The sequence below is a fragment of the Micromonospora sp. B9E7 genome (genome assembly GCF_039871815.1).
Classification (GTDB): domain Bacteria; phylum Actinomycetota; class Actinomycetes; order Mycobacteriales; family Micromonosporaceae; genus Micromonospora.
Genome location: NZ_JBDPLX010000002.1, coordinates 1 through 56887 on the forward strand (window position 1 = coordinate 1; position 56887 = coordinate 56887).

The window sequence follows — 56887 nt, forward strand, 5'->3', positions numbered from 1 at the left end:
GGGCGGGGTGGGGCGGGGGTTTACGGGGTTGGGGGCGCTTGGGTTGTGCTTGCCTCGACGGCGCGGATGTGCCGGTAGGCGAACCAGAGCGGCGGGAACGCACCGACCGCGAAGGACAGGTCGATGAGCGTCCAGAACCAGGGGATGTCGCGGATCGGCCCGCAGATCAGCGCCAGGGGGACGATGCCCGCGCAGGCGATCATGCCGACCTGCACCACCCAGACGTTGCGCACCGGGTCGCGCAGCGGCCCCCAGAACGCCACCGCCAGCACCAGGTGGGCGAAGGCCAGCCAGTCGGTGCCGTAGAGCAGGAACGGGTAGTCCTCGCCGGCCGTGACGAGCCCGGTGTGCACCCGCTCGATCCAGGCGACCAGGGCGGGCAGTTGGCCGGCGAGCGGGTCCAGCGCGCGCAGCAGCCAGCGCACCTCGATCTCCAGCGGAAACGCGGTGGCACCGCTCAGGAAGAGCCCGATCAGCACGATCCACAGCCACCGACGGGTCCGTCGTAGCCGCTCCTCGATGTCCATGATCGCAGCGTAACGATGATCTTCGTGTCGTCAGGTCCCGTGCGGGGGCCGCCCGGGGTGACCGCTGTCTCAGCGGCGTGTCACCGGCCCGGCCGTGGCCAACTCCGGGAGCCGGATCGAGCCCGATCGAACGCCGTCGGCGGGCGCGATCACACAGACCGCCCCGGCGGGACGGACGATGCGGGCGGCCCGGAACGCCATCCGTCGTACCGGATGGCGTGGCCGGGGCGTGACCAGCGCGAGGGTCGCCGCGCGGGCGTGCTGGCGGTCCAGGGCGACCGCCGCCGCGACCGTGGCGATCGTCGCGGCGGTCCCGGCGAGGACGAGCGTCTGGCGCGGTCCGGCGTACTCCGCGAGCCAGCCGAGCAGCGGTGCGCCGACCGCGGCGGAGACCGAGCCGGTGACCGCCAGCGCGGCGAGCACCCGGCCCCGCATCGCGGCGTCGGTGTCGAGTTGGGCGCGGGTGCCGACGGTGGTGTCGATGACCACAGCGGCGGCGGCGATCGGGAGGATCACCGCCGCGAAGCTCACGGTGCCCGGGGCGAGGCCGGCGACGATCTGCAGCCCGCTGGCGAGCAGGCCGGCGGCGACGAGCGTCCGGTAGCCCAGGGAACGTCGGCGGGCCGCGACGAGGGCACCGAGCACCGTTCCGATCGCGAAGACGGTCGACAGGACGCCGTAGCCGGAGGCACCGGCGTTCAGCGGGCCGTCGCTCATCGCCGCCATCGTCACCTGGTAGTTGCGGCCCAGGCTGCCGAGCACGAACGACAGGGCGAGCGCGAGGAGCAGCACCGGCTGCCCGCGCAGGTAGGCGAACCCGGCCCGAACGCCACTGCGGGTCGCGCCGGCGGCGGTCACCGCCACACCGGCCACGGCCCCCGGACGGACGGCGAACAGCGCCACCACCACGGCGGCGAAGCTCGCCGCGTTGATGCCGAACAGCAGGGCGGGGCCGACGGCGGCCACCACGACGGCGCCAAGGCTCATGCCGAGGATGCGGCCGGCGGAGTTGGAGAGCGAACCGAGCGCCAGGGCGTTGCCGAGGGTCTCCCGGTCGACGAGGGTGGAGGCCCAGCGCCCCATCACCGGGCCCTCGATGGCCGAGACGGCACCGGTGGCCAGGGAGATCGCGAAGATCAGCGGTAGGCCGCCGAAACCGGTCAGGGCGACCGCGCCCAGCCCGGCGGCGAGCGCCGCGTGGGCCACCTGGGCGGTGATCAGCAACGGGCGGGCCGGCAGACGGTCGGCCAGCACGCCTCCCCAGACGCTGAGCAGCAGGGTGGGTGCCGCCTGGAGCAGCACCGCGAAGCCCATGGACGTCGCCGAGCCGGTCTGCTTCAGGACGTACCAGTTGACCCCGAGGACCTGCATCCAGGTGCCGATGACGGAGACGAACCCGGCGAGCGCCCAGATGCGGTAGTTGCGATGGCGCAGCGCGGCGAAGGTGGCACCTCGGGCCACGACGAACCTCCAGCGATCGGCAGCATGAGCATTCAGGCCGATCGCGGCGCGGTTCGGCAGCCGATAAGTCTTGCCGCCTTAAACCTATTTGCCCATATTTGTGAGCAGCTTCACCAGCGGGAATGCCCGGCCGGTGGGCAGAAACTGCCCACCGGCCGGACCTCCATCGACCAGCCTGGTGAAGCCCCCGAGCCTCAGCGAGCGGCGAGGGCCTGCGCGGCCGGGCCGACCGGGGCCGACAACGTGCCGGCGCCGCCGAGGTACCCGTGGATGGCGGCGGCCGCCGCACGACCCTCGGCGATGGCCCAGACGATCAGCGAGGCGCCCCGGTGCATGTCGCCGGCGACGAACACCCCGTCGGCGTCGGTCTGCCAGTCGTCGCGGGCGTCGACCGCGCCGCGAGGGTTGCGGGTCACCCCGAACTGGGCCAGCAGCGGCTGCTGCTCGGTGCCCTCGAAGCCGATCGCCAGCAGCACCAGATCGGCCGGCAGCTCCCGCTCGGAGCCGGGCACCACGGTGACGACCCGCCGGCCGTCGCGCTTCTCCACGGTCACCTCGGCGATCCGCACCGCCCGCACCTGGCCGGTGCCGTCGTCCACGAACTCCTGCACCGCCACGGCGAAGACCCGCTCGCCACCCTCCTCGTGCGCCGGGTAGCTGCGCAGCACCCACGGCCAGGTCGGCCACGGGTCCCGTGCCTCGTCGCGCTCCTGCGGAGGCTGCGGGTACAGGTCGAGCTGGTGCACGCCCGCGGCGCCCTGACGGTGCGCGACGCCGAGACAGTCCGCCGCGGTGTCACCGCCACCGATGATCACCACGTGCTTTCCGGCCGCGTCGATCGGAGTGCCGTCCGGCAACACCGCCCGCGCCAGCCGACGCTCGTCGGTAGCCACGACGCCGGCCTGGTCGGTGGCCGCGGTGGCGACCGCGCGATTCGCCGCGACCAGATGCGCCATCGCCTGGTGTACGCCCCGAAGCGCCCGTCCCGGGGTTTCCGGCGTGTCCCGGCCCTGCAACGCGCCACAGGCCAACAGCACCGCGTCGTGCTCGGCGCGCAACTGCTCGGCGGTGACGTCCACCCCGACGTTCACGCCGGTACGGAAGCGCACCCCCTCGGCGGCGAGCTGGGCCAACCGGGCGTCGATGTGCCGCTTCTCCAACTTGAAGTCGGGGATGCCGTACCGGAGCAGACCACCGATCGCGTCGTCCCGCTCGTACACCGTCACCGCGTGACCGGCGCGGGCCAACTGCTGGGCGGCGGCGAGCCCGGCGGGGCCGGAGCCGACGACGGCGACCGACCGGCCGGACGGCGCCGGCACCGGGCGGGGGGTGAACCCGCGCGCTGCGGCCGCGTCGGCGATCTCCACCTCGACCTGCTTGATGGTCACCGGTTGACCACCGGAGATGCCGAGCACGCAGGCCGCCTCGCAGGGCGCCGGACAGAGCCGACCGGTGAACTCCGGGAAGTTGTTGGTGGCGTGCAGCGACTCCACCGCGGCGTCCCAGTTGCCGGTACGGACCAGGTCGTTCCAGTCCGGGATGCGATTGCCCAGCGGGCAGCCGTCGTGGCAGAACGGGATGCCGCAGTCCATGCACCGCGTGGCCTGCTCACGGACCAGCTCCTCGCCGGCCGGCGGGTAGACCTCACGCCAGTCGCTGATCCGCACCGGCACCGGACGGCGGGCCGGCAGTCGCCGGTCGTAGCGCAGGAAACCGTTCGGGTCAGGCACGTGCCACCTCCTGGGCCGCCACCCGCGGGGCGGGCGGCACCGGCATCGCCGGCACAGCGGCTGCGGTCAGTTCTGTCATGACCGCGTCGTCGACGTCGCGGCCGGCGGCTTCGGCGGCCCGCATGATCTCCAGCACCCGGCGGTAGTCGCGGGGCACCACGGCGGTGAACTCGGCCACCGCCTCCGGCCAGCGCTTGAGCAGCTCCTCGGCGACCGCCGACCCGGTCTCGGCCACGTGCCGCTGGACCAGCTCGTGCAGCAGCGCCTGCTCCTGCTCGCCCAGCGGCGCCAGGTCCACCAGCTCGGTGTTGACCCGCGCACGGTCCAGGTGGTGCACGTACGCCGTGCCGCCGGACATGCCGGCCGCGAAGTTGCGGCCGGTCGCGCCGAGCACCACGACCGTGCCGCCGGTCATGTACTCGCAACCGTGGTCGCCGACACCCTCGACCACGGCGACCGCGCCGGAGTTACGCACCGCGAACCGCTCCCCCACCCGGCCACGCAGGAAGACCTCGCCCGCCGTGGCGCCGTACAGGATGGTGTTGCCGGCGATGATCTGGTCCTCGGCCCGCTGCCCCGGCTCGGCGTCCGGGTCGAGGAACGGCGCGGCGGCGTCCGGACGGACGATGATCCGCCCACCGGAGAGGCCCTTGGCCACGTAGTCGTTGGCGTCGCCGTGCAGCCGCAGGGTCACCCCGCGCGGCAGGAACGCACCGAACGACTGCCCGGCCGTGCCGTGCAGCACGAACTCGATGGTGTCGTCCGGAAGGCCGGCACCGCCGAAGCGACGGGTGACCTCCCCGCCGAGCATCGCGCCGACGCTGCGGTGCTCGTTGCGCACCGCCACCTCGACCCGCACCGGCGCCCCGTCCGTCAGAGCCGGACGGGCCAGCGCGATCAGCTCGTTGTCGAGCGCCTGATCCAGGCCGTGATCCTGCGCGCGGATCCCGCGTCGGGCCGCGCCGGCGGGCAGCTCCGGCAGGTGCAGGACGGGCGCCAGGTCCAACCCGTGCGCCTTCCAGTGCGTCAGGGCCGGGGCCACGTCGAGCAGCTCGGACTGCCCGATCGCCTCCTCGATCGACCGGAAACCCAGCTCGGCCAGGTACCCCCGGACCTCCTCGGCGAGGAAGAGGAAGAAGTTCTCCACGAACTCCGGCTTGCCGGTGAAGCGCTCCCGCAGCACCGGATTCTGGGTGGCGATGCCGACCGGGCAGGTGTCCAGGTGGCAGACCCGCATCATCACGCAACCCTCGACGATCAGCGGCGCGGTCGCGAAGCCGAACTCCTCCGCGCCGAGCAGCGCCGCGATCAGCACGTCCCGGCCGGTCTTGAGCTGACCGTCGACCTGCACGGTGACCCGGTCGCGCAGCTTGTTCAGCAGCAGCGTCTGCTGGGCCTCGGCCAGCCCCAGCTCCCACGGGGTGCCCGCGTGCTTGAGCGAGTTCATCGGGGACGCGCCCGTGCCGCCGTCGTGCCCGGAGATCAGGATGACGTCCGCCTTGAGCTTCGCCACCCCGGCGGCGACGGTGCCGACGCCGACCTCGCTGACCAGCTTGACGTGCACCCGGGCCGCCGGGTTGACGCACTTCAGGTCGTGCACCAACTGGGCGAGGTCCTCGATGGAGTAGATGTCGTGGTGCGGCGGCGGCGAGATCAGACCCACGCCGGGAGTGGCGTGCCGGGTACGGGCGATCCACGGCCAGACCTTGTTGCCGGGCAACTGACCGCCCTCGCCCGGCTTCGCGCCCTGGGCCATCTTGATCTGGAGGTCGTCGGCGTTGACCAGGTATTCGCTTGTCACACCGAACCGGCCGCTGGCGATCTGCTTGACCGCCGAACGGCGCGCCGGGTCGTGCAACCGCTCGACGTCCTCGCCGCCCTCACCGGTGTTGGACTTGCCGCCGAGCCGGTTCATCGCGATGGCCAGCGTCTCGTGTGCCTCGGCGGAGATCGACCCGTACGACATGGCGCCGGTGGCGAAGCGCTTGACGATCTCGGTGGCCGGCTCGACCTCCTCGATCGGCACCGCCGGGCGGAGCCCGGTGCGCAGGGTGAACAGCCCGCGCAGCGAACCGGCCTGCGCGGCGAGCGCGTCGACCTTCGCGGTGTACTGCCGGAAGACGTCGTACTGCCGGCTGCGGGTGGCGTGCTGCAGCAGGAAGACCGTCTCCGGGTTGAACAGGTGCAGCTCACCCTCGCGGCGCCACTGGTATTCGCCACCGACCTCCAACCGGTCGGACGCCGCGGTGCCGGCCGGCGGCCAGGCCAGCGCGTGTCGGGCGGCCACCTCGGTGTGCACGCCCGCGAGACCCACCCCACCGATGCGGCTGGGGGTGCCCCGGAAGTAGCGCTCGACCAGCCGGCTGTCCAGGCCGACCGCCTCGAAGACCTGCGCCCCGCAGTACGAGGAGACCGTCGAGATGCCCATCTTCGACATGATCTTCAGGACGCCCTTGCCGAGCGCCTTCGCGTAGTTGCGCACCGCGGCGGCGGGCTCCACCCCCGCCAGCGCGCCAGTGTGGATCATGTCCTCGACCGACTCGAACGCCAGGTACGGGTTGACCGCCGCCGCGCCGTAGCCGATCAGGACGGCCGCGTGGTGCACCTCCCGGCAGTCGCCGGACTCGACGATCAACGCCGCCTGGGTGCGGGTCTGCTCGCGCACCAGGTGCTGGTGCACCGCGGCGGTGAGCAGCAGCGACGGGATCGGCGCCAGGTCGGCGTTGGAGTCCCGGTCGGAGAGCACCAGGATCCGGACGCCGTCCTCGATCGCCTCGGAGACGTGCCGGCAGATCTCGGTCAGCCGCGCCTTGATCCCGGCGGCGCCCTCCCGGATGCGGTACAGCCCGGACACCCGGACCGCCTTGAAGCCGGGCAGGTCGCCGTCCTCGTCGATGGAGAGGATCTTCGCCAGCTCGTCGTTGTCGAGGATCGGGTGCGGCAGCACGATCTGCCGGCAGCTCGCCGCGCCCGGGTCGAGCAGGTTGCCCTCCGGCCCGATGGTCGACGCCAGGCTGGTCACCAACTCTTCCCGGATGGCGTCCAGCGGCGGGTTGGTGACCTGGGCGAAGAGCTGGTGGAAGTAGTCGTAGAGCAGCCGCGGCCGGGTCGACAACGGCGAGATCGGGGTGTCCGTGCCCATCGAACCGAGCGGCTCGGCGCCGGTGCGGGCCATCGGCCCGAGCAGGATCTTCAGCTCCTCCTCGGTGTAGCCGAAGGTCTGCTGCCGGCGGCGCACCGAGTCGTGGGTGTAGACGGTGTGCTCGCGGGCCGGCAGGTCGCCCAACTCGATCAGCCCGGCGTGCAGCCACTCGCCGTACGGCTGGGCGGCGGCCAACTCGGACTTGATCTCCTCGTCGTGCACGATCCGACCGGCGACGGTGTCGACCAGGAACATCTTGCCCGGCTGGAGTCGCCCCTTCGCGACCACGTGGGCCGGGTCGAGGTCGAGCACGCCCGCCTCGGAACCGAGCACGACCAGGCCGTCGTCGGTCTGCCACCAGCGCCCCGGACGCAGCCCGTTGCGGTCCAGCACCGCGCCGACGATCTCGCCGTCGGTGAAGGCCACCGACGCGGGACCGTCCCACGGCTCCATCAGGCTGGCGTGGAAGCGGTAAAAGGCGCGCTTCGCCGGCTCCATGCCGGGGTCGTTCTCCCACGCCTCGGGGATCATCATGAGCACCGCGTGCGGCAGGCTCCGCCCCGCCAGGTGCAGCAGCTCCAGGACCTCATCGAAGTTCGCCGAGTCGGAGGCGCCGGGCGTGCAGACCGGGAAGACCCGCCGGATGTTGCCCGGCACGTTAGGCGAGCGCAGCAGCGCCTCCCGCGCCTGCATCCAGTTGCGGTTGCCCCGGATCGTGTTGATCTCGCCGTTGTGGGCGATGAACCGGTACGGGTGCGCCAGCGGCCAGGACGGGAACGTGTTGGTGGAGAAGCGGGAGTGCACCAACGCGATCGCGCTGTCGATCCGCTCGTCACGCAGATCCGGGTAGAACGCCGGCAACTGGTCGGGGGTGAGCATTCCCTTGTAGACCATGGTGCGGCTGGACAGCGACGGGAAGTACGCCGGCACGCCCCGCTCGGCGGTCTCCCGTTCGGCCTGCTTGCGCAGGCTGAACGCCACCCGGTCCAGCTCGATGCCGTGCAGCGGGGAACCGGCCGGCCCCTCGGGCGCGTCGGTGAGCCGGCGGGCGGCAAGGAAGAGCTGTCGGACCCGGGGCATCGCCGCCAGGGCGGTCTCGCCAAGCTCGCTGGGGTCGATCGGCACGTCGCGCCAGCCGAGCAGGTCGGCACCCTCGACCAGCGCGTACTTCTCGACCACCCGCCGGGCGCGGGCCTCGGCGGTGTCGTCGTCGGGGAGGAAGACCAGCCCCGTCGCGTACTCGCCGGCCGGGGGAAGCGCGACGTCGGCCACCGCGCGCAGGAACGCGTCGGGGACCTGGATCATGATGCCCGCGCCGTCGCCGGTGTTCGGCTCCGCGCCCCGGGCGCCGCGATGGTCCAGTCGACACAGGGCGCCGAGCCCGTTCGCGACGACCGCGTGCGAACGCCGGCCGTGCAGATCCGCTACGAAGGCCACTCCGCAGGCGTCGTGCTCCTGCGCCGGGTCGTAGAGGCCCTGGGCGGACGGGTGGGCGTCGGGCATCGGGGACGCCTGCGGGCTGTGCGGGTACGGCTGTGTCATATCCGCGTACGGCTGAGCCACCGGGCCTCCTGTCGTCACTCAGGTTGGATCATGGTGGGGACGACGTCGGCCCGTGGGTCTATTGAGTCTACGTTAGGGCGGCGGTCGCACGGCCACCTGAGATTGATCACACCGTCCACTGGCTGGGACATGTAGTCTCGCGCGGTGGATCCGCTCAACAAGCACGTCTTCGACCGGTTGGAACGTTTCTACGACTCGGTGCCCCGCGACGTCGCCGGTGCGGAGGAACATGGCGGACTGGTGTTGTTCGTCCGCGACGGTAACGGCTGGCCGTTCTACGCCCGCCCCCGGCTCGACGCCACCGAACCGCCGTCGCTGGCCGACGTGGCCTCGGTCCGCGAGCGGCAACGGAAGCTGGGCCTGCCGGAAGCCTTCGAGTGGGTGCACGAGACGACCCCCGAACTGCTGGCGGTCGCCCGCTCGGCGGGGCTGCACGTGCTGGAGGCACCGCTGATGGTGCTCGACCCGACCGAGCTGCCCGACCCGGCGACGCTGTCCGACGTGGCGGTGCGAATGCTGGCCGCCGACTCCCCCGGCTTCGCCGCCGACGTCGCCGCCCGGCGCGCCGTGGCAGCCGTGTCGTTCGCCGCCGCCGGCACCGCGCCCGGGGAGGCCGGCCCGGCCGAACGCGACGCCGCCGTCACCGAACTCGAACTCGCCGCGCTCGACGAGGAGCGCACCCGAATCGCCGACGGCCGACGGATTTCCGCGTTGGCCGGCACCTCGACCGAGGGCGCGCTGGCCAGCGGCATGGCCATGCGGGTCGACGACGTCGCGGAGATCGCCGGGGTGGCCACCCTGCCGGCCGCCCGCCGGCGCGGGCTGGGCGCCGCGCTCACCGCCACCCTCGCCCGGGAACTCCTCGCGGCCGGCACCGACCTGGTCTTCCTCTCCGCGGGCAGCGAGGAGATCGCCCGGGTCTACCTGCGGGTCGGCTTCCGCCGCATCGGCACCGCCTGCATCGCCGAACCCGCAGCCCTGATCCCCTAGCCCCCACCCGGCCCCCACCCGCCACCCGCCACCCGCCTCCCACCACCCGCCTCCCTCGTCGATCATGGAGCCGTGGTGCCAGGTTTGGACGGTTTTGTCACGCTTCGTCCGCCACCATAAGTCCATGATCGACGTGGCGGACGGGTGGGTTCGGTCAGGTGGGGGGACGCCACTGGGCCGCGGAGGCGGCGGCGCTGGAGAGCAGTCGGGAGTTGATCGTGCCGAGCGCGGCGTCGCGGGCGCGCAGCGCCAACCGGCCGCGGGCCTGGAGCACCGCGGACATCCGCCGAGTCTGCCGCACCACCGTGGCGGCGCGTGGGCGGCGCACCCGGTCGTACGCCTGAACGGCGTCGGGCAGCCGAGCCTCACGGAGCAGGGAGGCGAGCGTGGCGGCGTCCTCGAACGCGAGGCAGGCGCCCTGCCCGAGGTGCGGTGGCATGGCGTGCGCCGCGTCGCCGAGCAGCACCACCCCGCCGGGCCCGGCCGGGAAGCCGTACGCGCGGGGCAGCGGTCGCAACTCGCGGACCTCCTGCTGGACCAGATCGGAGGGGTCGGTGGCGTCGAGCAGCGCGCCGATCGGGTCGGGCCAGCCCGCGTACCAGCGGCGCAGCAGGGCGAGTTGGGTCTCCGGCGGTTCGGGGCGTGGTGCGCCGGCGGCGGTTGCCACCCAGTAGATGCCGCCCCGGGTGGAGCCACCCGACGAGCCGCGCTCGCCCAGCGACGCGGCCACGAACCGGTAGCCCGCGCCGAGGATCTCACCGGCCAAGGGCTGGTCGTCGGGGAGCCGAGGCGCCTTGTACCAGGGGATGACGGCCCGCCAGGCGGCACATCCGGAGCTGACCACCCGGGACTCGGGGGCGAGTTGGCGGCGGATGCCGCTGTCCGTGCCGTCGGCCGCGACCACCAGGTCGACCTCGATGGTCTGTCGCCCGTCGCTGACGGCCGGCCGCTCGCCCGGCTCGACCCGGACGTGGCGCACGGTCACACCGGTCCGCAGGTCGACCCGCTCGCCGAGACCGGCGATCAGCGCGTCGTGCAGGTCCTCACGGTGCACCACCACCGGCATCCGGTCGGCGGGGATGGGCCGGGGCTGCACGAGCCAGTGCCCGTCCGGGCGGCGGACCCCACCGTCGGGTAGCGGAGTGGCGATGGCAGCCAGCCCCGCGCCGAGGCCGAGGGCTTGCAGCGCGCGCACGCCGTTGGGCCAGAGCACCACGGCGGTCGGCTCGGGGCGGACCCGTTCGGCGCGCTCCATCAGGGTGACCATCCAGCCGGAGCGGGCCAGCGCGCCGGCGACCGCGAGGCCACCGACCCCGGCGCCGACCACCACCGCGCTTCGCATCGGTGTCGCCCCCGCTCAGCTGTCCCGGTCGGCGGGGCGTGCGCCCGCAGCGTCAGCCCGGTCGGCGGAGCGGGTGCCCGTGACGTCAGCCCGATCGGCTGACGGCTCGTCCGCCTGGTCGTCGTCGGCGGACGGGCCGTCGACGGCCGTCCCGTCGGCGCGAGGCTCGCCGGCGTCCGGGCCGGCCGCCTCGTCGCTGGCGGGCTCCGGCGGCACGACGCCGGTCTCCTGCCAGGCGGCGTACTGCTCTTCGCTGACCACCCGGTAGCCCTCCGGCGCGGCGGCCCGGGTGGGGGTCTCCCGCTCGGAGAGGTCCACCTGGGACAGGTCGGACGCGGGGGGCGGGGTCGGCGTCGCCGTCGCGCCGAGCGGGATCAGGAACTCCTGCGGGCCGCGCACCCGCACGAAGTAGATCAATCCGCCGAGGAAGACCAGGGCGGCGGTCCAGACGTTGAGCCGGACACCGAGGATCTGGTTGGCCTCGTCGGTGCGCATCAGCTCGATCCAGAACCGGCCTGCGGTGTAGCCCATCACGTAGAGCGCGAATGCCCGGCCCCGACCCAGCTTGAGCCGGCGGTCGAGGAGGAGGACCAGGGCGACGACGCCGAGGTTCCACAGCGCCTCGTAGAGGAAAGTCGGCTGGTAGAGGCCCGGTTCGAGGATCGGCTGCCCCGCGTCGTCGCGCAGCGCGTGCCCTGGGTTGTCCGGGTCCATCCGATGGATCTCCAGGCCCCACGGCAGGGTGGTCCGGGCGCCGAACAACTCGTTGTTGAACCAGTTGCCGAGCCGGCCGACCGCCTGGGCCAGCGGCAGCCCGGGCGCCAGCGCGTCGGCCACCACCCCGAACGGGATGCCGAGCTGCCGGGCCGCGATCCAGGCGCCGAGGGCGCCACCGGCGACGGCACCCCAGATGCCGAGGCCGCCCTCCCAGATGGCGAACGCCTTCATCGGCTCACCACCCGCGCCGAAGTATTTCTCCGGCGAGGTGATCACGTGGTAGATCCGGGCGCCGATGATGCCCGCGGGCACCGCCCAGACGGCGATGTCGAGCACCGCGCCGGGCGCGACGCCGCGCTGCCGCAGTCGGCGCTCCGTTACCCAGCAGGCCAGCACGATGCCGGCGATGATGCAGAGCGCGTAGGCCCGGATCGGCACCGGCCCGAGCTGCCAGACCGCGGTGCTGGGGCTGGGCAGGGCCGCCTGGGGGGACAGCGAGGCGAAGGTCACGGGTGCACACGCTACCGCTGCACACCCCCACAGCGGCACCCCGGGCCGCCGGAGCGCGCAACTCGGTGACTTCTGGTTTGCACCCCCGTACGCTCTTTGTCCATGAGCGCGCTCACCTGGGCGGTCGCCGCGGTCGTCAGCGACGACACCGGCCGGGTGCTGCTCTGTCAGCAGGGCCGGGGTGAGCGCCGCTACGCGCTGCCCGGTGGGCGACTACGTCCGGCGGAGAGCCCGGTACGGGCGGCCCTGCGGGACATCCGGGCGGAGACCGGCTGGGAGATCGAGCTGGACGACCTGGTGGGCGTCTACCACCTGACCGGCTCTCCAGGGGAGGCTGCGGCCGGCCGTGTCGGGCCGCTGCCGGACGTCCTCGTGCACGTGTTCCGGGCCCGCGCGGCCGGGGTCCGACCCGCCGCCGACCCGCCGCCGGGCTGCCGGTTGTCCTGGCACTCCCCCGACGCGCTGCCCGGGACGGTCACGCCCCTCACCCGGGCCGCCGTCACCGACGCTCGCGCCGGCCGCTCCGGCGTACTCCAGGATGTTCCCTGCACGCCCGGCACCGACGCACCCGCGCCGCTGCCGGCGGCTCGCCCGGCCGAGGACGGCCGGCCGGGGACCGGCCAGGACGCGCGGCCGGGGACCAGCCAGGACGGGCAGCGACCCGGGACCGGCCACGACGGGCATCCGGGGGCCGGGCAGCCACCGGAGCAACGCGGCGAGGCCGCGGACCCGTCCCTGCACCCCTGACAAGCCGCAGCCGTCCCGAGATCCGCCGCGTGGCCGCGGACAGTCTCGCCGGCCAGGCCACATCCGATCAGGCGATATACCTGTGAGTCATAACTATGACTCACAGGTATATCGCTCAACAGACAGACAGACATGCCCCGCGTGCTGCGCGGTCCGGCCGACCGCCGCGCCGACACGAGCGCCGGAAGTTCGGTGGGCCCGGGCCCAGCGGGGCCGGGGCCAGCGGGGCCGGGGCCAGCGGGGCCGGGGCCAGCGAGGCCGGGGCCAGCGAGGCCGGGGCCAGCGAGGCCGGGGCCAGCGAGGCCGGGGCCAGCGAGGCCGGGGCCAGCGAGGCCGGGGCCAGCGAGGCCGGGGCCAGCGAGGCCGGGGCCAGCGAGGCCGGGCTCAGCGGGTGGGGTTGCGGACGCCCTCGGCGAGTTCGGCACTGAGGGTACGCAGCGCGGCCAACCCGTCAGCCTCGGTGGGCGCGTCGAGCACGCACCGGACCAGGGCACTGCCGACGATCACCCCGTCGGCGTACCCGGCGACGGTGCCGGCCTGCGCACCGGTGCCCACGCCCAGACCGACCCCGACCGGCAGGTCGGTGACCGCCCGGACCCGGGAGACCAACGTCGGAGCGGCGTCCGACGTGCTCGCCCGGGCACCGGTCACACCCATGACGGCGGTCGCGTAGACGAAGCCACGGCAGTGCTCCACGGTCATCGCCAGCCGAGCGTCGGTGGACGACGGCGAGACCAGGAAGGTGCGGTCCAGCCCGTGTGCGTCCGAGGCCGCGAGCCACTCGTCGGCCTCGTCGGGGATCAGGTCGGGGGTGATCAGACCGGTGCCGCCGGCGGAGGCGAGGTCCCGGGCGAACACGTCCACGCCGTACCGCTCGACCGGGTTCCAGTAGGTCATGGTGACCACCGGCGCGCCGGTGGCCGCCACCGCCTCGATGATGCGCATGGTGTCGGCGGTGCGTACGCCACCGGCCAGGGCGATGTCACTGGCCTTCTGGATCACCGGCCCGTCCATCACCGGGTCGGAGTAGGGGATCTCCACCTCGATGACGTCGACGCCGGCCTCGACCATGGCGATCATCGCGGCGATGCTGCCCTCGACGCTCGGGAAACCAGCCGGCATGCAGCCGACCAGCACTGCCCGACCGTCGGCGCGGGCCTTGTCGAAGGCCAGCCCGATCCGGCTCATCTCACCGCTCCTTGTCGAGGATGCCGAAGTAGTCACCGGCGGTGTGCACGTCCTTGTCGCCCCGCCCGGAGAGGTTGACCACGATGGTGGGCTCCCGACCGAGTTCGGCGGCGAGCTTCGGGGCCAGCGCGACGGTGCCGGCGAGCGCGTGTGCGCTCTCGATCGCCGGGATGATCCCCTCGGTGCGGCAGAGCAGTTCGAACGCGGCCATCGCCTCGTCGTCGGTGACCGGCAGGTAGTTCGCCCGGCCGGTGTCGTGCAGCCAGGCGTGCTCGGGCCCGACGCCCGGGTAGTCCAGGCCGGCGGAGATCGAGTGCGACTCCAGGGTCTGCCCGTCGGCGTCCTGCAGCACGTACGTTCGGGTGCCGTGCAGCACGCCGGCCGACCCGCCGGTGATGCTCGCCGCGTGCCGTCCGGTGGCCACCCCGTCGCCGCCGGCCTCGAAGCCGTACAGCCGCACGTCGTCGTCGCCGACGAAGGCGTGGAAGATGCCCAACGCGTTGGACCCACCACCGACACAGGCGGTCACCGCGTCCGGCAGCGCGCCGGTGAGGTCGAGGCACTGCTGGCGGGCCTCGTCACCGATGCCCCGGACGAAGTCGCGGACCATCGCCGGGAACGGGTGCGGGCCGGCGGCGGTGCCGATCAGGTAGTGCGTCTCGTCGACGTTGGCCACCCAGTCGCGCATCGCCTCGTTCATCGCGTCCTTGAGGGTGCGCGAGCCGTTGGTCACCGGCACGACGGTGGCCCCGAGCATCCGCATCCGGGCCACGTTCAGCGCCTGCCGCTCGGTGTCGACCTGGCCCATGTAGACCACGCACTCCAGGTCGAACAGGGCGGCGGCGGTCGCGGTGGCCACACCGTGCTGGCCGGCACCGGTCTCCGCGATCACCCGGGTCTTGCCCATCCGCTTGGTGAGCAGTGCCTGGCCGAGCACGTTGCGTACCTTGTGCGCGCCGGTGTGGTTGAGATCCTCACGCTTGAGCAGCACCCGCGCGCCGACCTTCGCGGAGAACCGCCGGGCCTCGTAGAGCAACGACGGGGTGCCGGCATAGTCGCGCAGCAGCGCCCCGAACTCGGCACGGAAGGAGTCGTCCGTCATCGCGGAGCGCCACGCCCCGTCGAGCTCGTCCAACGCGGCCACCAGTGCCTCGGGAACGAACCGACCGCCGAAGCGGCCGAAGTGGCCGGCGGAGTCGGGCTGCGGGCCGGCCACCGGGGCCAGCGCGTCGGCGCTCATCGGAAATCCTCTCGGTGGGGCGTCACGTCGGTGCGGGGTCAGCGCACCGGCCGGGGCGTTGCCGGGTGGTTGCCCGCGTTGACCAACTCGGCGACCGCCTCGCGGGGGCTCTTCTGGGTGACCAGGCCCTCGCCCACGAGCACCGCGTCGGCGCCCGCGGAGGCGTACCGGATCAGGTCGTGCGGGCCACGAACACCGGACTCGGCGATCTTGACAACGCTGCTGGGCAGGCCGGGCGCGATCCGTTCGAAGACCGACCGGTCGACCTCAAGGGTACGCAGGTCACGGGCGTTGACCCCGATCACCTGCGCGCCGGCCTCCAGAGCCCGGTCGGCCTCTTCCTCGTCGTGCACCTCGACCAGCGCCGTCATGCCCAGCGACTCGATCCGCTCCAGCAGGCCCATCAGCACGTTCTGCTCGAGCGCGGCGACGATCAGCAGGACCAGGTCCGCGCCGTGCGCACGCGCCTCGTGCACCTGGTAGCTGGAGACCACGAAGTCCTTGCGTAGCACCGGCACGGTCACGGCGGCCCGGACGGCCGCCAGGTCGTCCAGCGAGCCGCCGAACCAGCGCCCCTCGGTCAGCACACTGATCGCCCGCGCCCCACCGGCCGCGTAGTCGACGGCGAGATCGGCCGGATCGGCGATCTCGGCCAGTCGACCCTTGGACGGCGACGAACGCTTCACCTCGGCGATCACGGCCACGCCGGGCTTGCGCAGCGCCGCGTACGCGTCCAGCGGCGGCGGCGCAGCCGCCGCCAGTTCACGGATCCGCTCCAGCGGAACCTGCTCCTGGCGTCGGGCGACGTCCTCACGTACGCCAGCCAGAATCTCGTCGAGCACGCTTACGGACGCTGCCTGACCGGCCTCGTCCCCCTCCGCGTGCGCATGCTCAGCAGTCACCAACGGACTCCCCTCTCCGGGCGTCATGGGCCGATGCTAGGGGCAGCCGACCGACGCCGAATGCCGGGGGTATGGCGCTGCTCACGAAAAGGGCTGCGGCATAATGGCCGACTTGCCGTGAACGGTATGTCACGCAGCGCCACCTCCGGTATCGACCGCCGCCACACGGTACGAGGCCTGACAGCCGCGGTCAGACCGGGCCGATCCATCGATCATGCCACCAGCCGCCGGTCGGCGCGCGATGACAACAACGTCGATCGATGCTGTGAGCAAGCTCAAGGTCGAACAAACAGCCCTGGTCACGGCCGAGGCGCGACAGTTGACCGGGCGGTCACAGCGGTGAAACCTCGGCCGACGAGCATCGTCCTCGGGCAGACTCAACGGCGCGCCTGCCCGACCGTCGCAACTCCTCGTGCGAGGTGACCATGAGCATGTCCGAGCCGCAGCCGACCAACGGGTTGACCACCATCTCACGGACAGTGGCGTCGCTCGCCGTCGGCGTGGTGCACACCGTCGAGCGCGCGGTGGTCGGCGAAGGGCGGATGCGGACCGCACGCGGCAACGCCTGGGAGGCGGTCTGCGCCGACCGGGCCCGCGCCGACCAACGCGCCGAGCTGAACCGCCTGGTGGCCGAACTGACCGCCGCCCGCGCCGCCAGCCGCCGAGCACAGCGCGAGCGTCAGCCAGTCGGCTGACACCCCGCCAGCCGCACCTGACGACCCGTCAGTCGGCCGTCGGGTCCTCGCCCCGGTCCAGAGCGTCCCACGCCTCCGTGGTCCGCCGGCCGGCCAGCGGAGCCGACGAACCCTCCGGGCCGGCCGACCCCGACGCGGTCGCCGGGCCTGAGCGCACCGGCCGTTCGTACCGAGCGCCCATCGCCGGCCAACCGCCGCCCCGCAACGCCGTCCACCAACCACCAGCGGCGGCAGCCAACCCACCGAGCAGGCAGAGCACCGGCCACTGCCGGCTCACCGAGCCACCCACGTCGGCGACCAGCCCGTAACCGCCGCCGGCCGCCACGGCCAGACCCAGCACGCCGAGCAGCCCGCCGAGCACCCGCCGCACCCGGCCCCGGGTGGCCAGCACCGCGCCACCACCCGCCAACGCCACCACCGCCAACGCCGGCAGCCACGGCAGCAGGGCCGCACCGCTGCGGGTGTCCCGCAGCGGCGGCAGCGGCGCCGGGCGCACCGTCAACTCGACCGACCAACTCCGCGTCGCAGCCCACAGCGCCAGGCCGGCGCCGGCCAGGCAGAGCAGGACTGCGTACGTCAACTCGCGCCGCCCCACGGCGGACCGCTCCCCGCCACTCATCGGGCCGGCCTTTCGTTCGCGACTGCGGGGCTCCGCTCCGCCGCACTCCTCGCGCTCACCGAGCTGGCCCTTCGTTCGCGACTGCGGGGCTCCGCTCCGCCGCACTCCTCGCGCTCACCGGGCTGGCCTCAGTGTCTCGGCTGCGGCGATCGCCGCCAGCACCGCGGCGGCCTTGTTCCGCGTCTCCTGGTCCTCGGCGGCCGGGTCCGAGTCGGCGACCACCCCCGCCCCGGCCTGCACGTAGGCGCGGCCGTCGCGGATGAGCGCGGTCCGGATGGCGATCGCCATGTCCAGGTCACCGCCGAAGCCGAAGTAGCCGACCGTGCCCCCGTAGACACCACGGCGTACCGGCTCCAGTTCCTCGATGATCTCCATGGCCCGCACCTTGGGCGCGCCCGAGAGGGTGCCCGCCGGGAAGGTCGCGGCGAGCGCGTCGAAGGCCGACTGATCGTCACGCAGCGTGCCGGTGACGGTGGAGACGATGTGCATGACGTGGCTGTACCGCTCGATGGTCGCGAACTCGGGCACCTCCACGCTGCCCGGCTGACAGACCCGGCCCAGGTCGTTGCGGCCCAGGTCGACAAGCATCACGTGCTCGGCCCGTTCCTTCGGGTCGGCGAGCAGCTCCGCGGCGAGCGCGGCGTCGGCGGCGGGGGTGCCGCCGCGCGGTCGGGTGCCGGCGATCGGGTGCAGCAGCGCCCGCCGCCGCCCGTCCTCGGCGGCGGTGACCTTCAGGTGCGCCTCCGGGGACGAGCCGACGATGTCGAACCCGTCGAAGCGCAGCAGGTACATGTACGGGCTCGGGTTGCTGGTGCGCAGCACCCGGTAGACGTCCAACGGGTCGGCGTGGATCGGCCGCTCGAAGCGCTGGGAGAGCACGATCTGGAAGCACTCACCGGCCCGGATCGCCTCCTTGGCCGCCTCCACCGCCTTCGGGTACCCGTCGGCGGGCGTCCGGCAGAGCACCTCCCCGACCGGCGGACGTTCGACCGTGGAGATCATCGGTGGGATGGGCCGGGACAGCGCGGTGGTCATCGCGTCCAGTCGGCCCACCGCGTGGTGGTACGCGGCGGCGACCTGCGGGGCGCGGTCCGGGGCGTCCGGCGGTGGCAGCACCGCGTTGGCGACCAGGATCGCCGAACCGTCGTAGTGGTCGAGGACCACCAGGTCGGTGGCGAGCATCATGCCCAGCTCCGGCACACCGAGGTCGTTCTCGGTCAGCTCGGGCAACCGCTCGAAACGGCGGATCAGGTCGTAACCGAGGTAGCCGACCATGCCCCCGGTCAGCGGCGGCAGCCCGTCGGCGGCATCCCCGACCGGGCCGGCCAGCGCCGCGACCGTCTCCCGTAGCACCCGCACCGGGTCGCCCTCGGTGGGCAGCCCGGCCGGCGGCTGACCGAGCCAGGTCGCCATGCCGTCCCGCTCGACGAGGGTCGCGCTGCTGCGTACGCCGATGAAGGAGTACCGCGACCAGGCCATGCCGGCCGACCCGACGCCCTGCTCGGCCGATTCCAACAGGAACGTGCCCGGTCCCCCGGCCAGCTTCCGGTAGACGCCCACCGGGGTCTCCGCGTCGGCCAGCAACCGCCGGGTGACCGGCACGACCCGCCAGCGGGCCGCCAACTCGGTGAAGCTCGCCAGGTCCGGGTTGACCGCGCCGTCGGTCACGGCTGAGCCTGGGTGGTGACGGGCAGCTCGGTGAAGAAGCAGGTCCGGTGCCCGGTGTGGCAGGCGGCGCCGACCTGGTCCACGCTCACCAGCAGCGCGTCCCCGTCGCAGTCCAGGGCGACCGACCGGACGTACTGGTGGTGCCCGGAGGTGGCGCCCTTCACCCAGTACTCGCGGCGGCTCCGCGACCAGTAGGTCGCGCGACCGGTGGTGAGGGTGCGGTGCAGCGCCTCGTCGTCCATCCAGGCGACCATCAGCACCTCGCCGGAGTCGTGCGCACGGACCACGGCGGCGACCAGGCCGTCGGCGCTGCGCCGCAGCCGGGCCGCGATGGCCGGGTCGAGCCGGGAGGGGCGAGCCGGCTCGGGCGTCACCGGGCCGCTCGGATCGCTGGGGACGCCGGTCACCGGCGCGTCAGGTACGGGCACAGTGACCAATTGTCCCGCACGCGGCGCGGGTACCGGCGACCGCTCCCGCCCGGGCTGCGGTGGAGGCCCGACGGGTCGGGCCAACTGGGCCACGTAGCGGTCCAGCCGGCCGTCGACCAGGGCGGCGGCCAGGTCCGCACCGGCGGTGTCGGCGATCCCCTCGGCGTACGGCCGGATCAACGGCAGCGTGCCGGCGACCAGCCGAACGGCGGCGGCCCACAGCGCGCTGGTGGCACCCGGGCGCAGCCCGAGGCAGAGCAGCATGTCGGCCCGGTAGCCAGGCGGGGCCACCGGCAGTTCCAGGGCCGCCGCGAAGGCCGCCCGGCGGGAGTGGACCCGCACCGACGGGTTGGCCGGTCGCAACACCGATGGGCAGAGGCGGGCCAGGTCGGCGACGGCGAGCCGGACGCCGAGGCGGTCGTTGACGGCCCGGGCGGCGGCGGCCTTACCCAGCGTGGCGATCAGTTCCTCGAGTCGGGGTGGCTCGGCGGGCTGACAGAGCACCGGCAGGTCGATCCGGGGCCGCCAGTGCGGGTCTGCCCAGAGCAGTCGGGCCGGCGCGGTGACCGGCAGCCCGAACGCCCAGTCGGCCGGTTCGCCGAGTCGGTGCACCCAGGAGCGGACGTCCCGGGCGGCCACCGAGACGTGGGTGACCCGGCCTGCGGATTCGGCCAGGTACGCCTGTCGGGCGGCGTACGGGGCGCCGCCGACGAGCACGTCGAGGTCGACGTCGCTGTGTGCGGTGGCGGCGCGGCGGGCGTGACTGCCGCGCAGCAGGATGCCGACGACCGGCCGCTCGGCGCCCTGCCGCAACCGTGCGGCCCAGTCCTCGAGAAAACCGCTGTCCGGTAACGGAGCGTGACCCACCGCGTCATCGTGCCGTACGTCCGATCAGCGCGCAATGCCCGTTGGCGGACTTGGTGTCCGGTCCGGAGCCTACTGCCCGTTCTCATGCTGGGTGCGACGACTGGACGGCGGGACGCGTTGCGTCGGCATCGGTAATTCACCTAGCGTTGAGTTCAACGGATGATGAGTTTCCTTGGAGGTGCGGGATGGACGACGCGATAGCCGTCCGGGACCTGGTCGTCGACCGGGGCGGGCGGCGGGTGCTGGACGGCATCAGTTGCCGCGTCCCGCGCGGCGCCGTCACGGGCCTGCTCGGCCCCAGCGGCAGCGGCAAGACCACATTCATGCGCGCGGTGGTCGGGGTGCAGGTGGTCAGCGGCGGGGCAGTCACCGTGCTGGGCCGACCGGCGGGCACCCCGGCACTGCGGCACCGGGTGGGCTACCTGACCCAGGCACCGAGCGTCTACGCCGACCTGACCGTGCGGGAGAACGCCCGGTACTTCGCGGCCCTCTACGGCCGGGGTCGGGTCGAGGCCGACCGGGCGATCAGCGATGTCGGGCTGGCCGAGGCGGCCGGCCAACTGGTCGCCACCCTCTCCGGCGGTCAACGCAGCCGAGCCTCCCTGGCGTGTGCGCTGGTCGGCGAGCCGGAGCTGGTCATCCTCGACGAGCCGACCGTCGGCCAGGACCCGGTGCTGCGAGCCGATCTGTGGGCCCGGTTCCACGCGATGGCCGCCGGCGGCACCACCCTGTTGGTGTCGAGCCACGTCATGGACGAGGCGGCCCGTTGCGACCAGCTTCTGCTGATCCGACAGGGGCGGTTGATCGCCGACGACAGCCCGGCCGCCGTCCGCGCCGCCGCCGGTGTGGACGACCTCGACGAGGCGTTCCTGCGCCTGATCCGGGCCAGCGAGGCAGGTCCGGCCACCATGGACGCGACGAACGGACAGGAGCGATCGTGACCCCGCGGATCCTGGCGGCCACCACCGGCCGCATCCTGCGCCAGCTCCGGCACGACCGGCGGACCATCGCGCTGCTCGTGGTGGTGCCGGCGGCCCTGCTCACCCTGGTCTACTTCATGTACGCCGACCAGCCCACCCCGCCCGGCCAGCCGACGACGTTCGACCGGGTCGCGCTGGTGATGCTGGGCATCTTCCCGTTCGTGATCATGTTCCTGGTGACCAGCATCGCCATGCTCCGGGAACGCACCTCAGGCACGTTGGAGCGGCTGCTCACCACCCCGCTGGGCAAGCTCGACCTGCTCTTCGGGTACGGCATCGCGTTCGGGCTGGCCGCCGCCGTACAGGCCGTGGTCGCCGCCGGCGTGGCGTACTGGATCTTCGGGCTGGAGACCGCCGGCAGCATCGGGCTGGTGATCGGGATCGCCGTCGTCGACGCCGTGCTCGGCGTCGCGCTCGGGCTGCTGTGCAGCGCCTTCGCGCGCACCGAGTTCCAGGCAGTACAGTTCCTGCCAGTCGTGGTGATCCCCCAACTGCTGCTCTGCGGGCTGTTCGTGGCCCGCGACCAGATGGCCGGCTGGCTCCAGGTGCTCAGTGACGCCTTCCCCCTGTCGTACGCCGTCGAGGCGTTGCAGGAGGTCGGCGCCCACGCCGAGCCGACCGGCCGGATGTGGCGGGACGTGGCGGTGGTGCTCGGGGCGGTGGTGCTGGCGCTGGTGCTCGCGGCGGCCACCCTGCGTCGGCGCAGCGGCTGAGGCTGCGGCAGCCGTGGGTCGACCGGCCCACGGCTGCCCAGGTGGACGAACGAGGGGCGGCGATGACGCGGCGGACCGGCCGGCGACCCGGCAACCCGGACACGCGGGAGGCGATTCTCGACGCGGCGCGTACGGCATTCGCCGAGCGTGGCTTCGACTCCGCCTCGATTCGCGCCATCGCCGGCACGGCAGGTGTCGACCCGGCGCTGGTGCACCACTACTTCGGCAGCAAGGACCAGCTCTTCCTCGCCGCGATGAACTTCCCGGTCGACCCGGCCCGACTGGTGCCGACGGTGCTCGCCGGTGACCCGGACGGCGCCGGTGAGCGCCTGGTGCGCACCTTCCTCAGCGTCTGGGACTCGCCCGCCGGCAGTGCCGCGCAGGCGCTGCTGCGCTCCGCGGTGAGCAACGAGTGGACAGCTCGGCTGCTGCGCGAATTCGTCACCACCCAGGTGCTGCGCCGGGTGCTCGAACATCTCGACGTCGACCCGGCGCAACTGCCGCTGCGCGTTTCGCTGGTGGCCACCCAGATGATCGGCCTGGCCATGATGCGACACGTGGTGCGCCTGGAACCGGTCGCGTCGGCGGACCCGGAGACCCTGGTCGCCACGATCGGCCCCACGATCCAGCGGTACCTCACCGGACCGCTGCCGGCCGAGGTCACCACCGGACCACAGCCGTCCTAGGTCGGCACCCGACCGCAGCCGACCCAGGACGCCACCGCGCCACAGCCGGCCCAGGTCGGCACCGTTGAGCGGTCAGCGGGGCGGACGGGCACCGGCCGGGAGCCGCAGCGGCGGCAGCACCCTCGGCAGGTCGGCCGGGTCGGCCACCGGGCCGGGGAAGGCCAGCCGGATCCGACGCCGGGAACCGGGTCGGCCGAGGGCTACCACCAGCCCGTAGCGGTCGATGCGCACCACCCGGGGCGCTCCGTCCGGCGCCTGCTCGGTCAACCCGAGCTGCCGGCGCAGGTACTCGGTGACCTGCGCGCCGTCGCCCTCGGCGAGGTCGGCCAGCAGCCGCGCCTCGACCGGGTGCACCGGGTCCGGCTCGGCCTCGGCGTACTCCACCGGGTCGACCCGGTGCACGACGCCGGCCCGCTCCCAGCGGACCTCGACCACCTCGAAGCGGAACAGCCGAAAGCGGGTGCCCAGGTCGAGCAGGTCACCGGTCGGGTCCACCGTGGCGAAGTCGACCGCCGCGTGGCGGGCCTCGTCGCCGTGCAGCTCGGCCGCCCAACCGGACACCCACGCCCGCCCGAGACCGGGCGCGCCGGCGGCGGGCGGCAGGTCGAGCACGTCGAGCACCACCGCCACGTCGTCGCCCCCGGCGACCGGTTGCAGGGCGGCGGCCAGGTGGCTCGCCACCGGCACCAGCAGCAGCACCCGACCGTCGGCGTCGGTCACGTGTCGGGCGTGGTGCGGGCCGGGCCGGTGGGCCAGGTGAACGAGACCGGGCAGGCGGCCGGCGACGAGCGTACGGACGATCTCGGCGGGATTGGGCCGCATGGGCGCGACCTCCTTCGAAGGTTAGGCTTACCTAAGCCGGAGCCTAGAGCACCCGACCTCCGGCGTCCACCACACCGGCATACCGCCTCACCGGGTCTGCTCCAGCCAGGAGGCGTAGAGCAGGCCGTAGACCGAGTCGGCGTCACGGACCAGCTCGTCGTGCGGGCCCCGCTGCACCACCCGACCCCGATCCACCACGATCACCTCGTCGGCCGCCTGCGCCGTGGAGAGCCGATGCGCGATGGCGAGGGTCGTCCGTCCCCGGGTGACCGCGTCCAGGGTGCGTTGCAACCGCACCTCGGTCGCCGGGTCCACCGCGCTGGTCGCCTCGTCCAGCACCAGCAGGTCCGGATCGGCCACGTACGCGCGGGCCAACGCGACCAACTGCCGCTCCCCCACGCTGAGCGCCTCGCCGCGCTCGCCGACCGGCGTGTCCAGGCCCGCAGGCAGACCCTCCAACCAGTCCGACAGGCCCAGCTCCGTGAAGGCCGCACCCAACTGCTCGTCGGTCAGCTCCGGACGAGCGAACCGGACGTTGTCCCCCACCGTCGCGTCGAACAGGAACCCGTCCTGCGGCACCATCACCACCCGGGAACGCAGCGAGTCGAACCGCACCTCCGCCAGCGGCACCCCGGACAGGAGCACAGCCCCGGCCGACGGGTCCATCAGGCGGGTCAACAACTTCGCGAAGGTGGTCTTGCCGCTGCCCGTCTCGCCGACCACCGCAACCCGGCTCTTCGCCGGAATCTCCAGGTCGATGTCGTGCAGCACCGGCGGGCCACCCGGATAGGCGAACCGCACACCCGCGAAGCGGATGTCCAACGGCCCGCCCGGCAACTCCCGCCCCTGCTCCCCCGGGTCCGCCACGTCCGGGGCGACGTCCAACACGTCCAGCACCCGACGCCAGCCCGCGATCGCGTTCTGCGCCTCGTTGAGCACCTCGGTGGCGATCTGCACCGGCTGGATGAAGAGCGTCACCAGGAAGAGGAACGCCGTCAACTGGCCGATCGACAACGTGCCGCCCACCCCCAGCGTCACCCCGAGCACGACCACACCGGCCAACGCCACCCCCGCCGCCAGCTCGCCCACCGAACTGCCCACGATGCTGATCCGGATCGCCCGCTGCTGCGCCAACCGCTGCCTGTCGATGGCCTCGTCCAACCGCCGCTCGGTACGCCCCGCGATGCCGTACGCCCGGATCACCGGCGCACCCACCACGCTCTCACCGATCGCGCCGAGCAGCGTGCCGGTGCGCTGACGCACCGTCGCGTACGCCGTTGCGAGCCGGCGTTGCAACTGCCGGATGACGAACACCGCCGGCAGGAACGCGGCCAACACCACAAGGGTCAACTGCCAGGAGTACGCCAGCATCACGGCCGTGGTGACCACCAGCTGACCGAGGTTGACCAGCAGGATCACCCCACCCCACTGGAGGAACTGGGTGATCTGGTCGACGTCGCTGGTCACCCGCGAGACCAGCGACCCGCGCCGCTCCGACTGCTGGTGCAGCATCGACAGGTCGTGCACGTGTCGGAACGCCCGCGTCCGCACGTTCGCCAACGCCGTCTCGCTGACCGTGAACAATCGGCGCATCATCAGATAGCCGCAGATCGTCGTGATCGCCAGGATCGCCGCGGTGATCACCACGACCGACCACACCACGCCGAGATTCAGACCCCCGACGATGCCGCGGTCGATGCCCTGCTGGACGGCGACCGGCACGGCCACCCGACCGACCATGTAGACCAACGCAAGGGCCAGCGTGCCGGCCAGACCGGTCCGCAACTCCGGCGACAGCGCCAGGCCCCGACGCAGGGTCTGCCAGGTCGTCTCGGTCCTCTCGTCCCGCTCATCGGTCTTGGCACTCACCGGGCTGGCCTTTCGTTCGCGACTGCGGGGCTCCGCTCCGCTGCACTCCTCGCACTCACCGGACTGGCCTTTCCGTTCGCGACTGCGGGGCTCCGCTCCGCTGCACTCCTCGCACTCACCGGACTGGCCTTTCCGTTCGCGACTGCGGGGCTCCGCTCCGCTGCACTCCTCGCACTCACCGGTCCACCTCGATTTCCAGGCCCGAGGGCAGCGGCGCGACGTCGTCGCCGTACGAACTCTCCTGCGCGCGTTCGACCTCGGCCTGCTCGTACGCCGTGACCAGGTCGACGTAGCCCGGCACGGTGGCCAGCAACTCGCTGTGGGTGCCCCGGGCGACCACCCGCCCCTGCTCCACGTAGATGACCTCGTCGGCCAGCGCGATGGTGGCCCGGCGGTACGCCACCACCAGGATCGACGCTACCGGCACACCCGGCTCGGCCGTCGACGACCGCAGCCCGGCCAGGATGGCGGCCTCCACCCGGGGGTCCACCGCGCTCGTCGCGTCGTCGAGCACCAGCAGGCGCGGGCGTCCGGCCAACGCGCGGGCCAGGGTGAGACGCTGCCGCTGCCCACCGGAGAGCGAGGTGCCCCGCTCGCCCACCATGGTGTCCAGACCACCGGGCAGCGCGGCGACGAACCCGTCCGCCTCGGCGAGCCGCAGCGCCGCCCAGACGGCCTCGTCGTCGATGCCCGGCCGGTCCAGGGCGATGTTGGCGCGAACCGTGTCGTCGAAGACGAACGGCACCTGGGCGACCAGCGCCACCGTGCCGGCGAGTGACGCGGCGGTCAGCTCGCGCACGTCGACCCCGTCCAGGGAGACGACGCCGGTGTCCGGATCGACGAGGCGCACCGCCAACGAGGCGATGGTGGACTTACCGGCGCCGGTCGGGCCGACCAGGGCCACCGTCCGACCGGCCGGCACGGTGAAGCCGACCTCGCCGAGGACCTGCGCGCCGGGCTGGTGTGCCTCGGCCGGCGGGTAGGAGAAGTGCACGTCGTCGAAGGTGAGGGTGGCCGGGCCGGAGCCGGCCGGGTCGAGCACACGTTGGCCGTACGGCATCTCGCCGGTGGCGTCGAGCACCCGGCGGACCCGGTCCCAGCCGGCGACGCTGCGCGGCAGCTCGGCCAGGACCCACCCGATGGCCCGCACCGGGAAGGCCAGCACGGTGAAGAGGAAGGCCACGCTGACCAGCTCGGTCACGCTGACCGCTCCCTGGCGCAGCCGGAACGCCCCGACCACCAGGACGGCGAGGGTGCCGAGGCTGGGCAGGGTCTCCAACAGCGGGTCGAAGATGCCCCGCAGCCGACCGACCGCGATCAACGAGTCGCGCAGCTCGCCGGCGCGGCCCGCGAACCGGGCGGTCTCCTGGGCCTCGCGACCCATCGTCTTGACCACCAGGGCGCCGTCGAAGCTCTCGTGGGCGATGCCGCTGACCTCGGCGCGCAGCCGCTGGGCCCGGGCCTGCCGGGGTGCCATCCGGCGGGAGTAGACGACGTTGAGGGCGAACAGCGCGGGGAAGACCGCGAGGCCGACCAGGGCGAGCGCCCAGTCGGTGGCGAAGAGCGACACGATCGCGCCGACCAGCATCACGAGGGTGCCGACGGCGAAGGGCAGCGGCGCGATCGGGTACCAGGCCGCCTCCACGTCGGAGTTGGCGTTGGACAGCAGCGTGCCGGTGGAGTTGCGGTGGTGCCAGGACAGCGGCAGCTCCAGGTACCGCCGGGTGACCCGGCGGCGGTAGGAGGCCTGCAGGCGGTACTGCATGTAGCCGGCGCCGAGTCGGCGGCCGACGATGCCGGCCACCCGCAGCACGCTGATCCCGAACAACGCCGCCGCGGCCAGCGCGAGGGTGCCCGTGCCCACCTCGCCGCGTTCGATCGCCGGGAGCGCCACCTCGCCGATGACCGTCCCGACGACCCGCGCGCTGATGATGATCATCCCGCCGAAGACCACGCTGCCGACGACCGCCACCGCGAAGATCCGTGGCTGCTCGCGAATGGCCTGCCGCAGGACCCCCAGCCCTCGACTGAGCACGTCCCGACTTGTCCTGCTCGCCACGCTCTCCCCCGCCGTAAGCGTCAATTATCTCCCTCATCCTTACCGGTCCGGACCAGCACCGCCGACCCCGATCGGATATGTCGACCGTCACGTACCGGACGGCGGCGGGCGGCAGGCGTCGCCCCGGCGTCCGCCGTCGCGCGCCGACGGGTCGCCGGGCCTACGATCGGGCCATGCCGCGGTACGCCCGAGCCGAGCGCGAAGCGCTGGCCGACCTCCTACTGGCCCTCGGGCCGGACGCCCCGACGATCAACGAGGGCTGGGCGACCCGCGACCTCGCCGCGCACCTGGTGCTCCGGGAGCGTCGCCCGGACGCGGCCGGGGGGATCCTGCTACCGCCGCTGCGCGGCTACGCGGAGCGGGTCCGTCGGCGACTCGCCGCGCGACCCTATCCCGACCTGGTCGCACAGGTACGCCGTCCGCCGCTCTGGAGCCCGATCAGCAACCCGGTCACCGACGAGGCGGCCAACACGATGGAGTTCTTCATCCATCACGAGGACGTACGCCGGGCCAGCTCCGGATGGCAGCCGCGTGACCTGCCCGCCGGTTTGCAGAGCGCGCTCTGGAAACGCGCCGCCCAGATGGCGCGGTTGATCCTGCGCCGCTTCCCGGCGGACCTCTACGTGCAGGCGCCCGGCCACGGCGAGTTGTCCGTCGGTCGTGGGGGCGAGCCGCTGCGGGTGGTCGGCCCCCCGGCGGAGCTGGTCCTGTTCCTCTCCGGCCGCCAACGGGTGGCCCGGGTCCAGCTGGACGGCCCCACGGAGGCGGCACGACGGCTTCGCGCCGCCAGCCTGGGCTTGTAACCGTCTGTTCCTAAACGGACACGAGACGAGTGTGGTCTTTCCCACACCCAGCGACACATGCGGATGCCTCCTCCCGTACGCTTCACCGCGCCGCTCCGCGCCGGGCGGCACGAAGTGGGGGCGCACTGTGCGAAGTTTCGCGATTTCGGCGCTGCGGGAGCCCCCGTTTTCCACGGGGCGCCATGGCGCGACGGAGCAGGTGGCGGGCGAGAGCGTGGAGTGGGCACGCGCGTTCGGGCTGGTCGATTCCAGCCAACGTGTACGCCGACTGCAACTGGCCGACGCCGCCGGCCTGGCCGGGCGTGCCTGCCCGGACGGCTCGACCGACGGGCTGCGGCTGCTCACCGACCTGATCAGCTGGCTCTTCGTGATGGACGACGCGTGCGACGACGATGGCCTCGGCGCCGACCCGGTCCGGCTTGGTCCGGCGATCAGTACCCTGCTCGACGTGCTGGACCGGTACGGCGACCCGGCCGTGGCACCACCCGCCGTCGGGCCGCTCGGTGACGCGCTGCACGACCTGTGCCGCCGCACCCGGCTGCACGACCACGCGGCCCTGCTGCTGCGATTCGTCAGCCAGATGCGGGAGTACCTGCTGGCGTTGCTCTGGGAGGCGACCAACCGGGAGCGCCGGCGCGTGCCCGACGTGGCGGAGTACGTCCAACTGCGCCGGCACATCGGTGGCGTGCACCCCTGCCTCACGCTGACCGACCTGGCGTCGGTACGGCCCCCCGGGTCGGTCCAGCGCCCCAACCCGGCGCTGCTCGCCCTGGATCTGCTGGCAGTGGACCTGGTCTGCTGGTGCAACGACCTCTTCTCCTACGGGAAGGAGAGCCGGACCGACCCGGACGCGCACAACCTGGTGACGGTGATCGCCCAGCACAGCGACGCGGACGAGCCGGCCGCGCTGCGTGCCGCGGCCAACCGGTTCAACCAGGGCCTGGCGGAGTATCTGGACGCCGAGGAGGCACTGCTGTCCAGCGGGGACGACGAGATCCGCCTCGCGGTGGCCGCTCGACGCAACTGGGTCCGGGCCACCTACGACTGGTCAGTCGTGGCTGCCCGGTACGCCTGATTCCGCGTACCGGTCGGCGGGTTGGGACGGCCGGACGATCACCAGGGCTAGCCGATGCACGGTGGCAGGCAATACTCTTCGGTAACCATCATGACGTGACGCCCGTCACGCCACCACCCCCGAAGGCGGCTACAGCGATGGCTCTCGATGTACCGTACCGCTCCATCCCGGACATGTTCCTCAAGCGCGTGGCGGCCACCCCCGACCGGAACGCGTTTGCGTCCCCGACCCCCGACGACGCGGGGCCTGCATGGTTGACCTGGGAGCAGGTCGGCCAGCGCGCCAAGGCGGTCGCCGCCGGCCTGCACGGCCTGGGCGTCGGCCAGGAGGACCCGGTCGCGATCCTCGCCAACACCCGGCTGGACTGGGTGATCGCCGACCTCGGCATCATGTGTGCCGGCGGCGCGACCACAACCGTCTACCCGACCACCGAGCCGGCCGACGCGACGTACATCATCGCCGACTCCGGGTCGAAGGTGCTCTTCGCGGAGAACCCGGCCCAGGCGGCGAAGATCGCCGACGCCAACCTGCCCGCGCTGACCCACGTGGTGCTCCTCGACGGCGCCGGTGACCCGACCGCCGCGATTCCGCAGTTGACGCTCGCCGAGTTGGAGGAACGGGGCACCCGCGCGCTGGCCGCCGAACCGGATCTGATCGACATGCTCGTGGCCGGCATCGGTCCGGAGCACCTGGCCACCCTGATCTACACCTCCGGGACCACGGGTCGACCCAAGGGCGTCGAGCTGCTGCACGCCGGTTGGTGCTGGGAGGCTGTGGCGCAGGCCGAGGTGGGGCTGCTGCGCGACGACGACCTGCAGTACCTGTGGCTGCCGCTGGCCCACTCGTTCGGCAAGACGCTGCTCTGCGGTGCCATCCACGTCGGCCTGCCCACCTACGTCGACGGGCGGGTGGAGAAGCTCGTCGACCTGCTGTCGGTGATCCGCCCGACGCTGATGTGCGGCGCGCCGCGGGTGTTCGAGAAGGTCTACAACCGGGCGGTGACCACCGCCCAGGGCGCCGGCGGCGCGAAGGCGAAGATCTTCGCCTGGGGCGTCCAGGTCGGCAAGGAGAAGGTGGCCCTGGAACAGGCCGGCAAGCCGGTGCCGGGCGGGTTGAAGCTGCGCTACGGGCTGGCTGAGAAGCTCGTGTTCAGCAAGCTCCAGGCCCGACTGGGCGGCCGGATGCGGGTGCTGGTGTCCGGCGCCGCACCGCTCAGCCCGGAGATCGCCACCTTCTTCGCCGCGGCGAACCTGCCGATCTCCGAGGGCTACGGCCTGACCGAGACCAGCGCCGGCAACTTCGTCAACCCGCCGTCGGGGCTGCGGATCGGCACGGTGGGCCGGGCGATGGGTGACCTGGAGTGCCGGATCGACACCGACGGGGAGATCCTGGTGCGGGGTCGGCCGGTGATGCGCGGCTACCACAACCTGCCGGAGGAGACCGCCGCCGCGTTCACCGAGGACGGCTTCTTCCGCACCGGCGACATCGGCACCCTCGACGAGCAGGGCTACCTGCGGATCACGGACCGCAAGAAAGACCTGGTCAAGACCTCGGGCGGCAAGTACATCGCACCGTCGCACATCGAGGGGATGTTCAAGGCCATCTGTCCGTACACCTCGCAGGCGGTCGTCGTCGGTCAGGCCCGCAACTTCTGCACGATGCTGGTCACGCTGGACCCGGACGCGATCCGGGGATGGGCCGCCGGCGGTCCGTTGGAGGGGCGCAGCTACACCGAGATCGTCGCTTCGCCGGAGGCCCGGACGATGGTCGAGGAGTACGTCGCCCAGCTCAACGCGAAGCTCAACCGCTGGGAGACGATCAAGAAGGTCGCCATCCTGCCCCGCGATCTGACGATCGAGGACGGCGAGATCACCCCGTCGTTGAAGATCAAGCGACGCGGCGTGGAGAGCAACTTCGCCGCCCAGATCGACGAGATGTACGCCGGCAGCCTCGCCGAACTCTGACGAGTCGCCGATGGCCCCGCACCCGAGCGGGTGCGGGGCCATCGGCTTCGTCGGTGCTCTGCCGCAGGGGTCGTCACCCCTCGTCGCCGCTCTGCTGCGCGGCCCTCGGCATTCGTCGGCGGGGCTCAGGCGATGACGGCCGTCTCCCGCCACCGCTGACGGCCGGCCCGGTCCAGGTCGTAACGGACCGCCGCGATCCGCCCCACCGCCTCCACCAGGTCTGCGGCGGGCAGGGTGAACGGCAGCCGCAGGAACCGCTCCAGGGTGCCGTCCAGGCCGAACCGAGGGCCGGGCGCCAGTCGTACGCCGACCTCTTCGGCGGCCCGGGCCAGCGCGCTGGAGACCGGGCCGTCCAGCTCGGCCCAGAGCGTCACTCCGCCCCGGGGCACGGTGACCCGCCAGTCCGGCAGCCGGTGCGCCAGCGCGCCGAGCAGCGCGTCGCGTTGGGCGGCCAACGTGACGCGGCGCTCGGTGACGATGGCGTCGGCGTGGGCGAGCAGGTGCACCGCCACCAGTTGGTCCAGCACCGGGCTGGCCATGTCCACCCCGACCCGGACGGCGGCCAGCCGCTGCACCTGCGGCGCCGAGGCGCGCACCCAGCCGATCCGCAGGCCACCCCAGTAGGGCTTGCTCATCCCGCCGATGCTGATCACGCGGCTGTGTCGGTCGTAGACGCCGACCGGTGGTGGCACCTCGGTGCCGTCCAGTGGCAGGTCCACGAAGGACTCGTCGACGACCAGGTCGGTGCCGACCGCGTGGGCGGCGGCCACCACCCGCTCCCGGAGCTCGGCCGGCATCAGGTGCCCGGTCGGGTTCTGGAACTCCGGAATCAGGTAGGCCAGCTTGGGTCGGGTCTGCCGGAGGCTGCCCAGCAGCAGGTCGGAATCCCAGCCGTCGGCGTCGGCGGCCAGACCGTGGGTGGTGATCCGGGCCCGTCGTCCGGCCAACGCGGCGAGCGCGTTGGGGTAGGTCGGGGACTCGACCAGCACACTGCCGCCCGGGGCCAGGGCGAGCCGCAGCACCAGGTCCAGTGCGTGCTGGGTGCCGCTGGTGACCATGATCTGGTCGGCCGACGTGGGCAGCCCTCGCGCGGTGTACCCGTCGGCCACCGCCTCGCGCAGCTCGATGATGCCGGTCGGGTGGTAACCGGCTCCGCCCAGGTAGCGGGGCAGGTCCTCGGCGGCGGCCCGGGCCGCCGTCAGCAGTTGCGGTGGGGCGGCCGGCGCGGCGGCACCGAGATCGATCATGTCCCGGTCGTCCAACGGGGTCCACAGGCCGGTGCTGGCGACCCGGTGGTTGCCGGGCAGCATCGTCCAACTGCCCGCGCCCCGCCTGCTGGCCAGGTGCCCGGTCTCGCGCAGGTGCCGGTACGCGGCGGTGACCGTGGTCCGGCTGATCCGCAGCGCCTCGGCCAGCTCCCGTTCGGCGGGAAGGCGGACGCCCAACGGCAGCCGACCGTCGGCGAGCAGACCGCGCACCGCGCCGGCCAGAGCGGCGTAGTCGGGGCTGCGTCGGCGGCCCGGGAGGGCATGCCACTGCCCGAGCAGGCGAGCCAATTGGACCCCGCGCACCTGACCAGTCATGGCCACTCCCCCGATATTGGCTTCTTCCTCGACGAGGATTGGCATCTAGGGTGGCATGCATGGCATTGCTTGGCAATCTGCGGCATCGGCCGGTTCGACGGTTGGTCCAGCTCTACCTCGGGCTCGGCCTCTACGGCGTCAGCATGGCTCTGATGGTCCGCTCCGACCTTGGCCTCGACCCGTGGGACGTGTTCCACCAGGGCCTCTCCAAGCTGACCGGGCTCTCGTTCGGCACCGTCACCATCGGCGTCGGCGCGCTGGTGCTGCTGCTCTGGATCCCGCTGCGGCAGCGGCCCGGCCTCGGCACGGTCAGCAACGTCGTGGTGATCGGCCTGGTCGTGGACGCCACACTGGCCCTGTTGCCCGCCGGTGGCCCGCTCGGCGTCCGGATCGCGCTGCTGATCACCGGGATCGTCGCCAACGGCGCCGCCACCGGCCTCTACCTCGGCGCCCGACTGGGCCCCGGCCCGCGTGACGGGCTGATGACCGGCTTCGTGGCCCGCCGACCGGGGCGGTCGGTGCGGCTGGTCCGCACCGTCATCGAGGTCACCGTCCTGGCGCTGGGCTGGCTGCTCGGCGGCAAGGTCGGCGTGGGCACCGTCGCGTACGCGCTCGCCATCGGCCCGTTGGCCCAGCTCTTCATCCCGCTGTTCGCCGTGCCCGAAGCCGCCGCACCCGACGACACCGCACCCGAGGAGGCCACGCCCACGCCCGGTAGCGCCGCACCGGTCACGCCCGCCGGCTGAACCCTCACCGACCGTCCGCGAACCGGTACACGGTGGTGCTCCACAGTGCCGGATGGCGGGTGGGTGTTCCCTTCCGGGACGCGCGCCGTCATCATCTCTGCATGGGGGAGAACGGTTGGCGCTGGACGGACGCCTGGATCTTCGTGTCTCTGGTCATCGCGAGCGGTGCCGGTCGGCATCGTCGGTCGGCGACAAGTCGACGCCCGGAGGGCGTCCGCCTGACCGACGTGCTGTCCACCGCCGACCACCTCAACCACACGATCCCGCAGCGGCACGAGGTGGAGGCCGCGATCCAGCGGCTGGTCGGTGCCGGGCTGGTCAGCGTCGTCGACGGTTGGTTCCGGATCACCGCCGAGGGTGAGCAGCTCTGGCGTACCCGCCCGCGGGCGGGGGTGGCGACCATGGTGGACACCGTGCAGGGGGTGCTGACCCGCCGACACGCGCCCGGCAGCGCCGAGTGGAACCTGGACGAGGCCGACCACGCGGCAGCCGTCCAGGAGTACGCGGTGCGGTCGATCCCGACGCCCCGCCGGTCGCCGGAGGGCCACTCCGGAGGGCACTGAACGGCTCAGCGCACCGGGTGACCGCTGCCGCGCAGCGCGTCCTTGACCTCGGCCACCGTCAGCTCGCCGAAGTGGAAGACACTGGCGGCGAGCACCGCGTCCGCCCCGGCGCCGATCGCGGGCGGAAAGTGGGCCACCTCGCCGGCACCGCCACTGGCGACCACCGGCACGTCCACGACCGCTCGCACCGCGGCGATCAACTCCAGGTCGAAGCCGGCCTTGGTGCCGTCGGCGTCCATCGAGTTGAGCAGGATCTCCCCCGCGCCCAGCTCGGCGCTTCGGGCCGCCCACCGCACGGCGTCCATCCCGGTGCCGCGCCGGCCGCCGTGGGTGGTGACCTCGAAGCCGCTGGGCGTCGCGCCGTTCGGGGCCCGGCGCACGTCGAGCGAGAGCACGAGCACCTGCCGGCCGAACCGGTCGGCGATCTCGGCGATCAGCTCCGGACGGGCGATCGCGGCGGTGTTCACGCCCACCTTGTCCGCCCCGGCACGCAGCAGCGTGTCCACGTCGGCGACCTGCCGGACCCCGCCGCCGACGGTGAGCGGGATGAACACCGACTCGGCGGTGCGACGCACCACGTCGAGCATGGTGCCCCGGTCGCTCGACGACGCGGTGACGTCGAGGAAGGTCAGCTCGTCCGCGCCGGCCCGGTCGTACGCGGCGGCCAACTCCACGGGGTCGCCAGCGTCACGCAGGTCGAGGAAGTTGACCCCCTTGACCACCCGTCCGGCGTCCACGTCCAGACAGGGGATCACCCGTACCGCCACCGTCATGCGGCGAGCCTATCCTCCGCGCACGGCACGGCGGCCGACCCGACCGGGCCGACCGCCGTGAACGAGGTCTGCGTCACACCCGGACGAGCATCTTGCCCAGGTTGTCGCCACGCAGCAGGCCGAGGAACGCCGCCGGGGCGTTCTCGATGCCGTCCACGATCGTCTCGTCGTAGGACAGCGTGCCCTCGCGTAGCCAGCCGGCGACGTCGCGGACGAACGCCGCGCGGACGTCGCTGTGGTCGTTGACCAGGAAGCCGCGCAGGGTGAGCCGCTTGCCGATGACCAGCGCCAAATTGCGCGGCCCGGGCTGCGGCTCGGTGGCGTTGTACTGCGCGATCATGCCGCAGATGGCGGCCCGGCCGTGCAGGTTCATGGCCGAGATCGCCGCCTCCAGGTGGTCGCCGCCGACGTTGTCGAAGTAGACGTCGACACCATCCGGCGCGGCCACCCGCAGCGAGTTGCGGACCGGCCGGTCGTGGTAGTCGAAAGCGGCGTCGAAGCCCAACGTCCGCAGCCGCTCGACCTTGGCCGGCGAGCCGGCGCTGCCGACCACCCGGCCGGCACCCTTGAGCTTGGCGATCTGACCGACCAGGCTACCGACCGCGCCGGCCGCGGCGGAGACGAAGACCGTCTCGCCGGGCTTCATCGCGGCCACCTCCAGCAGCCCGGCGTACGCGGTCAGCCCGGTCATGCCGAGCACGCCGAGGTACGCGCTGACCGGGGCGAGGCTCGGGTCGACCGTACGGGCGGCGGTGGCGTCGAGCAGCGCGTACTCCCGCCAGCCCAGCTGGTGCAGGACGGTGTCCCCGACGGCGATCCCGTCCGCCTCGCTGGCCACCACCTCGCCGATCGCGGCACCGTCGAGCGCCGCGTCGAGTGCGAACGGTGCCACGTACGACTTGACGGGGTTCATCCGTCCGCGCATGTACGGGTCGACGGACATGTACTGGTTTCGGACCACGATCTGGCCCGGGCCGGGTGTCGGGACGTCGGTCTCGACGAGCCGGAAATTGTCCTCGGTGGGCCAGCCCCAGGGGCGGCTGGCCAGGTGGATCTCGCGGTTGCTGGTCACGGGGGTGGTCGTCCTCTCGTCCGCGGTGGGTGCCTGGGGCCGTGCGGTCAGGCGGCCAGGGTCTCGCGGACGGTCAGCGTGACGTCGATGTTGCCGCGGGTGGCGTTCGAATAGGGGCAGACCTGGTGGGCCTGCTCGACCAGCTGCTCGGCGGTGTCGCGGGGCACGGCGGGCAGGTCGACGACGAGCTGCACGGTGAGCCCGAAGCCGCCGCTGCCGTTCGGGCCGATGCCCACCTCGGCGCCGACGACGGAGCCGGTCACGTCGGCCTTGGCCCGCCGGGCCACCACCCGCAGCGCGCCGTGGAAGCAGGCCGCGTAGCCGGCGGCGAAGAGCTGTTCCGGGTTGGCCGCGCCGCCGGCGCCACCCATCTCCTTCGGCACGGCCAGGTCGAGCGCGAGGGTGCCGTCGGAGGTCTCGACGTGACCGTCCCGGCCGTCGCCGCTGGCGGTCGCTGAAGCGGTGTAGAGCACCTGCATGATGGTCACTGCTCCTTCTGTCGGTGGATGGTGTCGGTGACCTGGGTGAGGGTGTCGCGCAGCGCCACCAGCTCGGTGACGCCCAGCCCGGTGGCCTGGGCGACGCACATCGGGACGTGGTCGACCTGTTGGCGCAGGGCCCGGCCCTGCTCGGTGAGGCCCACCTCGACCCGCCGCTCGTCGTGGGCCGACCGTCGTCGGGCCACCAGCCCCGCCCCTTCCAGCCGCTTGAGCAGCGGGGAGAGAGTGCCGGAGTCCAGTCGCAGCTCGGTGCCCAACTCGGACACCGTGCGGGCGTCGTCGGGACGCTCCCAGAGCACCAGCAGCACCAGATACTGCGGGTAGGTCAGCCCGAACTCGTCGAGGATCGGCCGGTAGACGTCGGTCAGCGCGCGCGACGCGGTGTAGAGCGCGAAGCACACCTGCCGGCGCAGCACCAGGTCATCGGTCACCGTTGAACCATAGCCCACAATTAAGTTGTGCACAATCTATCGGGCCGAGGTGGGCAGGCCACGGCTCGGGCCACGAGCCGGCCGGGCGTACCTCAGCGATCGCCGAGGTACGCCTCCAACTCCACCTCGACCAGGTGCTCCGGGTCCAGCAGAGCGGCCACCACCACCAGGGTCGCCGCCGGCCGGACCGCCCCGAAGACCGCGTTGTGCGCCCTGCCCACCTCGTCGGCGTGCAGCCGGTCGGTCACGTACATCCTGGTCCGGACCACGTCACCCGGCTCCGCACCGACCTCGGCCAACGCGTCCAACCCGATCCGCAGCGCCTGCGCGGTCTGCGCTGCGGCGTCGCCGACGTGCACCACCTGCCCGTCCACGGTCGCCGTGCAGCCAGCCGTCCAGGCCCGGTCACCGGCCCGGACCACCCGGGAATAGCCGTAGCGCTGCTCCCACGGCCCGCCAGACCCCAGCCGGGTGGCCGTCACGCCTCGGCCAGGGTCCGCAGCGCCTCGGCCACCGTGAAGGCGCCCGCGTAGAGCGCCTTACCGGCGATCACGCCCTCCACCCCGACCGGCTCCAGGGTCGCCAACGCCCGCAGGTCGTCCAGCGTGGACACCCCACCGGAGGCGATCACCGGCCGGTCGGTACGAGCACACACCTCACGCAGCAGGTCCAGGTTCGGCCCGCGCATCGTGCCGTCCTTGGTGATGTCGGTGACCACGTACCGACTCGCGCCCGCCTTGTCCAACCGCTCCAGCACCTCGTACAGGTCACCGCCGTCCCGGGTCCAACCACGCGCGGACAGGGTCTGGCCCCGCACGTCCAACCCGATGGCCACCCGGTCGCCGTACTCCCCGACCACCCGGTCACACCAGACCGGATCCTCCAGGGCGGCGGTGCCGATGTTCACCCGGGCCGCCCCGGTGCCCAGCGCCGCACGCAGCGACTCGTCGTCGCGGATGCCACCGGACAGCTCCACCTTCACGTCCAACTGGCGCACCACCTCGGCGAGCAGGTGCGCGTTGGTGCCCCGCCCGAACGCCGCGTCCAGGTCGACCAGGTGGATCCACTCCGCGCCGTCCTGCTGCCAGGCCAACGCCGCGTCCAACGGATCACCGTAGATGCTCTCGCTTCCGAGGGCGCCCTGCACGAGCCGGACGGCCCGGCCGTCGGCGACATCCACGGCGGGTAACAGGGTCAGGCTCAACGTCTTCTCCTCGATCAGGTACGACGGTCCAGGGCGATCACGACGATCGCCGGCAGTACGAGCAGCAAGAGCACGATCAACGCGATACGCAGCGCCAGATTGTCGACGAACGTCCAGATCAGAATCAGCGCCGCGCCGGTGAGTAGCACGATCGCCGCCCGCTCACCCCGGCTGTGCCGGGCCAGCCGACCCGAACGGCCCCGCCGCACCTGCGGCGTCAACCGGCGGACCACCGCGCGACGACGCTGCCGGCGGGCCACCTGCCGCTGCCGGACCGCCTTCTCCCGGGCCTGCTCCGCCTCCCGCTCCGCCCGCCGACGGGCCCGTTCCCGGCTCACCGCGACGCCCCCGCGCCGGGCACCGGGCGACGACGCTCAACCACCGCTGGGCAGCGTGGCGAGCCAGTTGCGCAGCAGCGCGGCACCGGTGTCGGCGGACTTCTCCGGATGGAACTGGGCCGCCGAGAGCGGACCGCGCTCCACCGCGGCGACGAAATCGACGTCGTGGTGAGCGGTGGTCACCGTGGCACCGGCAGCAGCCAGCGCCGCCGGATCCCCCATCGCGTACGAGTGGACGAAGTAGAACCGGCTCTGCTCCGACAACCCGGCGAAGAGCACCGACTCCGCTGGCGCCCGGACCGTGTTCCAGCCCATGTGCGGCAACCGGGTGGCGGCCAACCGGGTCACCCCACCGGGCAGCAGACCGAGCCCCTTGCTCACGACGCCGTGCTCCTCGCCGTACTCGAAGAGCACCTGCATGCCCACGCAGATCCCCAGCACCGGTCGACCCGCCGCCACCCGCTCGGCGATCACCGGGCCGGCGCCCAACGCCTCGATCCCGGCCATGCACGCCGCGTACGCGCCCACCCCCGGCACCACCAGACCATCGGCGGCGGCCGCGGCGGACAGGTCGTCGGTCACCCGCACGTCCGCGCCGGCGGCCGCCAGCGCCCGCTCCGCCGAACGCAGGTTGCCCGAGCCGTAGTCGAGCACCACCACGGCGCTCACGCGTCCTGCCCCGGTAGGAGCCACAGCACCCCGCCGACCGTGGCGAGCACCGCGAGCAACGCGGTGACGCCCACCGCGCCCTTCGACGCGCCCTGGCGGTACAACGACCACGCGCCGCCCACCAGAACCCCGGCCAGGATCAACAACAACGTCGGCAACGCGGCGCTCATCAGAGCCGCCTCCCCTTCGCGACTGCGGGGCTCCGCTCCGCTGCACTCCTCGCGCTCATCAGAGGGCACCCTTCGTGCTCGGGATCGCGCCGGCCGCGCGTGGGTCGATCGCGGTGGCCTCGCGCAACGCCCGGGAGACCGCCTTGAACTGCGCCTCCACCACGTGGTGCGCGTCCGGGTGACCGCCCGGCCGGGCCGCCCGCAGCACGTCGACGTGCAGCGTGACCCGGGCCGCCTGCCCGAAGGACTCCCAGATGTGCCGGGTCATGCTCGTCGCGTACACCGGCCCGATGTACGGGGCCAGCACCGGCTCGTCATGCACCACGTACGGCCGACCGGACAGATCCACCGCGGCCCGAACCAGCACCTCGTCCATCGGCACGGTCGCCGAACCGTACCGTCGGATGCCGGCCTTGTCGCCCAGCGCCTGGTCGAACGCGGCGCCCAGGGCGAGCGCGGTGTCCTCGATGGTGTGGTGCGCGTCGATCTCCAGGTCACCGACGGTGCGCACGGTCAGGTCGAAGCCGCCGTGCCGGGCGATCTGGTGCAGCATGTGGTCGTAGAAGCCCACGCCGGTGCTGATCTCGACGGCGCCGGTGCCGTCGAGGTCGATCTCGACGAGGACCTTGGTCTCCTTGGTGATCCGCTCCACCCGGGCGGTCCGGCTCATTGAGAAGTCTCCATTGCAGAAAGGAAGGCGTCGGTCTCGGCGGCGGTGCCGGCGGTCACCCGCAGCCAGCCGGGCAGACCGACGTCCCGGACCAACACGCCCTGGGCCAGCAGAGCCTTCCACACGATGGCCTGGTCGCCGCCCACCTCGAAGAGCACGAAGTTGGCGTCGCTGTCGGCGACCCGCAACCCGCGTTCGCGCAGCGTCGCCACGATCCGGTCCCGTTGCGCCATGACCGCGCTCACCGTACCGAGAAGGGCCTCGCGGTGGGTCACCGCCGCACGTGCGGCGGCCTGGGTGAGCGTGGAGAGATGGTACGGCAGTCGGACGAGCTGCACGGCCTGCACCACCGCCGGGTCGGCGGCCAGGTAACCCAGCCGCCCGCCGGCGAAGCCGAACGCCTTGCTCATCGTGCGGCTGACCACCAGCCGCGGGTGGCCAGGCAGCACCGCTAGGGCGCTGACCGTCCCGGTGCGGGCGAACTCGGCGTACGCCTCGTCGACCACCACCATGCCCGGCGCGACGTCGAGCACCGCGGCGATCACCGCAGGGTCCAGTGCCGTGCCGGTCGGGTTGTTCGGCGAGCAGAGGAAGACCACGTCCGGTTGGTGCTCGCGGACCTGGGCGACCGCCTCCTCGACAGTCAACCCGAAGTCGACGCCACGTTCGGCGGGCACCCACCGGGTGCCGGTGCCGAGCGCCAGCAGCGGATGCATCGAGTACGCCGGGACGAAGCCGAGAGCGCTACGCCCCGGCCCACCGAAGGCCTGGAGCAACTGCTGCTGGATCTCGTTGGAGCCGTTCGCCGCCCACACCTGCTCGACGGTGAGGCCGTGCCCGAGATATTCGGCCAGGTCGGCGCGGAGCGCCACCGCGTCCCGGTCCGGATAGCGGTTCAAGTCACGCAGTTCGGCCGCGAGCGCCTTGCCGATCGCCTCGACCACCGGCTCCGGCACCGGGTAGGAGTTCTCGTTGGTGTTGAGCCGCACCGGCACGTCCAGCTGCGGCGCCCCGTACGGCGACAGCCCGCGCAGGTCGTCGCGGATCGGCAGATCGTCCAGGCTGGTCACGCCGGCCCTCCTCCCGGGAGGCGAACCTGCACCGCCTGGCCGTGCGCGGGCAGGTCCTCCACGTTCGCCAGGGTGACCACGTGCGGGGCCACGTCACGCAGCGCCGCCTCGGTGTACTCGATCAGGTGCACGCCGCGCAGGAACGACTGCACCGACAGCCCGGAGGAGTGCCGGGCGCAGCCGCCGGTGGGCAGCACGTGGTTGGACCCGGCGCAGTAGTCGCCGAGCGACACCGGCGACCAGGCGCCCACGAAGATCGCCCCGGCGTTGCGCACCCGAAGCGCCCACTCCCGGGCGTCGACCGTCTGGATCTCCAGGTGCTCGGCCGCGTACGCGTCGACCACCCGCAGCCCCGCCTCCAGATCGTCGACCAGCACCACACCGCTCTGCTCGCCGGTCAGCGCCGTGGTCACCCGCTCGGTGTGCTTGGTCGCCGGCACCTGCCGGGCCAGCTCCCGCTCGACCGACTCGACCAACGCCGACGACGGGGTGACCAGCACGCTCGCGGCCAGCGGGTCGTGCTCGGCCTGACTGATCAGGTCGGCGGCCACGTGCGCCGGGTCGGCCGTGTCGTCGGCCAGGATGGCGATCTCGGTCGGCCCGGCCTCGGCGTCGATGCCTACCACGCCCCGCAGCAGCCGCTTGGCGGCGGTCACCCAGATGTTGCCCGGGCCGGTGATCAGGTCGACCGGGTCGCACCGCAGCTCGCCCAACGGGTCGACCTCCGCGCCGTACGCCAGCATCGCCACCGCCTGGGCCCCGCCCACGGCGTACACCTCGTCGACACCGAGCAGCGCGCACGCGGCGAGAACCCGGGCGTCGGGCAGGCCGCCGTTGTCCTTCTGGGGCGGGCTGACCACCACCAGCGAACGCACGCCGGCCGCCTGTGCGGGAACGACGTTCATCACCACCGTCGACGGGTACATCGCCAGGCCGCCGGGCACGTAGAGGCCGACCCGGTCGACCGGCAGCCACCGCTCGGTGACCGTGCCGCCGGGCACCACCTGCGTGGTGTGGTCGGTGCGCCGCTGGTCGGCGTGCACCCGACGGGCCCGGCTGATCGACTCCAGCAGCGCGGCGCGGACGCTCGGGTCGAGCACCCCCTCGGCCTCGGTGATCGCCTCGACCGGCACCCGCAGCACCTCCGGGGAGATGCCGTCGAACCGCTCGCTGGCCTCCCGGATCGCGGGGTAACCATGCTCGCGGACCGCCTCCACCAGCGGTCGGATCCGCTCGACGGCAACCGACACGTCGAGCTGGGCACGGGGCAGCAGGCGGCGCGGGTCTCCGAGACCGTTGCGCAGGTCGATCCGGTTCAGCACCCTTGCGAGTCTAGGCTGCCGGCCCGCGGTGCACCCGAGTCGCCCGTACGCCGGGACGGTGAGCCGGGCCACGCTCACCGGGGCGAGATTGGTTAGGCTCGACCATGTGACCGCACGGCTGCCGGTGTTTCCGCTCGCAACGGTGCTCTTTCCCGGGTTGGTGCTGCCGCTGCACATCTTCGAGGAGCGCTACCGGGCGCTGGTCCGACACCTCGTCGACCTGCCCGAGGGTGCTCCGCGCGAGTTCGGCGTGGTGGCCATCCAGGCTGGTTGGGAGGTCGCGCCCGCCGGTCCCGGCGCCCGCGCGACGGCGGGCGTCGGCGAGGTCACCCTGCACGAGGTGGGCTGCACCGCTGAGCTGCGCCAGGTGACCGAGCTGGCCGATGGCGGCTTCGACATCGTCACGGTCGGCCGGCGCCGGTTCCGGATCGCCGAGGTCGACGACAACGCGGCTCCCTACCTGACCGCGGACGTCGAGTGGCTGCCCGACCCGGCCGGGCCGGACGAGGTGGCCGATCTGCTGGCCGCCCGGGTGATCGCGGTGTTCCGGCAGTACCTGGGGTTGATCCGCTCCGACCCGGAGGAGATCTCCGAGCAACTGCCGGAGGATCCGACGGTCCTGTCCCACCTGGTGGCGGCGACCGCGGCGCTCACGGTCGACGACCGGCAGCGCCTGCTGGCCATCGACGACACCGCCGCGCGGCTCCGCGCCGAGCTGCGGCTGCTCAACCGCGAGGCGGCTCTGCTGCGTCAGGTGCGGGCGGTTCCGGTGCCGTTGGCGGAACTGGCGTCCCCGCCGACACCCAACTGAGCCCGGCCGGCTCGGGCTCCGGGCGCAGGCCGGGCCACCGCGACCAGCCGGCCAGCAGGGTGTACGTGATCGCGGCGCCGAACGCCGGCAACAGCAGGTTGCCGTGCGGCACCGGCAGGACACCGAGCAGCCAGTCGACCCCGCCGGCCCGCAGGTCGGCGGGTTTGGTGAAGGCCTGCCCGGCCGGGGCGGTGGCCAGCAACCGGTCGAAGGTGCCCAGGCCGACCCGCCGCCCCACCTGCCAGGCCACCGGCGCGGCGGCCAACGCGCCGAGGACCGCGGCGAGCAGACCGACCGGGCCACGCCGACGTCGCAGCACGAACCACAGGGCGAGCGCCACCAGCAACCCGAAGGCCAGCCCGAGGAGACTGAACCATCCGTCGGCGGCGATCGGCTGCTCCGGTTGCGGGTCGGCGTAGATCGCCCCCTCGGCGGTCTTGAGCACCGGCGTGTCCGGCGCGAGCGCGGCCCAGAGCAGCCCGAACGGCACACCCAGGACAGCCAGTGCGAGCACGCTGACCAGCACCGTCACCACGGTGCGCAGCGGGCGACGCGGCTCGTCGAAGCTCAGCTCCAACGAGCTCTGGTACGCCGCCGAGGCAGGAACGTCGCCCGGACCGAACCCATGCTGCGGTGTCACGGGGTGGGCCTCCGGCGGCGATCCGGCCTCCGGCGACAACCCGGCCTCCGGTGGCGAACCGGCGTCCGGCGACAACGCGGCATCCGCCGGCGAACCGGCGTCCGGCGAACCGGGCGACCGCTCAGCCTCCGGCGGTGTTCCCGTCCACCGCTCAGCCTCCGGCGAGGTCGCGCCTGGTGTGCGGGGCGGCGCGGGTCGGACGGGCTCGTCGACGGGCCGCGTAGGGTCGGGGTTGTCCGGGCTCACCCGATGATCCTCTCAGGCCCGGTGGAAGGCTGGGGCTCCGGTGGCGGCAGACCAGCTCACCGGGCGAACGGCTCCACCATCATCGCCGCCGCCCGCAACCACGCCTGCCGGGTCTCCGGCTGGAGCTGGTGGTACTCGATCGACGCCCCCGTCTCCAGCGCCGGGTCGTATGGCACCACGGCCACCGCACGGGTACGGGTGGCGAAGTGCCGCTCCAGGTCGTCCTGCAGGGGCGAGCGACCCGGGGTCGGGCAGGAGATGAGGGTGATGGCGTTGTCCGCCAACTCGCCCATGCCCTCCTCGTGCAGCAGGTCGAGCATCCAGTCCGCGCTGAACGCCGCGTCCTCCCGGGGCACCGTGGTCACCACCAGCTGGTCGGCGGCCTGCATCACGGTGCGCCAGTTGGGGCTCTCCACGTTGTTGCCGGTGTCGACGCAGACCACGTCGTGGGTGCGCCGCAGCAACTCGAGCACACGCCGGACGGTGAACTGGTCCAGTCGCTGGGCGAAGCGCGGGCTCTCCTCGCCGGCCAGCACGTCGTACGAGCCGTCGGAGGCGTGCCGCAGGTAGTCGTCGAGCCGACCCAGCAGCGTCTCGCCCTCGAGGATCTCGATCTGGGCCAGGTCGCTGACCAGGTGCCGGATCGTCCGGGCGTGCCGGGCGCTGCCGGCGCGCAGCCCGAGGGTGCCGCGCAGTTCGTTGTCGTCCCAGGCCAGCACGCCCTGCCCGCGCACGCTGCCGACGGTGGCCGCGGCGAGCACGGTGGCGGTGGTCTTGTGCACTCCGCCCTTGGGGTTGGCGAAGGCGAACACCCGGGGGGTGCCCAGATCCCGCCGGAGCACCCCGTTGGCCCGTTCCTGCTCCTGGTCGACGCCCTGCGGGCGCCACTCGATCCGGGCCGGGTAGGCGCGTTCGACGACCGCCGAGCCGACCGACGGGGCCGGCGGGGCGACCGGCGGGGGTGCGACCGGTGGCGGTGCGGCCGGCGCGACGGGTGGCGCTACGACCGGCGGAGGAGGCGGCGGCGCGGCGACCGGATAACCGGTCTCCGGCTGGTAGCCGGTCTCCAGCAGGGCGTATCGCGACTCCACCGGCGGCTCGCCCGGTCGGTAGCCGTTGTCCAGCAACGCGTACCGCGACTGACCTGGGTCCGGGACGGCCGGCGGCGGCTCGGGCTCGGTCCGGTACGTCGGCTCGACCCGATGGCCCGGGTCCGCCCGATAGCCCGGCTCGGGGCGGTACGCCGGCTCCGCGCGGTAGTCCGGCTCAGCCCGGTACGGCTCGGCCCGGTAACCGGGCTCGGCCCGATAACCCGGGTCCGGGCGATAGTTCGGCTCCGACCGGTACGCCGGCTCGGCCCGATAGTCCGGCTCAGCCCGGTAACCCGGCTCGGCGCGGTACGCCGGCTCGGCGCGGTACGCCGGCTCCGATCGGTAGTCCGGCTCCGACCGGTACGCCGGCTCGGCCCGGTAATCCGGCTCGGCCCGGTAGGCGGGGTCGACGCGGTAGGTCGCCTCGGCCCGGTAGTCGGGCTCCGCGCCGTACGACAAATCTGCTGGATGCCCGATGGCGGGTGCCCGCCCGGCGTAGCCGTTGGGGGCCGCGCGCCGGGGCAGCGGGTCCGGCGGCGCGTCGTCGGCACGCCGGTCCGGCTCGGTCTGCTCCGCGCCGCGACCGCCCAGCCGGGCGCGGTCCAACAACGCACGCCACCGCGGCGCTGGTTCGGCCGGCCGGCCCCAGCCGGTCTCACTGCCCTCCACGGCCCGCCCTCCCAGCGCCATCGATCTCCGTCTGACAGGCTACGAACCAAACCCTATTCGGACCACACCTCAGAGCGCACACCAGCCGACGCAGATCACGACGACGCGGGTGTCGGCGACTCGGCGCCGGTGCTGTCCGGGGAGGTGGTGATGCTCGGCGGCGGTGGCTCGGTCGACCCGGCCGGTGACGCTGCGGGTGACGGAATCGTGACGACTGGTGCGGGTTCCGACGATTCGCCCATCGACGCCAGCGGCGCGGGCGCGGGTGGGGTGGACTGCACGGGACCGTCCGGGGTCGACGCCGGGCTCGGCCCGGTGTCGGCCGGCGGACGCACCACGTCGCGCTGCTCGGGCAGCGGTGGTGTGAAGACCGTGCGGTCCAGCCGGTACACCTCGGGGGCGGGGTCGACCGCCCGGACGTTCGGCCGGGCCGCCACACCGCGCAGCGCCCCCGGCGCCGCACGCACCACCGCGGCGTAGACGCAGGCGCAGCCGGTCCGGTACGCCGCCGCCTCGGCGGTCGCCACCTCGGCGCCGCTGACGTAGCGTTCCCGCAACTCCCGCTCGTCCGGACCGTCACCGTCGACCGCTGCGGCCCGGGCCCGGTAGTCGGCGGCTTCGGCGTCCTTGCGGGTCGCCACCTCTTCCATCCCGGCGACCACGTCGTCCGGTACCCGCAGGGCGGGAATCCGGACGATCTCGGTCTGTCGCCCGGGTAGCGGCACCCGCCCGAAGACGGTGGAGACTCCGACGTCGCCGAGCACCGCCGACAGGCGCTGTGGCGGCAGGTACTCGGTGAGCGTGACCAGCGCGTAGGTGCCGTTCCCCGTGGACGAGTCGGACGCGGAGAGCGCGGCCAGGTCGGCAGCGGCGGAGCGCAGGTAGCCGGGGACGGAGTCACCGTCGGTCACGCCGACCCGGGTCACCTCACCCACCGTCCGGTCGCCCACCGGTGTGTCGTCGGCAGCCCAGACCGCGGTGCCCAGGACCGCCGCCGCGGAGAGCACGGCGGCCCAGGTGAGCACGCCGGACCGCGCCGACCGGTCACCCAGCCGGGCCACGGCCCGGGTCAGCGGCGGCAGCAGCCGTTGGTCCAGCTGCCGCAGCAGGTTGCCGGCGCGCACGGGCGGGATCCCCTCGTCGGATCGGTGTCGGGCGGTCGCCGCTCAGTCACGCAGGATCTGGAGCGCACGGTCCAGGTCGTCAGGGTAGTCGCTGACGAACCGGACCTCGTCCCCCGTTCGGGGGTGCAAGAAGCTCAGTTCGCGGGCGTGCAACCACTGTCGGGCCAGGCCGAGACGGGCCGAGAGGGTGGGGTCGGCGCCATAGGTGAGATCACCCACGCAGGGGTGCCGCAGGGTGGAGAAGTGCACCCGGATCTGGTGGGTCCGACCGGTCTCCAGCCGGACGTCGACCAGACTCGCCGCCGGGAACGCCTCGAGGGTGTCGTAGTGGGTGATGCTCGGCTTGCCGCCGGACACCACCGCCCAGCGGTAGTCGTGGGTGGGGTGCCTGTCGATCGGGGCGTCCACGGTCCCGCGCAGCGGGTCCAGGTGACCCTGCACCACCGCGTGGTAGCCCTTGTCCACCTCGCGGTACTTGAAGGCCCGTTTCAACGCCGTGTACGCCTGTTCGCTCTTGGCGACCACCATGATCCCGGTGGTCCCCACGTCGAGCCTGTGCACCACGCCCTGGCGTTCGGCGGCACCACTGGTGGAGATGCGGTGCCCGATCGCGGCGAGGGCGCCGATCACCGTCGGACCGGTCCATCCGGGGCTGGGATGCGCCGCCACTCCCACCGGCTTGTCGACCACCACGATGTCGTCGTCGGCGTAGACCACCCGCAGCCCGGGCACCGCCTGCGGCACCACGGTGGGAGGTGCGACCGGGGCGGGCAGCGTGACGTCCAGCCAGGAGCCGGCCTTGACCTTGTGCGAGTTGGGCCGTGCGCTGCCGTCGACCAGCGCGTCTCCGGCATCCACCAGGGCCGCGGCGGCGGTGCGGGAGAGCCCGAACAGACGGGACACGGCCTGGTCCAGTCGCATGCCGTCGAGGCCGTCCGGCACCGGCAGGGAACGGTGATCGCCGCCAGCGGCGAATGCGGAGGTCATGCCCGCTCCTGCTGCTCGGCGCCCCGCGGGGCGTCCGTCTCGGTCGGGTCGCCGTCGCGGCCGGCCCGCCGGCCGTCCCGCTGGCGGCCGGTCAGCTCCAACAGCACGGCCAGCAGCACGCCGCAGACCAGCGAGCTGTCCGCCAGGTTGAACACCGGCCACACCTGGCCGTACGCGTCGAAGAGGCTGATCATGTCGACCACGTGCCCGTGGAAGGGCGCGGGTGCCCGGAAGATCCGGTCGACGAGGTTACCCAGCGCGCCACCCAGCACCAGGCCGAGGGAGATCGCCCAGGGCAGTGAGCGCAGTCGCAGTGCCATCCAGACGATCCAGCCGACCACACCGATGGTGATCAGCGGGAAGATCCAGGTGTGGTCCGCGCCGATGCTCCAGGCGGCACCGCTGTTGCGGGTCAGGCTCAGGTAGACGAACCCGCCGAGCAGACGGACCGGCTCCCGGTCGGTCAACGCGGCCAGCGCGAGGTGCTTGGTGACCAGATCGGCCAGCAGGGCCACCAGGGCGACTCCGGCGAGAATCGCGACGGCCCGAGGTCGGCGTGTGCCGCCGCCCGGATCGGTGCGGCCGGGTTCGGCGGACGGTGCTGCGGTCATGCGCTCCCCATCGACAGTCTCGGCGGTGATCGCTCACCGTCTCATCGCCGCCGGGGAACGGACCTCAGCGCCGTTCCTCCAGCTGCTTGCACGTCACACACTGGGTGGCCGACGGGAATGCGGCGAGGCGCTCGACCGGGATCGGGTTGCCGCACCGCTCGCACCAGCCGTAACCACCCTCGTCGAGGCGCTCCAGAGCGCGCTCCACCTGCGTGATCCGTTCCAGAATGCTGTTGGCGAGAGAGATCTCCTGCTCCCGCTCGAGCGTCTTGGTGCCCGTGTCGGCCTGGTCGTCCCCGGCCGAGTCGGTCAGCCGATCGCGCTGCAGCTCGGTGATCTCGCTCAGCGTCTGATCGTACTCGGCGCGGAGCTCGTCCCGCCGCGCCGCCAACGCCGCCCGGATCTTCTCGGTCTCCGCCGTGCTCCGGGTGGCCTTGGCCACCGGCTTGCGCCTGGCGGTCCTGGTGTCGGCTGGCTTAGCCATGGGTCGCTCCCTCGGCCGGGGAGCCGCGTGATTCGCGGCATCCTGGTCAGGGGGCGCCGACCAAGGCGTCCCCTAATGGACGAAAAGGGGCACACGGCGACGTTGGCCGTGCACTCCGGAGGTTGGCAAGAATACGGAACGTACAGGCGTCCGACAACGTGCCGCACCGTTCCACCACTCAACAGCCCCTAGCCTTGCCAAACTGGGGCAAAGGGAACGCTAGCAGATCAACCAGGCACCTCATCCCCGTACTCGCCAAACCACCGGGCCAGCCGGCCCCGCCGGCTGACCGCCCGCAACCTCCGCTCGGCGGCGTCCCGCACCCCGGCGGTCGCCACGATCAACAGGCTGTCGCCGGTCTTCAGGCGGGTGTCCGGTGCGGGCACGAAGCCCACCCCGTCGCGCAGCACCAGCGTCACCGATGCGCCCAGCGGAAGCCGCAGCTCGTCGACGTGCACACCGGCCAACCGTGAGCCCGGCGGCACCTCCACCTGGAGCAGGTCCGCGCGCATCCGCTCCAGCGGCGCGGTCTCCACATGGATCTCGGCGGCCTCGGTCGGCGCGGTCACCCGCAACCAACGGGCGAACGGCCCGAGCGCCCCGGCCTGCACCAGGGTGAAGATCACTACCAGCACGAAGACCACGTCGAAGAGACGCTCCGCACCGGGCACCCGTTCGGAGAGCGGAATGGTGGCCAGCACGATCGGCACCGCCCCCCGCAGCCCCGCCCAGGACAGGAACGCCTGTTCGCGGAGGCCGACCCGGAACGGCAGCGCCGAGACGGCCACCGACAACGGCCGGGCCAGCAGCACCAGGGCCAGTCCCGCGACCACCGCGGGCAGCACCGCCGCGTCCAGCCGGCCCGGTGCGGCCAGCAACCCGAGCAACACGAACAGCCCGATCTGGGCGAGCCACGCCAGCCCGTCCGCGAAACCGAGGATCGCCTGCCGGTGCGACAACCGGGCGTTTCCCAGCAGCACCCCGGCCACGTAGACGGCGAGGAACCCCGAGGCGTGCAGCACCGCCCCGGCGGCGTACGCCAACACGGTGATGCCCACCGCGGCGATCGGGTAGAGGCCGGCCGAGGGCAGCGCCGCCCGCCGTAGCGCCCAGGCGCCGGCGACACCGGCGCCCACCCCTACCGCCACGCCCATGCCCAGCTCGTAGCAGACCAGCCCGACCTCGTACCACCACGGGTGCGCCCAGCCCTGATGGGACAGCAGCACCACCAGCAGCACCACCGGGGCGTCGTTCATGCCCGACTCGGCCTCCAGCGTGGCCACCAGCCGGGGCGGCAGCCGCAGCCGACGCAGGGTGGCGAAGACGGCCGCCGCGTCGGTGGACGACAGCACCGCGCCGTAGAGCAGCGCCATCCGCCAGTCCAACCCCAACAGCAGGTGTACGGCGACACCGACCACCACGATGCTCACGATCACGCCGACCGTGGAGAGTGCCGAGGCCAGCCCGAGCACCGGTCGTAGTGTCGTCCACCGGGCGGTGAGGCCACCCTCCGCGATGATCACGATCAGCGCGCAGAAGCCGAGGGCCCGGGTCAGCTCGACGTCGTCGAAGCGGATACCCAGCCCGCCCTCGCCGATCGCCACGCCCAGCGCCAGATAGACGAGGAGGCTGGGGACGCCGAGCCGGGTGGAGAGCCGCACCGCACCGACGGCGACCAGCAGCACGGCCGCACCGAGCAGCAGCGCGATATCCAACCCGGGCGTCACGGTTGATCCAACCCGGACGTCACGGCTGCCTGGCCTGGGCGTTCCTCACTCGGCGGATCCGTCGCGCAGTCGGCGCAGCAGCTCGGACAGCTCCGGCGCGGGCCGGTCGATGAGGAAGAGCTTGTCCCGGCTCGCCGCGCCGGCCCGCAGGGACACCGCGGCACGCCGGAGGCCCAGGGCGGCGGCCAACGCCCGTCGGGCCGCCTCGGTCGCCCGCCCGTCGACGGCAGGGTCGTGCACCGCGATCACCAGGGCGGGCCCGTGTGGACCGTCGAAGCGCCCGCCCACCCGGTCCCGGGAGGCGCCGGGTTTCACCCGTACCGCCACGGTGAGCGTCTCCTGCGCGGGCACCGGCGCCGCTTCAGATCGGCCGGGCGTCGGCGAGCAGGGCGGTGGCTGGCGCGCAGTGCGCGCAGGGAGTGAAACCGAGCTCGACGGCCTCGGCCACCGGCAGCTCCTCGGGCACCCGGCCAACGAGGTGCGGACAACTGGCGAGGTGGTAGCGGGGACGACCGTCGACCACCTGGACGACGTCCGGAAGGCGCGCCACCCGGGCCGCCTCGGCGGGGGTGACCGGCTGCTCGGCCGGCTCGTCGGGCACCGCCGCGTCGTCGCGGGAAGCGCCGCCGGTCGACGTCGCGAACGGCGACGCCGGGCTGACGGGCCGGGCGGGAGCGGACGCGCCGGCGGCCGGCGTCACGAACGGTGCCGCGTCGTCGAACGGTGCGGCACCGTCGAACGGCGGCACATCCTCGGCCCGGGGGCCGAACGGCGGCTCACGGTCGACCGGCGGCTCGGGTGGTTGCCGCCACCCGGTGCCGCCGGTACCGACCGTCGTGGGCACGTGCTGGACCGGCACCTCCGGCTCGGCCAGCGGAGGCCCGTACGCGAAACCCGTGGCCTGGCTGGCCATGCGGGGTGCGTCGGGGTGTCGCCGGCTGGTCCGACCGGGATCTGCCGTAGCGCGGTTGGTGGCTGCCTGGCGGGCGCCCACCACCAACGCCACGGCGGCCAGCAGACTGGCCGCGATGGAGATGATCAACAGGAAGCTGGATCCACCGGCCAGACCGAGCACCAGGAGAACCACCGCGACGAGGATGAGCAGGAGACTTGCGACTATCACGGCTCACCCCCGCCGCGTCGTACCGCCCAGGCTGGGCCGGCGACCGTCACCATTGTCGGAGAGCGATCGCCGGCCGGTGCTCAGCGTCCGGCTTCGAGGGCGCCGGAGCGCCCGCCGCCGCCGTATGAACCGGCGAGGCCCGCAGCCGCCAGCCCGTTGCCGCCGGCGACCCGGCCCGCCTCGGAGCGGGTCATCTCGGCCTCGAGGCCCTGGCCGCGACCGTCGAGGTCCCGCAGCTGGCTCTCCAGGTACGCCTTGAGCCGGGTGCGGTACTCGCGCTCGAACTGCTTGAGCTCCTCGATGTGCTTCTGCAGGGCCGTGCGCTTGGCGTCCAGGCCGCCCATGGCCTCCTGGTGCCGCTGACGGGCGTCCCGCTCGAGTGCGTCAGCCTTCGCGCGCGCCTCCCGGGTCACCTCCTCGGCCTTGCTACGAGCCTCGGACAGCAGGCTGTCGGCCTCGCGGCGAGCGTCGGACACGTGGTCGTCGGCGGTGCGCTGGGCCATCATCAGCACGCGCAGGGCCTGCTGCTCGCCGTCACCGGTGACCCCTGCGGGGCCGCCGGTCGTGCGGACCTGCTCCAGCTCGGCCTGCATCGCGCGGGCGGCCTGCTCGGCCGCCGACTTGTCACGCTGCACCCGGTCCAGCTGGGCCTTGACGTCGTTGAGCTCCGCCGCCAGTCGGGCGTCGCCGCCGGGGCCTGCGGGGGCGCCGCCACGGCCGCCGCGCTCCACCTGGGCGCGCAGCTCGTTGTTCTCCTCGATGAGACGGGCGAGCTCGCGCTCGACCTCGTCAAGGAAGGCGTCGACCTCCTCCTCGTCATACCCCCGCTTGCCGATCGGCGGCTTTTTGAAGGCGACGTTATGGACGTCGGCCGGGGTCAGCGGCATCGAAACTCCTCGGGTCAGTTGCGGCCGCGAAAGCGCGTCGGTCATCAGGCAGATGCCCTGATCGACGGCCCTAACACGAACTCCATCAGCACGAACAGGATAACCAGGAGCACAAGGGAGGCCAGGTCGATGCTCACGGTACCAATTCGCAGCGGAGGGATCACACGCCTCAACGCGTTGAGAGGGGGATCAGTGACGCTCCACACGGATTCCAATCCTGCCGATGCGCCGCGGCCCGGTTGCCAGCGCCGGCCGTACTGCAGGACGGCGCTCAACACGAACCGGGACAAGAGAAGGAGCAGGAAGACATAAAGGATCAGGTACAGCACTTGCAGTAAGATCGACAACACGGTCAGCGACGTCCCTCGGGTCGGGCGGGGTCAACTCAGGCTGAAAAAACCGCCCTCAGCGATCTTGGCCTTGTCCTCAGCGGTGACCTGGACATTGGCCGGTGAGAGCAGGAACACCCGATTGGTCACGCGCTCGATCGTACCGCGCAGGCCGAACGCCAGACCGGCGGCGAAGTCCACCAGACGGCGGGCGTCGGCCTCATCCATCTCGGTGAGATTGATGATCACCGGAACACCGTCACGGAAGTGCTCACCGATCGTGCGTGCCTCGCGGTAGGTGGTCGGATGCAGCGTCGTGATCTGGTAACGCTGCTCCTCCTCGGGCAACGCCCGCTCACGTGCCGTGACCTGCGGCGCGAGGGCCAGGTTGTCACGGGTGTGGTAGGTCAGCGCGCCGGAGGTCTCACCAGCCGACGACCGGGTGATCGACCGGACGCTGGACCGCTCGATCCGCTCCGGACGCTCACCGTCGCCGCGCTCGGACTCGCTCAACCGCCCGCTCGTGCGCTCGGAGAGCCGCCCCCGCTCACCGACCCTTGACCGGGGAGCAGGCGGCTCCTCGGTGTCGTCCTCGTCCTCGTCGGCGAACTCCTCGGCGTACCGGCTCTGCCGGTAACGCGACTCGCGGTAGCCACCCTTGTCGTAGCCGCCGTCGTCGTAGGCCCGCTCGTCGTCTTCTTCGACCAGACCGAGCCAGACCCCCGCCTTGCGCAGTGCACCCATCCCGCGCCCTTCCGTCCGCCGTGCGGCACGCGCCCCCGTGCCATGTCGCCCGTCGCGAGTGGACAACCATGCCCATCGGACCGAGACGGCAATCCCCCGGCGCGCGATTCGCGTCGCGCGCCACGACCCCCGACTAGGAGACGCCGTCTCTGAAACAACACTGATGTAATTTGCATGTCTCGCGGTCAGGCTACCGCAGCGTGGAACGCATTCCGAGCAACGCGCTACCGACGCGGACAAGTGTCGCGCCATATCGGATCGCGATGTCGAAATCTCCGCTCATCCCCGCGGACAGCTCGGTCGCTCCCGGGTGGACCCCTCGAAACACGTCGGCGACCTCGGCGAGACGGGCGAAGGCCCGCTCCGGTTCCCAACCCAGCGGAGCGACCGCCATCAGACCGACCAGACGCAGCCCGGGCGCGTCGGCCACCGCCTCGGCCACCGGTTCCAGCCCGGCGCCCGGATCGGCCGAGCCGGGCAACGCCCCGCCCCGGGCCGCGTCGCCGTCGATGCTCACCTGGACCAGGACGTCGAGCGGCAGTTCCCGGTCGGCCGCCGCGGTGGCCAACGCCCGGGCCAGCCGGACACTGTCGACGGACTGCACCACGTCGGCGTACCGGACCACCGAGCGGGCCTTGTTGCGCTGCAACTGACCGATGAAGTGCCAACGGGGACGCACCCCGGCCGCCGCCACCTCGGCGGCCTTACCGGCCGCCTCCTGGTCGCGGTTCTCCCCCATGTCGGTCACCCCGAGCCCGGCCAGCGCCAACACGTCGCTGGCCGGGTAGGTCTTCGTCACCGCGATCATCGTGACCTCGGCGCGGTCCCGGCCGGCCTGCGCGCAGGCGTCGGCGATCCGGGACCGCACCTGAGCCAGGCCGGCCGCGATCTCGGCGTGCCGTTCCGGCCGCGCCGTGGCTGAACTGTCGGTCATCGGCGGTGCTCAGGACCCGTTCTTGAGGAAGTCGGGAACGTCCACGTCGTCGAAGAGCACGCGGCGCGGCGACTGGGCCGGAGCCGGGTTGGTCGCCGGCGCCGGCACCGGAGTGCTCTGCGGCGCCGGCTGGTTGGTGTTGGTCTTGCGGGTCGGCTCGGCCGCCTTGTACGCGGGCGTGCCGCCGTCGAAGCCCGCCGCGATGACCGTCACCCGCACCTCGTCACCGAGCGCGTCGTCGATGACCGCACCGAAGATGATGTTGGCGTCCGGGTGGGCCGCGTCGGTGACCAACTGGGCGGCGTCGTTGATCTCGAACAGGCCGAGGTCGGAGCCACCGGCGATGGAGAGCAGAACGCCGCGCGCGCCGTCCATGCTCTGCTCCAGCAGAGGGCTGGAGATGGCCGCCTCGGCCGCCTCGACCGCGCGATTCTCACCGCGGGCGCTGCCGATGCCCATCAACGCGCTGCCGGCGCCGCTCATCACGCTCTTGACGTCGGCGAAGTCCAGGTTGATCAGACCCGGGGTGGTGATCAGGTCGGTGATGCCCTGCACACCGGAGAGCAGCACCTGGTCGGCCGTGCGGAACGCGTCCATCATGCTGATGTTGCGGTCGCCCAGGGCCAGCAGCCGGTCGTTCGGGATCACGATCAGCGTGTCGCACTGGTTGCGGAGTTCGTCTATCCCCGACTCGGCCTGGACCTGACGCCGCTTGCCCTCGAAGGAGAACGGGCGGGTCACCACACCGATGGTCAACGCGCCGAGCTTGCGGGCGATGTTCGCCACCACGGGCGCGCCGCCGGTGCCGGTGCCGCCACCCTCGCCGCAGGTCACGAAGACCATGTCGGCGCCCTTGAGCACCTCCTCGATCTCGTCGCGGTGGTCCTCGGCGGCGTTCTTGCCGACGTCCGGGTTGGCCCCGGCCCCCAGGCCACGGGTCAGCTCCCGGCCGACGTCGAGCTTCACGTCGGCGTCGCTCATCAGCAGCGCCTGCGCATCGGTGTTGATCGCGATGAACTCGACGCCCTTGAGCCCAACCTCGATCATCCGGTTGACGGCGTTGACGCCGCCGCCCCCGATGCCGACGACCTTGATGACCGCCAGGTAGTTGTGCGGAGGTGTCATCTCCGGTCCTTTCCTTCGAGATTGGCTTCGGCCGACCGGGTACGGCGTGGCCAGACCAGCGGCCGACGACAGCTGTCACCAGCGAGGATCAGGGGTGAACCCTCACCCTCTACTAGAGGCTTACAGTTATGTCAACCACTGAACCTCTTCGGGGCAACGTAAGCGCCACCACGCCATGAGCCAAGGACCCGCTCGGCGTGTCGCCGAGCGGAGCGCAACGGGTCACGGCGCCACACGCTCCCCAGCTCAACGGAAGGTCACCACGTCCGGCGCGCTCACGTCGATCCGATCGGTGTCCTCGTCGAGCAGCGCGGTGGCCACCCGGGCCTTGTCCGTGCCCCGCGTCGCGTCGCCCCAGACCACCGTCCGGTCCCCGCGCAGCCGCAGGGTGATCCGGGCCAGCCCCGCCACGTTCACGTCCACCAGCTCCGCGCGGAGCTGCGGGGTCAGCGCGACGAGCACCTCCAGCCCGGCCCGGGTGCCCGGGTCGTCGGCGGCCGGTCGGGCCACCGTCAGCTGGGGCAACTCGGCGGGTCGCCGGTCCACCGTCCGGAACGCCACCCCGTCGCGGTCGATCAGGGCGAACCCCTGCCCCTGCGGCACCGCCGCCACCGGAGTCCGTTCGGTCACCCGAACCACGAGCGTGCCGGGCCAGTCCCGGGACACGATGGCCCGCTCCACCGGGGCCAGCGCGCCGACGCGACGGGCAGCGGCGGCCAGGTCCACCCGGGCCAGCGGCACCCCGTCCGGCACCGCGACCGCGTCGTGCACCTGCACCGGGGTCACCAGGTCGGCGCCCTCCACGCGCACTTCCCGCACACCGAACAGCCCGGTGCCGAGCACCGTCCAGGCGACCAGCCCGGCCAGCGCGAGCACCCCGGCGGCCACCGCCCAGGGCAGTGCGGCGCGCATGCGACGCTGCCGGGCCCGGGCCATG

The 56887-nt window shown here is 72.8% G+C and carries 55 protein-coding genes and 1 pseudogene (1 of these 56 cut by a window edge); 12 read left to right on the plus strand and 44 right to left on the minus strand.

The features are described 5' to 3' along the window. Positions 1 to 20: 20 nt before the first annotated feature. The 4 genes from ABGB10_RS02705 to gltB form a co-directional block, all read right to left on the minus strand. Entirely contained in the window at positions 21 to 527 is a 507-nt protein-coding gene (locus tag ABGB10_RS02705; RefSeq protein ID WP_347659239.1) for a hypothetical protein, read from the minus strand. A 69-nt stretch (positions 528 to 596) separates the two neighbouring features. Next, positions 597 to 1988: an MFS transporter gene (locus ABGB10_RS02710; protein ID WP_347659240.1), complete on the minus strand. Its 1392-nt coding sequence runs from the start codon at positions 1986 to 1988 to the stop codon at positions 597 to 599. A gap of 194 nt (positions 1989 to 2182) precedes the next feature. Beyond that, positions 2183 to 3718, minus strand: coding sequence for a glutamate synthase subunit beta (locus ABGB10_RS02715; RefSeq protein ID WP_347659241.1), 1536 nt, complete (start codon positions 3716 to 3718; stop codon positions 2183 to 2185). Then, entirely contained in the window at positions 3711 to 8402 is a 4692-nt protein-coding gene (gene gltB / locus ABGB10_RS02720) for a glutamate synthase large subunit (RefSeq protein WP_347659679.1), read from the minus strand. Before gltB ends, ABGB10_RS02715 begins: the two co-directional genes overlap by 8 nt. A gap of 165 nt (positions 8403 to 8567) precedes the next feature. Between gltB and ABGB10_RS02725 the strand changes: the two genes are divergently transcribed. Continuing rightward, entirely contained in the window at positions 8568 to 9413 is an 846-nt protein-coding gene (locus ABGB10_RS02725; protein ID WP_347659242.1) for a GNAT family N-acetyltransferase, read from the plus strand. A gap of 154 nt (positions 9414 to 9567) precedes the next feature. Here ABGB10_RS02725 and ABGB10_RS02730 read toward each other — a convergent pair whose 3' ends face one another. Next, positions 9568 to 10755, minus strand: coding sequence for an FAD-dependent monooxygenase (locus ABGB10_RS02730; RefSeq protein ID WP_347659243.1), 1188 nt, complete (start codon positions 10753 to 10755; stop codon positions 9568 to 9570). A gap of 15 nt (positions 10756 to 10770) precedes the next feature. Then, positions 10771 to 11982 carry a prolipoprotein diacylglyceryl transferase gene (lgt, locus tag ABGB10_RS02735; RefSeq protein ID WP_347659244.1) on the minus strand — a complete coding sequence of 404 codons (1212 nt, stop codon included), beginning with the start codon at positions 11980 to 11982 and terminating at the stop codon, positions 10771 to 10773. A gap of 102 nt (positions 11983 to 12084) precedes the next feature. Here lgt and ABGB10_RS02740 point away from each other — a divergent pair, with 102 nt between their 5' ends. Further along, the gene (locus tag ABGB10_RS02740) at positions 12085 to 12729 is read left to right on the plus strand and encodes an NUDIX hydrolase (protein WP_347659245.1); all 645 of its coding nucleotides are present in this window, start codon (positions 12085 to 12087) and stop codon (positions 12727 to 12729) included. A gap of 384 nt (positions 12730 to 13113) precedes the next feature. On the opposite strand, the gene trpA is transcribed toward ABGB10_RS02740, so the two are convergent. The 3 genes from trpA to trpC are packed head-to-tail and all read right to left on the minus strand — an operon-like array spanning position 13114 to position 15999. Continuing rightward, positions 13114 to 13917: a tryptophan synthase subunit alpha gene (trpA, locus tag ABGB10_RS02745; RefSeq protein WP_347659246.1), complete on the minus strand. Its 804-nt coding sequence runs from the start codon at positions 13915 to 13917 to the stop codon at positions 13114 to 13116. A 1-nt stretch (position 13918) separates the two neighbouring features. After that, positions 13919 to 15157 carry a tryptophan synthase subunit beta gene (trpB, locus tag ABGB10_RS02750; RefSeq protein ID WP_347659247.1) on the minus strand — a complete coding sequence of 413 codons (1239 nt, stop codon included), beginning with the start codon at positions 15155 to 15157 and terminating at the stop codon, positions 13919 to 13921. Between the two features lie 38 nt (positions 15158 to 15195). Further along, a complete protein-coding gene (gene trpC / locus ABGB10_RS02755; protein WP_172862221.1) occupies positions 15196 to 15999 on the minus strand; it encodes an indole-3-glycerol phosphate synthase TrpC in 804 nt (267 codons plus the stop codon). Between the two features lie 485 nt (positions 16000 to 16484). Here trpC and ABGB10_RS02760 point away from each other — a divergent pair, with 485 nt between their 5' ends. Beyond that, positions 16485 to 16754: a hypothetical protein gene (locus ABGB10_RS02760; protein ID WP_347659248.1), complete on the plus strand. Its 270-nt coding sequence runs from the start codon at positions 16485 to 16487 to the stop codon at positions 16752 to 16754. A gap of 28 nt (positions 16755 to 16782) precedes the next feature. Here the strand turns inward: ABGB10_RS02760 and ABGB10_RS02765 are convergent, their stop codons facing one another. The 4 genes and pseudogenes from ABGB10_RS02765 to ABGB10_RS02780 all read right to left on the minus strand — a co-directional run. Further along, positions 16783 to 17373 carry a Trp biosynthesis-associated membrane protein gene (locus tag ABGB10_RS02765; protein WP_347659249.1) on the minus strand — a complete coding sequence of 197 codons (591 nt, stop codon included), beginning with the start codon at positions 17371 to 17373 and terminating at the stop codon, positions 16783 to 16785. 114 nt (positions 17374 to 17487) lie between these two features. Continuing rightward, on the minus strand, positions 17488 to 19041 hold the full coding sequence (locus ABGB10_RS02770) for an anthranilate synthase component I (protein ID WP_347659250.1): 1554 nt from the start codon (positions 19039 to 19041) through the stop codon (positions 17488 to 17490). Beyond that, complete coding sequence (gene hisI, locus ABGB10_RS02775) at positions 19038 to 19469, minus strand: phosphoribosyl-AMP cyclohydrolase (protein WP_278142358.1); 432 nt, start codon at positions 19467 to 19469, stop codon at positions 19038 to 19040. Before hisI ends, ABGB10_RS02770 begins: the two co-directional genes overlap by 4 nt. Before the next feature lie 180 nt (positions 19470 to 19649). Continuing rightward, positions 19650 to 20336 (minus strand): annotated as a pseudogene (locus ABGB10_RS02780) (phosphoribosyl-AMP cyclohydrolase); the annotation flags it as partial. A gap of 185 nt (positions 20337 to 20521) precedes the next feature. On the opposite strand from ABGB10_RS02780, the gene ABGB10_RS02785 reads away from it, so the two are divergent. The 3 genes from ABGB10_RS02785 to ABGB10_RS02795 all read left to right on the plus strand — a co-directional run bounded on the left by ABGB10_RS02785 (position 20522) and on the right by ABGB10_RS02795 (position 22715). Next, positions 20522 to 21277 carry an ABC transporter ATP-binding protein gene (locus tag ABGB10_RS02785; RefSeq protein WP_347659251.1) on the plus strand — a complete coding sequence of 252 codons (756 nt, stop codon included), beginning with the start codon at positions 20522 to 20524 and terminating at the stop codon, positions 21275 to 21277. Then, positions 21274 to 22029 carry an ABC transporter permease gene (locus tag ABGB10_RS02790; RefSeq protein ID WP_347659252.1) on the plus strand — a complete coding sequence of 252 codons (756 nt, stop codon included), beginning with the start codon at positions 21274 to 21276 and terminating at the stop codon, positions 22027 to 22029. The genes ABGB10_RS02785 and ABGB10_RS02790 overlap by 4 nt, the downstream gene beginning before the upstream one ends. 62 nt (positions 22030 to 22091) lie before the next feature. Continuing rightward, positions 22092 to 22715 carry a TetR family transcriptional regulator gene (locus ABGB10_RS02795; RefSeq protein ID WP_347659253.1) on the plus strand — a complete coding sequence of 208 codons (624 nt, stop codon included), beginning with the start codon at positions 22092 to 22094 and terminating at the stop codon, positions 22713 to 22715. A 72-nt stretch (positions 22716 to 22787) separates the two neighbouring features. On the opposite strand, the gene ABGB10_RS02800 is transcribed toward ABGB10_RS02795, so the two are convergent. The 3 genes from ABGB10_RS02800 to ABGB10_RS02810 all read right to left on the minus strand — a co-directional run bounded on the left by ABGB10_RS02800 (position 22788) and on the right by ABGB10_RS02810 (position 27465). Next, positions 22788 to 23537: a DUF2470 domain-containing protein gene (locus tag ABGB10_RS02800; protein WP_347659254.1), complete on the minus strand. Its 750-nt coding sequence runs from the start codon at positions 23535 to 23537 to the stop codon at positions 22788 to 22790. A gap of 87 nt (positions 23538 to 23624) precedes the next feature. Further along, on the minus strand, positions 23625 to 25406 hold the full coding sequence (locus ABGB10_RS02805) for an ABC transporter ATP-binding protein (RefSeq protein WP_347659255.1): 1782 nt from the start codon (positions 25404 to 25406) through the stop codon (positions 23625 to 23627). A 175-nt stretch (positions 25407 to 25581) separates the two neighbouring features. Next, positions 25582 to 27465, minus strand: coding sequence for an ABC transporter ATP-binding protein (locus ABGB10_RS02810; protein ID WP_347659680.1), 1884 nt, complete (start codon positions 27463 to 27465; stop codon positions 25582 to 25584). A 173-nt stretch (positions 27466 to 27638) separates the two neighbouring features. Between ABGB10_RS02810 and ABGB10_RS02815 the strand changes: the two genes are divergently transcribed. From ABGB10_RS02815 to ABGB10_RS02825, 3 genes are all read left to right on the plus strand, one after another. Beyond that, positions 27639 to 28268, plus strand: a complete 630-nt coding sequence (locus ABGB10_RS02815) for a TIGR03085 family metal-binding protein (RefSeq protein ID WP_347659256.1) — start codon at positions 27639 to 27641, stop codon at positions 28266 to 28268. 214 nt (positions 28269 to 28482) lie between these two features. Then, entirely contained in the window at positions 28483 to 29343 is an 861-nt protein-coding gene (locus tag ABGB10_RS02820) for a terpene synthase (RefSeq protein WP_347659257.1), read from the plus strand. Positions 29344 to 29480: 137 nt separating this feature from the next. Further along, complete coding sequence (locus ABGB10_RS02825) at positions 29481 to 31307, plus strand: long-chain fatty acid--CoA ligase (RefSeq protein ID WP_347659258.1); 1827 nt, start codon at positions 29481 to 29483, stop codon at positions 31305 to 31307. A 125-nt stretch (positions 31308 to 31432) separates the two neighbouring features. Here the strand turns inward: ABGB10_RS02825 and ABGB10_RS02830 are convergent, their stop codons facing one another. Further along, positions 31433 to 32890 (minus strand): PLP-dependent aminotransferase family protein, encoded by a 1458-nt coding sequence (locus ABGB10_RS02830; RefSeq protein ID WP_347659259.1) that lies wholly within the window; start codon positions 32888 to 32890, stop codon positions 31433 to 31435. Between the two features lie 59 nt (positions 32891 to 32949). Between ABGB10_RS02830 and ABGB10_RS02835 the strand changes: the two genes are divergently transcribed. Together ABGB10_RS02835 and ABGB10_RS02840 are read left to right on the plus strand one after the other, a co-directional pair. Beyond that, positions 32950 to 33636 (plus strand): hypothetical protein, encoded by a 687-nt coding sequence (locus ABGB10_RS02835; RefSeq protein WP_347659260.1) that lies wholly within the window; start codon positions 32950 to 32952, stop codon positions 33634 to 33636. 101 nt (positions 33637 to 33737) lie between these two features. Beyond that, positions 33738 to 34199 carry a hypothetical protein gene (locus tag ABGB10_RS02840; RefSeq protein ID WP_347659261.1) on the plus strand — a complete coding sequence of 154 codons (462 nt, stop codon included), beginning with the start codon at positions 33738 to 33740 and terminating at the stop codon, positions 34197 to 34199. A gap of 5 nt (positions 34200 to 34204) precedes the next feature. On the opposite strand, the gene hisF is transcribed toward ABGB10_RS02840, so the two are convergent. From hisF to hisD, 12 genes are all read right to left on the minus strand, one after another. Further along, the gene (gene hisF, locus ABGB10_RS02845) at positions 34205 to 34972 is read right to left on the minus strand and encodes an imidazole glycerol phosphate synthase subunit HisF (protein ID WP_347659262.1); all 768 of its coding nucleotides are present in this window, start codon (positions 34970 to 34972) and stop codon (positions 34205 to 34207) included. A 73-nt stretch (positions 34973 to 35045) separates the two neighbouring features. Beyond that, complete coding sequence (locus ABGB10_RS02850; RefSeq protein ID WP_347659263.1) at positions 35046 to 36044, minus strand: NADP-dependent oxidoreductase; 999 nt, start codon at positions 36042 to 36044, stop codon at positions 35046 to 35048. 47 nt (positions 36045 to 36091) lie between these two features. Continuing rightward, the gene (locus ABGB10_RS02855) at positions 36092 to 36523 is read right to left on the minus strand and encodes an organic hydroperoxide resistance protein (RefSeq protein ID WP_347659681.1); all 432 of its coding nucleotides are present in this window, start codon (positions 36521 to 36523) and stop codon (positions 36092 to 36094) included. Positions 36524 to 36528: 5 nt separating this feature from the next. Continuing rightward, positions 36529 to 36975 carry a MarR family transcriptional regulator gene (locus ABGB10_RS02860; protein ID WP_347659264.1) on the minus strand — a complete coding sequence of 149 codons (447 nt, stop codon included), beginning with the start codon at positions 36973 to 36975 and terminating at the stop codon, positions 36529 to 36531. 92 nt (positions 36976 to 37067) lie between these two features. Continuing rightward, complete coding sequence (locus ABGB10_RS02865; protein ID WP_347659265.1) at positions 37068 to 37457, minus strand: RidA family protein; 390 nt, start codon at positions 37455 to 37457, stop codon at positions 37068 to 37070. Beyond that, positions 37454 to 38179, minus strand: coding sequence for a bifunctional 1-(5-phosphoribosyl)-5-((5-phosphoribosylamino)methylideneamino)imidazole-4-carboxamide isomerase/phosphoribosylanthranilate isomerase PriA (gene priA / locus ABGB10_RS02870; RefSeq protein WP_278140763.1), 726 nt, complete (start codon positions 38177 to 38179; stop codon positions 37454 to 37456). Before priA ends, ABGB10_RS02865 begins: the two co-directional genes overlap by 4 nt. A 14-nt stretch (positions 38180 to 38193) precedes the next feature. Continuing rightward, entirely contained in the window at positions 38194 to 38517 is a 324-nt protein-coding gene (locus ABGB10_RS02875) for a hypothetical protein (protein ID WP_347659266.1), read from the minus strand. A 36-nt stretch (positions 38518 to 38553) separates the two neighbouring features. Next, entirely contained in the window at positions 38554 to 39186 is a 633-nt protein-coding gene (gene hisH / locus ABGB10_RS02880; protein ID WP_347659267.1) for an imidazole glycerol phosphate synthase subunit HisH, read from the minus strand. Continuing rightward, entirely contained in the window at positions 39183 to 39356 is a 174-nt protein-coding gene (locus ABGB10_RS02885; RefSeq protein WP_347659268.1) for a hypothetical protein, read from the minus strand. The genes hisH and ABGB10_RS02885 overlap by 4 nt, the downstream gene beginning before the upstream one ends. Positions 39357 to 39414: 58 nt before the next feature. Further along, the gene (gene hisB / locus ABGB10_RS02890; protein WP_347659269.1) at positions 39415 to 40026 is read right to left on the minus strand and encodes an imidazoleglycerol-phosphate dehydratase HisB; all 612 of its coding nucleotides are present in this window, start codon (positions 40024 to 40026) and stop codon (positions 39415 to 39417) included. Continuing rightward, entirely contained in the window at positions 40023 to 41096 is a 1074-nt protein-coding gene (locus ABGB10_RS02895; RefSeq protein ID WP_347659270.1) for a histidinol-phosphate transaminase, read from the minus strand. The genes hisB and ABGB10_RS02895 overlap by 4 nt, the downstream gene beginning before the upstream one ends. Then, positions 41093 to 42418 carry a histidinol dehydrogenase gene (gene hisD, locus ABGB10_RS02900; RefSeq protein ID WP_347659271.1) on the minus strand — a complete coding sequence of 442 codons (1326 nt, stop codon included), beginning with the start codon at positions 42416 to 42418 and terminating at the stop codon, positions 41093 to 41095. The genes ABGB10_RS02895 and hisD overlap by 4 nt, the downstream gene beginning before the upstream one ends. A gap of 106 nt (positions 42419 to 42524) precedes the next feature. On the opposite strand from hisD, the gene ABGB10_RS02905 reads away from it, so the two are divergent. After that, positions 42525 to 43229 carry an LON peptidase substrate-binding domain-containing protein gene (locus ABGB10_RS02905; protein WP_347659272.1) on the plus strand — a complete coding sequence of 235 codons (705 nt, stop codon included), beginning with the start codon at positions 42525 to 42527 and terminating at the stop codon, positions 43227 to 43229. Here ABGB10_RS02905 and ABGB10_RS02910 read toward each other — a convergent pair. The 15 genes from ABGB10_RS02910 to ABGB10_RS02980 all read right to left on the minus strand — a co-directional run. Beyond that, positions 43144 to 43869, minus strand: a complete 726-nt coding sequence (locus tag ABGB10_RS02910) for a DUF2567 domain-containing protein (RefSeq protein WP_347659273.1) — start codon at positions 43867 to 43869, stop codon at positions 43144 to 43146. The two genes, ABGB10_RS02905 and ABGB10_RS02910, sit on opposite strands and share 86 nt — an antisense overlap. Before the next feature lie 302 nt (positions 43870 to 44171). After that, a complete protein-coding gene (locus tag ABGB10_RS02915) occupies positions 44172 to 45896 on the minus strand; it encodes an ATPase (RefSeq protein ID WP_347659274.1) in 1725 nt (574 codons plus the stop codon). 74 nt (positions 45897 to 45970) lie between these two features. Continuing rightward, positions 45971 to 46999 carry a hypothetical protein gene (locus ABGB10_RS02920; RefSeq protein WP_347659275.1) on the minus strand — a complete coding sequence of 343 codons (1029 nt, stop codon included), beginning with the start codon at positions 46997 to 46999 and terminating at the stop codon, positions 45971 to 45973. A gap of 42 nt (positions 47000 to 47041) precedes the next feature. Continuing rightward, positions 47042 to 47986, minus strand: coding sequence for an RluA family pseudouridine synthase (locus tag ABGB10_RS02925; protein WP_091407730.1), 945 nt, complete (start codon positions 47984 to 47986; stop codon positions 47042 to 47044). After that, positions 47983 to 48597 (minus strand): signal peptidase II, encoded by a 615-nt coding sequence (lspA, locus tag ABGB10_RS02930; protein ID WP_347659276.1) that lies wholly within the window; start codon positions 48595 to 48597, stop codon positions 47983 to 47985. Before lspA ends, ABGB10_RS02925 begins: the two co-directional genes overlap by 4 nt. A 64-nt stretch (positions 48598 to 48661) precedes the next feature. Next, complete coding sequence (locus ABGB10_RS02935; protein WP_278140774.1) at positions 48662 to 49081, minus strand: TraR/DksA C4-type zinc finger protein; 420 nt, start codon at positions 49079 to 49081, stop codon at positions 48662 to 48664. Between the two features lie 227 nt (positions 49082 to 49308). After that, positions 49309 to 50808, minus strand: a complete 1500-nt coding sequence (locus tag ABGB10_RS02940; RefSeq protein WP_347659277.1) for a potassium/proton antiporter — start codon at positions 50806 to 50808, stop codon at positions 49309 to 49311. Between the two features lie 45 nt (positions 50809 to 50853). Then, positions 50854 to 51159: a DUF167 domain-containing protein gene (locus tag ABGB10_RS02945; protein WP_347659278.1), complete on the minus strand. Its 306-nt coding sequence runs from the start codon at positions 51157 to 51159 to the stop codon at positions 50854 to 50856. Positions 51160 to 51169: 10 nt separating this feature from the next. Then, the gene (locus tag ABGB10_RS02950) at positions 51170 to 51931 is read right to left on the minus strand and encodes a hypothetical protein (RefSeq protein ID WP_347659279.1); all 762 of its coding nucleotides are present in this window, start codon (positions 51929 to 51931) and stop codon (positions 51170 to 51172) included. Between the two features lie 80 nt (positions 51932 to 52011). After that, entirely contained in the window at positions 52012 to 52818 is an 807-nt protein-coding gene (locus tag ABGB10_RS02955; protein ID WP_088988417.1) for a DivIVA domain-containing protein, read from the minus strand. A gap of 44 nt (positions 52819 to 52862) precedes the next feature. Continuing rightward, positions 52863 to 53168: a YggT family protein gene (locus ABGB10_RS02960; RefSeq protein WP_030334503.1), complete on the minus strand. Its 306-nt coding sequence runs from the start codon at positions 53166 to 53168 to the stop codon at positions 52863 to 52865. 30 nt (positions 53169 to 53198) lie between these two features. Next, entirely contained in the window at positions 53199 to 53891 is a 693-nt protein-coding gene (sepF, locus tag ABGB10_RS02965; RefSeq protein ID WP_347659280.1) for a cell division protein SepF, read from the minus strand. 190 nt (positions 53892 to 54081) lie between these two features. Then, on the minus strand, positions 54082 to 54825 hold the full coding sequence (locus tag ABGB10_RS02970; RefSeq protein WP_347659281.1) for a YggS family pyridoxal phosphate-dependent enzyme: 744 nt from the start codon (positions 54823 to 54825) through the stop codon (positions 54082 to 54084). Between the two features lie 9 nt (positions 54826 to 54834). Beyond that, positions 54835 to 55950: a cell division protein FtsZ gene (gene ftsZ, locus ABGB10_RS02975; RefSeq protein ID WP_088988414.1), complete on the minus strand. Its 1116-nt coding sequence runs from the start codon at positions 55948 to 55950 to the stop codon at positions 54835 to 54837. Between the two features lie 246 nt (positions 55951 to 56196). Continuing rightward, positions 56197 to 56887 carry the 3' portion of an FtsQ-type POTRA domain-containing protein gene (locus ABGB10_RS02980; RefSeq protein ID WP_347659282.1) on the minus strand. It continues 128 nt past the right edge of the window, so only the last 691 of its 819 coding nucleotides appear in the window; its start codon lies beyond the right edge, outside the window — the gene reads right to left on this strand; it ends in the stop codon at positions 56197 to 56199.

What these genes read in the sequence shown, in the direction of transcription:
- ABGB10_RS02705 (WP_347659239.1), bottom strand. Translation starts at nt 527, where the DNA reads ATGGACATCGAGGAGCGGCTACGACGGACCCGTCGGTGGCTGTGGATC.
- gltB (WP_347659679.1), bottom strand. Translation starts at nt 8,402, where the DNA reads ATGACACAGCCGTACCCGCACAGCCCGCAGGCGTCCCCGATGCCCGAC.
- ABGB10_RS02730 (WP_347659243.1), bottom strand. Translation starts at nt 10,755, where the DNA reads ATGCGAAGCGCGGTGGTGGTCGGCGCCGGGGTCGGTGGCCTCGCGGTC.
- ABGB10_RS02740 (WP_347659245.1), top strand. Translation starts at nt 12,085, where the DNA reads ATGAGCGCGCTCACCTGGGCGGTCGCCGCGGTCGTCAGCGACGACACC.
- trpA (WP_347659246.1), bottom strand. Translation starts at nt 13,917, where the DNA reads ATGAGCCGGATCGGGCTGGCCTTCGACAAGGCCCGCGCCGACGGTCGG.
- trpB (WP_347659247.1), bottom strand. Translation starts at nt 15,157, where the DNA reads ATGAGCGCCGACGCGCTGGCCCCGGTGGCCGGCCCGCAGCCCGACTCC.
- ABGB10_RS02760 (WP_347659248.1), top strand. Translation starts at nt 16,485, where the DNA reads ATGAGCATGTCCGAGCCGCAGCCGACCAACGGGTTGACCACCATCTCA.
- ABGB10_RS02765 (WP_347659249.1), bottom strand. Translation starts at nt 17,373, where the DNA reads ATGAGTGGCGGGGAGCGGTCCGCCGTGGGGCGGCGCGAGTTGACGTAC.
- ABGB10_RS02785 (WP_347659251.1), top strand. Translation starts at nt 20,522, where the DNA reads ATGGACGACGCGATAGCCGTCCGGGACCTGGTCGTCGACCGGGGCGGG.
- ABGB10_RS02795 (WP_347659253.1), top strand. Translation starts at nt 22,092, where the DNA reads ATGACGCGGCGGACCGGCCGGCGACCCGGCAACCCGGACACGCGGGAG.
- ABGB10_RS02800 (WP_347659254.1), bottom strand. Translation starts at nt 23,537, where the DNA reads ATGCGGCCCAATCCCGCCGAGATCGTCCGTACGCTCGTCGCCGGCCGC.
- ABGB10_RS02815 (WP_347659256.1), top strand. Translation starts at nt 27,639, where the DNA reads ATGCCGCGGTACGCCCGAGCCGAGCGCGAAGCGCTGGCCGACCTCCTA.
- ABGB10_RS02825 (WP_347659258.1), top strand. Translation starts at nt 29,481, where the DNA reads ATGGCTCTCGATGTACCGTACCGCTCCATCCCGGACATGTTCCTCAAG.
- ABGB10_RS02830 (WP_347659259.1), bottom strand. Translation starts at nt 32,890, where the DNA reads ATGACTGGTCAGGTGCGCGGGGTCCAATTGGCTCGCCTGCTCGGGCAG.
- ABGB10_RS02835 (WP_347659260.1), top strand. Translation starts at nt 32,950, where the DNA reads ATGGCATTGCTTGGCAATCTGCGGCATCGGCCGGTTCGACGGTTGGTC.
- ABGB10_RS02840 (WP_347659261.1), top strand. Translation starts at nt 33,738, where the DNA reads ATGGGGGAGAACGGTTGGCGCTGGACGGACGCCTGGATCTTCGTGTCT.
- hisF (WP_347659262.1), bottom strand. Translation starts at nt 34,972, where the DNA reads ATGACGGTGGCGGTACGGGTGATCCCCTGTCTGGACGTGGACGCCGGA.
- ABGB10_RS02855 (WP_347659681.1), bottom strand. Translation starts at nt 36,523, where the DNA reads ATGCAGGTGCTCTACACCGCTTCAGCGACCGCCAGCGGCGACGGCCGG.
- ABGB10_RS02885 (WP_347659268.1), bottom strand. Translation starts at nt 39,356, where the DNA reads ATGAGCGCCGCGTTGCCGACGTTGTTGTTGATCCTGGCCGGGGTTCTG.
- hisB (WP_347659269.1), bottom strand. Translation starts at nt 40,026, where the DNA reads ATGAGCCGGACCGCCCGGGTGGAGCGGATCACCAAGGAGACCAAGGTC.
- ABGB10_RS02915 (WP_347659274.1), bottom strand. Translation starts at nt 45,896, where the DNA reads ATGGCGCTGGGAGGGCGGGCCGTGGAGGGCAGTGAGACCGGCTGGGGC.
- ABGB10_RS02925 (WP_091407730.1), bottom strand. Translation starts at nt 47,986, where the DNA reads ATGACCTCCGCATTCGCCGCTGGCGGCGATCACCGTTCCCTGCCGGTG.
- lspA (WP_347659276.1), bottom strand. Translation starts at nt 48,597, where the DNA reads ATGACCGCAGCACCGTCCGCCGAACCCGGCCGCACCGATCCGGGCGGC.
- ABGB10_RS02935 (WP_278140774.1), bottom strand. Translation starts at nt 49,081, where the DNA reads ATGGCTAAGCCAGCCGACACCAGGACCGCCAGGCGCAAGCCGGTGGCC.
- ABGB10_RS02955 (WP_088988417.1), bottom strand. Translation starts at nt 52,818, where the DNA reads ATGCCGCTGACCCCGGCCGACGTCCATAACGTCGCCTTCAAAAAGCCG.
- sepF (WP_347659280.1), bottom strand. Translation starts at nt 53,891, where the DNA reads ATGGGTGCACTGCGCAAGGCGGGGGTCTGGCTCGGTCTGGTCGAAGAA.
- ABGB10_RS02970 (WP_347659281.1), bottom strand. Translation starts at nt 54,825, where the DNA reads ATGACCGACAGTTCAGCCACGGCGCGGCCGGAACGGCACGCCGAGATC.
- ftsZ (WP_088988414.1), bottom strand. Translation starts at nt 55,950, where the DNA reads ATGACACCTCCGCACAACTACCTGGCGGTCATCAAGGTCGTCGGCATC.